Below are 55,091 nucleotides of genomic sequence, written 5' to 3'. Positions count from 1 at the left end.
GCCACATTCACCCTCCCCCAGACTTCGTCCGGGGGGACCCCCAGGCAACGGGAAAGGAATTTAGGCCACATTCACCCTCCCCCAGACTTCGTCCGGGGGGACCCCCAGGCAACGGGAAAGGAATTTAGGCCACATTCACCCTCCCCCAGACTTCGTCCGGGGGGACCCCCAGGCAACGGGAAAGGAATTTAGGCCACATTCACCCGTTGGCCGGGAGGCGCCGCCTCCAGCCACGCCAGGAAGCCGGTCAGCGCGTCGTCGCTCATCGCCAGCTCCAGGCGGGTCCCCCGGTGGACACAGCCGAGCACGACGGCGTCGGAGAGCAGCGCCAGCTCCTCCTCGCCCTCCGGGGCGCGGCGGGCGACGACCTCGATGGAGGACCGCTCCAGCAGCCGGCGCGGGCGCGGGGAGTACGAGAACACCCGGAACCACTCGATCCGGTCACCGCTGTAGCGCGCGACCCCGTACACCCAGCCCTTGCCGGAGATGTCGGGCTCCTCGGACACACCCCAGCGCATGCTGCAGTCGAAGGTGCCGCCGGACCGCTGGATGAGCCTGCGGCGCAGCCCGAAGACAAACAGCCCGATCACCACCAGGGTTACGACCAGGCCGCTCACAAGCAGAGCGAGGAGCATCTTCACCGACCTCCTCGCTCATCGAATACACATGAGAAACCGGGGGCCCCTCCCAGACGGAGTCTGGGGGAGGACCCGCATCGCCTCAGCCGCGACCCGGTCTGGAAAATTCCAGCACGGACCGCGGCTGAGGTCTGCTGAGTCCCGGCGGTCGCCCCCCGGGACTCAAACGATCAAACTCCGACGGGCGTTCAGCCCGTTACGGCGCGCAGCCGGACATCAGCGCGACGCTCGGCGGCCGCATCGGCCTCCGCCTTCGCGCGCTCCAGTGCCCGCTCCGCACGCTGGACGTCAATCTCGTCCGCGAGCTCGGCGATCTCGGCCAGCAGGGACAACTTGTTGTCCGCGAACGAGATGAAACCGCCGTGCACCGCGGCGACGACGGTGTTGCCGTCGCTGGTACGGATGGTCACCGGGCCCGATTCCAGCACACCGAGAAGCGGCTGGTGACCGGGCATGACGCCGATGTCGCCGGACGTGGTGCGGGCGACAACAAGGGTGGCCTCGCCGGACCAGACATTGCGGTCCGCCGCGACCAGCTCGACGTGCAGCTCAGCAGCCAAGGTGGCTCCTCGGGTCACCACCCGGCGGGTCGGCCGGGTGTTGGGTCAAATTCTAATGGGCGTGGGGAGAGGGACGGGACACACCCGCCCCTCTCCTAGAAACCTGCGAACCGGATGCGCTCCGTGAGGAGCGCGCCGGATCAGGAGACGCCCAGCTCCTTGGCGTTGGCCTTCAGGTCCTCGATGCCACCGCACAGGAAGAACGCCTGCTCGGGGAAGTGGTCGTAGTCTCCGTCGCAGATCGCGTTGAAGGCCACGATCGACTCGTCGAGCGGAACGTCCGAACCGTCGACGCCGGTGAACTGCTTGGCGACGTGCGTGTTCTGCGACAGGAAGCGCTCGACACGACGGGCACGGTGGACAACGAGCTTGTCCTCCTCGCCCAGCTCGTCGATACCGAGGATCGCGATGATGTCCTGGAGGTCCTTGTACTTCTGCAGGATCCCCTTGACGCGCATCGCCGTGGCGTAGTGGTCCGCCGCGATGTACCGCGGGTCGAGGATGCGGGACGTCGAGTCCAGCGGGTCCACGGCCGGGTAGATGCCCTTCTCGGAGATCGGACGGGAAAGAACCGTCGTCGCGTCGAGGTGGGCGAAGGTGGTCGCCGGCGCCGGGTCGGTCAGGTCGTCCGCGGGGACGTAGATCGCCTGCATCGAGGTGATCGAGTGACCACGGGTCGAGGTGATGCGCTCCTGGAGGAGACCCATCTCGTCGGCCAGGTTCGGCTGGTAACCCACCGCGGAGGGCATACGGCCGAGCAGGGTCGACACCTCGGAACCCGCCTGGGTGTACCGGAAGATGTTGTCGATGAAGAAGAGCACGTCCTGCTTCTGCACATCGCGGAAGTACTCCGCCATGGTCAGACCGGCCAGGGCGACGCGCAGACGGGTGCCCGGGGGCTCGTCCATCTGGCCGAAGACGAGCGCCGTCTTGTCGATGACGCCGGAGTCGGCCATCTCCTCGATGAGGTCGTTGCCCTCACGGGTACGCTCACCGACGCCCGCGAACACCGACACACCGTCGTGGTTGTTGGCGACGCGGTAGATCATTTCCTGGATCAGAACGGTCTTACCGACACCGGCACCACCGAACAGACCGATCTTTCCACCCTTGACGTACGGGGTGAGAAGGTCGATGACCTTGACGCCGGTCTCGAACATCTCGGTCTTCGACTCGAGCTCGTCGAAGCGAGGCGCCTTGCGGTGGATCGGCCAACGCTCGGTGACGTTGGCGTTCTCCTCCGGGTAGTTCAGCACCTCACCGAGGGTGTTGAACACCTTGCCCTTGGTGAAGTCACCGACGGGGACGGTGATGCCCTCGCCCGTGTCGGTCACCGCGGCCTGGCGGACCAGACCGTCGGTCGGCTGCATCGAGATGGTACGGACGAGGCCGTCACCCAGGTGCTGCGCGACCTCGAGGGTCAGGGTCTTGAGCGCGCCGTCCTCGGCCGGGTCGGCGACCTGGACCTTCAGCGCGTTGTAGATCTCGGGCATGGCGTCGACGGGGAACTCCACGTCGACGACCGGGCCGATGACCCGGGCGACGCGGCCCGTGGCGGCGGCCGTCTCAACAGTGGTCGTCATTACTTGTCACTCCCCGCGGTCGCGTCAGCCATGGCGCTCGCGCCACCGACGATCTCGCTGATTTCCTGGGTGATTTCGGCCTGGCGGGCCGCGTTGGCAAGCCGGGAGAGGCTCTTGATGAGGTCTCCGGCGTTGTCGGTCGCCGCCTTCATCGCGCGGCGGCGGGCGGCGTGCTCAGAAGCGGCCGACTGCAGCAGTGCGTTGTAGATACGGCTCTCGACGTAGCGCGGCAGCAGGGCGTCGAGGACGTCCTCCGCCGACGGCTCGAAGTCGAACAGCGGAAGGATCTCGCCCTTCGTACCGGTCTCCTCCGGAGCCTGATCGAGGCTGAGCGGCAGCATCCGGCCGTCGACCGGGTTCTGCGTCATCATCGACACGAATTCCGTGTAGACGATGTGCAGCTCGTCGACGCCACCCTCGGCCGTTTCCAGCTGGATGGCCTCGATCAGCGGCCCCGCGACGCGCTTGGCGTCGGCGTAGGCCGGGCTGTCGGTGAAGCCGGTCCACGAATCCGCGACCTTGCGCTCGCGGAAGCCGTAGTAGGCCAGACCCTTACGGCCGACGATGTACGTGTCGACCTCCTTGCCCTCGCCGCGCAGCCGCTCGGTGAGCCGCTCCGCCTGCTTGATGGCATTCGAGGAGTAGCCGCCGGCCAGACCGCGGTCGCTCGTGATGAGCACGATCGCGGCACGGGTCGGCGCCTCGACCTCGGTGGTCAGGGCGTGCTTGGTGTTCGAGCCGGTCGCCACCGCGGTCACCGCACGGGTGAGCTCGGTCGCGTACGGCATCGATGCCGCCACCTTGCGCTGCGCCTTGACGATGCGCGAGGCGGCGATCATCTCCATCGCCTTGGTGATCTTCTTGGTCGCCGTGATGGCACGGATGCGACGCTTGTAGACCCGGAGCTGCGCTCCCATGAGTCAGGTCCCTTCCGTCGTCACTTGGAGACGTTGACGGCCGGTGCGTCCTCGCCCAGGAGCTTGCCGTCCGAGGTCTCGAACTGGCGCTTGAAGGAAGCGATGGCGTCCGCGATGGAGGACAGGGTGTCGTCCGACATCTTGCCGCCGTCGGCGATGGAGGTGAGGAGGTCCTTGCGCTCGCGGCGCAGGTGCTCCAGCAGCTCCGACTCGAAGCGACGGACGTCGGCGACCGGAACGTCGTCCATCTTGCCGGTGGTGCCGGCCCAGACGGAGACGACCTGCTCCTCGACGGGCATCGGCTGGTACTGGCCCTGCTTCAGCAGCTCGACCAGGCGCTTGCCGCGCTCCAGCGAAGCCTTCGAAGCGGCGTCCAGGTCGGAACCGAAGGCGGCGAACGCCTCCAGCTCGCGGTACTGGGCCAGGTCCAGACGCAGACGGCCGGAAACCTGCTTCATGGCCTTGTGCTGGGCGGAGCCACCGACGCGGGAGACCGAGATACCGACGTTCAGCGCCGGGCGCTGGCCCGCGTTGAACAGGTCGGACTCCAGGAAGCACTGGCCGTCGGTGATGGAGATGACGTTGGTCGGGATGAACGCCGACACGTCGTTCGCCTTGGTCTCGACGATCGGCAGACCGGTCATCGAACCGGCACCCATGTCGTCGGACAGCTTCGCGCAGCGCTCCAGCAGACGGGAGTGCAGGTAGAAGACGTCACCCGGGTAGGCCTCGCGGCCCGGCGGGCGGCGCAGCAGCAGCGACACGGCGCGGTAGGCGTCGGCCTGCTTCGACAGGTCGTCGAAGATGATCAGGACGTGCTTGCCGGCGTACATCCAGTGCTGGCCGATGGCGGAACCGGTGTACGGCGCCAGGTACTTGAAGCCGGCCGGGTCGGACGCCGGGGCGGCGACGATCGTCGTGTACTCGAGCGCGCCGGCGTCTTCCAGGGCGCCGCGAACGGACGCGATGGTCGAGCCCTTCTGGCCGATGGCGACGTAGATGCAGCGAACCTGCTTGTTCACGTCGCCCGAGCGCCAGTTGTCGCGCTGGTTGATGATCGTGTCGACGGCCAGAGCGGTCTTACCCGTCTGACGGTCACCGATGATCAGCTGACGCTGACCGCGGCCGACCGGCACCATGGCGTCGATGGCCTTGTAGCCGGTCTGCATCGGCTCGTGGACGGACTTACGGACCATGACGCCAGGAGCCTGGAGCTCCAGGGCGCGACGGCCTTCGGTCGCGATCTCGCCGAGACCGTCGATCGGGTTGCCGAGCGGGTCGACGACGCGGCCGAGGTAGCCCTCGCCGACGCCGACCGAGAGCACCTCACCGGTGCGCTGCACCGGCTGGCCCTCCTCGATACCGCTGAACTCGCCGAGGACGACCGCACCGATCTCGCGCTCCTCGAGGTTGAGGGCGAGACCGAGGGTGCCGTCCTCGAACTTCAGCAGCTCGTTCGCCATGGCGGAGGGCAGACCCTCCACCTTCGCGATGCCGTCGCCGGCAACGCTGACCGTTCCGACCTCCTCGCGCGAGGCCGCGTCCGGCTGGTACGACTGGACAAAGTTCTCCAGTGCGTCCCGGATCTCCTCCGGCCGGATCGTGAGCTCCGCCATCTGGGTTCCCTGCTCTCCTTGTTGGGCCTGAAGCTTCTTAGGGGTCTGGGGGCGACCCCCAGGAATCTTCTGCAAGTTCTGCACGGCCCAACCGGGCCGCTAGGAATGCTTCTGTTCTATTGGTGGCTGGTCAGCCGGCCATGCGGCGCGACGCCTCGGCGAGGCGGTCCGCGATGGTGCCGTCGATGACCTCGTCGCCGACTCGCACCGAGATCCCGCCGAGGACCTCGGGGTCCACGTCGAGGTTCAGGTGCATCTGTCGGCCGTACAGCTTGGCCAGCACAGCGCCGAGACGCGCCCGCTGCACGTCGCTGAGCGGAACCGCGCTGGTCACCGTGGCGACCATGCGATTGCGGCGCTCGGCGGCGAGCGTGGAAAGGGACTCGAGTCCCGCTTCCAGGCTACGTCCACGCGGCTGCGTGACAAGACGGATCACCAGGCGCTCGGTGACGGCGTTCGCCTTGCCGCCGAGCAGGCTGCGCAGCAGCTCGCTCTTGGCGGCGGCGGTGGCGCCGCGGTCGGTCAGCGCGGCGCGCAGCTCGGTGTTCGAGGAGACGATCCGGCCGAAGCGGAAGATCTCGTCCTCGACGTTGTCGAGCGCGCCACCCCGCTGGGCGGCCGTGAGGTCGGCGGTGGCCGCCAGCTCCTCCAGCGCGTCCACGAGGTCGCGGGACTGCGACCAGCGGGACCGGACCATGCCGGACACCAGGTCGAGGGTTTCCCCGCCGACCTGTCCGCCGAGCAGGCGACCGGCCAGCTCGGCCTTGGCCTCGCCGGACTGCGCCGGGTCCGTGATGACCCGACGCAGCGAGACCTCACGGTCGAGCAGCGCGGTGACGGCGGCCAGCTCACCGGCGAGCTTCGCCGCGTCGACGGACGTGTTGTCCGTCAGCGCGTCGAGACGCTCACGCGCGGAGGCCAGCGCCTCGCGGCTCGCTCCGTTCATCGGGCCGCCTCGGCCTTCTCCTCAAGCTCGCTGAGGAAGCGGTCGATGGTGCGGCTCTGCCGGGCGTGGTCCTCGAGGGACTCGCCGACGAGCTTTCCGGCCAGGTCGGTGGCGAGCTTGCCAACGTCCTGACGCAGCGCCTGAGAGGCGGCCTTACGGTCCGCCGCGATCTGGGCGTGGCCGGCAGCGATGATCTCCTCACGCTGCCGCTGGCCCTCTGCGCGCAGTTCTTCCTTGAGCGCAGTGCCCTGCTCCAGCGCTTCCTGGCGCAGGCGCGCGGCCTCGTGCCGGGCTTCGGCGAGCTGGGCCTTGTACTGCTCCAGCACGCTCTGGGCCTCGGTCTGAGCGGCCTCAGCCTTCTCGATACCGCCCTCGATGGCCTCGCGACGCTCGTCCAGAACCTTGTTGATGTTCGGGAGGAGCTTCTTCGCGAGGAAACCGAAGACGATGACGAAGGCGATCAGACCGATGACGAGCTCGGGGATCGGCGGGATGAGGGGGTTTTCCGCCTCTTCGGCCGCGAGCTGAACCAGAGGGTTCACATCAGTGCCTTCCGACTAAAGGGTCTGTTCGCTACCGGGATCAGGAGGTCGGGTAGACGAACGGCATGACCAGACCGATGAGGGCGAGCGCCTCACAGAAGGCGAAGCCGAGGATCTGGTTGGCGCGGATCAGGCCGGCGGCCTCGGGCTGGCGGGCCAGGGCCTGGGTGCCGTTACCGAAGATGATGCCGACGCCGACGCCGGGGCCGATGGCCGCGAGGCCGTAACCGATGGAGCCGAGGTTGCCCTTGATTTCGACGCCAGCAGCGAGGGTCTGGAGAGCGGACATGCCGGTTCTTCCTTCTCTTTCATGGACCGGTGGGGGTTGGCCACCGGACGACTGGTGGTTTGGGGGTGGGGCGGTCAGTGGTGCTCGGCGACGGCGCCCTGGAGGAAGCTGCAGGCCAGCAGTACGAAGACGTAGGCCTGGACAGCCTGGATGAAGAGCTCGAACGCGGTCATCACGATGACCATCACGAAGGACACGCCCGCGTAGGCGATGCCGATGTCGTTCAGCAGGTACCAGCTGGCGATCGTGAAGAGCAGCAGCAGCGTGTGACCGGCGAACATGTTCGCGAAGAGACGGACCGCGTGGGTGAACGGGCGGATGATCACGTTCGAGAAGAACTCGATCAGCATGACCAGCGGCAGGATGCCACCCAGCGACTTGTCGTAGCCCGTGACGTTCTTCAGGCCGCCGACGAAACCGTGGCGCTTGAAGGTGACCGACATCCACATCACGTAGATGACCAGGGCCAGACCGGCCGGGTACGCGATGACCGAGGTCACCGGGAACTGGGCGAGCGGAATGATCGACCAGAGGTTCAGGATCCAGACGAAGAAGAACGTCGTGACCATGAAGGGGACGTACTTCTCGCCCTCCTTCTTGCCCATCGTTTCGTAGACGATCCCGCGGCGGACGAAGTCGTAGCCGGCTTCGGCAACCATCTGGAGCTTCCCCGGAACCAGCTTCGGCTTGGCGAAGGCGGCCCAGAAGAATCCGACGATGATGACGGTTCCGAGCAGGGCCAGGAGCATCGTCTTGTTGAAGTAGACGGCTCCGTCCATGTCGCCGAAGATCGGCTCGAACAGGAACGAGTGCAGGCCAGGAGCCGGGAAACCACAGCCGTCGAAGATGTGGCAATCGGTCTCGAAGGCGAGCACCTGCGTCGGGTCAGCACTCACCGCGGGCTCCTTCAGCGTGGCGCATAGGTACGGCAACCTCGTTGTGTCGGCGCGGCGCACAGCCGCGGTTCGGCACGGGACTGGTCTTACGGATGTGGGGGCGGCTTGCAGGCAGTGAGCCTCGCGATTGAGCAGGCGTCAGCTCAGCTGCCTGCGCCCGCGATGCCGCATATGGCACCGGACGATAGCAGCATCTCGAACGCGCACTTATTCCACCCCTACCGTTCACGACGAGGGCCCCGTGTTTTCAGGCTTCTCACCCTTGCCACGCTTGGTGGACTCGGGCTCGACGTAAAGGATCTTGGCCTTCATGTGCGCGCGCGTCTGCGCGGCGATCCAAGCAAGGGTCGCCGCGACGATGGTGATCGCGAATGCCCTGGGATTGAACAGCGTCGTGTCCTTGAACACGGCGACGAAGACGAAGAGCAGCAGGATCTGGGTCGTGTAGAGCGCCAGACCCATCATCTGGAACAGGTGCGGCAGTGACCGCGCCGTCCGCTGCAGGATGACGAATCCGATACCCATGAACAGAATCACGACGACCGTGGCCGCGATCGCCCCGATCGCCCCCTTACCGCCCGCGACCACGCCGCTGATGATGGCGGCAACAGCGCCGACGGCAGCGGTGGGCACGGCGGTGTGCAACAGGGTTCGGGCGTCATCGGACAGCATGGCGCATGGCTCCGCGTGATGGTGGGGTAACGGGACTCGTACGGGACGAGCGTAAGCCCGGTCCGAGAGAGGACCTCGGGCCAAGGGACCGTCGCACTACGGTCCTTCGGCTCTGTCGCCGGGTTTAGTGAACGGTATCACAAACTATTTGATGAGAGCTTTACCTGCTGGGTGTGCCGACTGTCACACATGAGAGTGACCCTGCGCGTGTGTGCGCGACAGGGAGGTGGCTTGTCCGGTAAAGGCCATCCATGTCCGACATGCGAATCGACCGTCAGCGGGTGGATTCAGCCTTACGCCGGTCGGGAAAGCGCGAACGGGGGCCCACGGCGGTCGCTCCGTTGACGCCGGAGACGCCCGCGGCGATCGGCCTCGCGGGCTCCGGCTCCGCGCCCGAGGCATTCTGCGCGGCCGCCTCCGCGGCGGCCTCGGCCGCGCGTGCGGCGTGGCGGTAACGCGGCGGAACCAGACCCTCCGCCCAGCGCGGGGCGCGCGGGGTGAAGCGCGGCAGAAGCAGCAGGATCAGGCCGACCGCACTCAGCGCGACGATCGCCAGCACGATCCACATGGTGGCGGAATGCACCGAATAGGCCACCGTGCCGAAGGCGATCAGCCCCGACCAGAAGTACATGATCATGACCGCGCGGCTGTGCGAATGCCCGAGTTCCAGCAGCCGGTGGTGGAGGTGCCCGCGGTCGGCGGCGAAGGGCGACTGGCCCTTCCACGTACGCCGGACGATGGCCAGGACCAGGTCCGCCATCGGGATCGCGATGACCGTCAGCGGCAGGATCAGCGGGATGTAGGCGGGAAGCATCGCGTGCGTCGCGTTGCGCTCACCACCGGCGAAGAGGGCCAGCGCGTCCGGGTCCACCTGCCCGGTGAGGGAGATCGCGGAGGCGGCCAGCACCAGGCCGATGAGCATCGAGCCGGAGTCGCCCATGAAGATCCGCGCGGGGTGCATGTTGTGCGGCAGGAAGCCCAGGCACATACCCATGAGGATCGCGGCGAAGAGCGTCGCCGGCGCGGCCGACTCGATGCCGTAGCCGAACCAGATCCGGTACGCGTAGAGGAAGAGCGCGGCCGCCGCGATGCAGACCATGCCGGCGGCCAGGCCGTCCAGGCCGTCGACGAAGTTCACGGCGTTGATGGTGATCACGACGAGGGCGACGGTGAGCAGGTTGCCCTGCCACTGGGTGAGCGGGACCGTACCGATGCCCGGGACGGGGATCCACAGGATGGTCAGACCCTGCATGACCATCACACCGGCGGAGATCATCTGCGCGCCGAGCTTGATCAGGGCGTCGAGCTCGAACTTGTCGTCGAGGACGCCGACCAGCCAGATCAGGGCCGCGCCGGAAAGCAGCGCGCGCGGTTCGTTCGACAGCTCGAAGACGCCGTTGAGGTTCCGCAGGTGGTCCGCGACCAGCAGGCCCGCGCACAGACCGCCGAACATGGCGATGCCGCCCAGTCGCGGTGTGGGCTCGCGGTGCACGTCGCGGGCACGGATCTCCGGCATGGCCCCGGCCGCGATCGCGAACTTCCGCACGGGCCCGGTCAGCAGGTAGGTCACCGCGACCGTGACGCAAAGCGTCAGCAGATATTCACGCACGGGCTGCCCCAGATGTATCGCCGGCCATCTCAGCCCCACACATTAGCTGCGATGTCACCTTCATCGAGGACGCGAGGGGGCGGTATCCCGGTTCCAGTACGCCCTGCTTGTCCTGCTTACTCCCCGTAAGGGGGAAATCCTGTCGTGAGCTCGCCGACCTCCGTACGTGTTTTCACGCCGTCTCCGTCGACCGCCGCGGCGAACAACGCCGCGATCCGGACCATCTCCGTCTCCCCCATCCCCTGGGTGGTCACGGCTGCCGTTCCCAGCCGCACCCCGCGCTGGTCCCCGTACGGGAGGGCGCAGGTGTCCAGCACGATGCCGGCGGCGGCCAGCCGGCCGCGGGCGGTCGGGCCGTCCACACCCAGCGGCGCCGGATCGGCGGTGATCAGATGGGTGTCGGTGCCGCCGGTGGTGACCGTGAACCCGAGCTCCTGGAGCGCGTCCGCCAGGACCCGGGCGTTGGCGACGACCCGGTGCGCGTAGGTGGTGAAGGCCGGCCGGGCCGCCTCGCCGAAGGCCACGGCCTTCGCGGCGATGGTGTGCATCTGGGCCCCGCCCTGTGTGAAAGGGAACACGGCCCGGTCGACGCGCTCCGCGTACTCGGTGCCGCACAGCACCATGCCGCCGCGCGGACCGCGCAGCACCTTGTGCGTGGTCGCGCAGACGATGTCGGCGTACGGCACGGGGCTGGGCGCGGCCCCGCCGGCCACGAGGCCGATCGGGTGGGCGGCGTCCACGATGAGGTAGGCGCCGACCTCGTCGGCGATCTCCCGGAAGGCCGAGTACTCGGGGTGGCGGGGGTAGGAGATGGAGCCGCACACGATCGCCTTGGGCCGGTGCGTGTGGGCGAGGCGCTGGACCTGGCGGTAGTCGATGAGTCCCGTCGCCGTGTCGACGCCGTACCCGACGAAGTCGAACCACCGCCCGGAGAAGTTGGCCGGCGACCCGTGGGTGAGGTGTCCGCCGTACGGGAGCCCCATCGCCAGCACGGTGTCCCCGGGCCGCAGCAGGGCGGCGTACGCGGCGAGGACGGCGGAGGAGCCGGAGTGCGGCTGCACGTTCGCGTGCTCGGCCCCGAAGAGCGCCTTGGCCCGCTCCACGGCGATCCGCTCGGCCAGATCGGCGTACTCGCACCCGCCGTGGTGCCGGGCGCCGGGGTAGCCCTCGGCGTACTTGTTGGCGAGCGCGGACCCGAGCGTGGCGAGCACGGCGCTGGAGGTGAAGTTCTCCGCGGCGCTCAGCTGCAAGGTCCCGGCCTGCCGCTGCCGCTCCCCGGCCAGTACGTCGGCCATCTGCGGGTCCTGCGCGCGCAGCAGGTCCGTGGGCTGGGTGATGACGCTCATGGCGGCGCTCCAGGGGGTACCGGGTTACCAGCCACTGTAGGCCCGTGGACCCCGCGATGCCCTGTCAGCGCGCGGCGGTGTCCCCTCCTCGACGCGGCGCTCCCGCCGCTCGGCCCCGGGGGCCTCCCGGGCTTCGTACCGCTGCGCCGGCCTCCGGCCGACGAACGCTCAGCGTGCCGCGGTCACGCCCGTCAGGGCCGTCACCACGGGATCCAGCGCCTGATTGATCTCGTCGCCGATCGAGCGGAAGAAGGTGATCGGGGCCCCGTACGGGTCGTACACCTCGTCCGCGTCCGGCGACGGCGCCAGCAGCCAGCCGCGCAGCGCCGCGGCGGCCCGGACCAGCGCCCGGGCCCGCTCGGCCATGCCGTCGTCCAGCGGCGGCAGGGTGGCCGGATCTATCGCCCGGACCAACCGGGTGAACTCCTTCAGCGTGAAGGTGCGCAGTCCCGCCGAGTGGCCCATCGAGATGACCTGGGCCCGGTGGTCGCGGGTGGCGGTCAGCACCAGGTCGGCGCGTATGACGTGCTCGTCCAGCAGCTCCCGCCCGGTGAATCCGGACGCGTCGGCCCCGAAGTCCGCCAACACGGCCGCCGCGTTCGCCTCCATCGGGGCGCCCTCGTGGCCCCAGGTGCCGGCGCTCTCCACGATGAGGTCGCCGGTGACGAGCCCGCCGAGGCGGTGCGAGAGGGCATGCCGCGTCAGCCGCTCGGTGATGGGCGAGCGGCACACGTTCCCGGTGCTGACGTGGAGTATGCGGAAAGTGTTTCCTCCGGCTACCGCCGGGCGGTACCCCCCTGCTATGCCACGCCCCTCAGGGCTCACGGGGCGACCTCGAGGTCGGGTACGACCTCCCGCAGCTGGTCTGCGGTGAGTGCCCCCTCGCGCAGCAGGACGGGAACCTTCCCGGTGACGTCGACGATCGACGACGGCTGGATGCCGGGCGTCGGGCCGCCGTCCAGGTACACGGACACGGAGTCGCCGAGCATCTCGCGCGCGGCGTCGCAGTCCTCGGGCGCCGGGTGGCCCGACAGGTTGGCCGAGGACACCGCCATCGGGCCGACCTCGGTCAACAGCTCGATCGCGACGGGGTGCAGGGGCATGCGTACGGCCACGGTGCCCTGGGTGTCCCCCAGGTCCCACGCCAGCGAGGGCTGGTGCTTGGCGACCAGCGTCAGCGCGCCCGGCCAGAAGGCGTCGACGAGCTCCCAGGCCTGCTCGGAGAAGTCCGTGACGAGGCCGTGGAGCGTGTTCGGGGAGCCGATGAGCACCGGGGTGGGCATGCCGCGACCCCGTCCCTTGGCGGCGAGCAGGTCGTGGACGGCCTCCGGGCTGAAGGCGTCCGCGCCGATCCCGTACAGGGTGTCGGTGGGCAGCACGACGAGCTCGCCGCGGCGCACGGCGGATGCGGCTTCACGCAGACCCGTCTTACGGTCCGTCGCGTCGTTGCAGTCGTATCGCCGGGCCATCAGCGGGCCTCCTCGTGCAGCAGGGGGGTGGCGGGAATCGTCGCGCCGGTCACGGCAGGGCCTTGCGGGCCGTCGCGAAGCGCGGGCGGTTGTTGAGGTCCGGGTGGTCGGCCGCGTCGGCCCAGCCCTGCTCCTCGGCGAAGATCCACGGAACCTGGCCGCCCTGGGTGTCGGCGTGCTCGATGACGACGATGCCGCCGGGCCGCAGCAGCCGGTGGGCGGTGCGTTCGATACCGCGGATGGTGTCAAGGCCGTCCTCGCCGGAGAAGAGCGCCATCTCCGGGTCGTGGTCGCGGGCCTCGGGGGCGACGTACTCCCACTCGGTGAGCGGGATGTACGGCGGGTTGGAGATGACCAGGTCGACCTGGCCGTCGAGCTCGGGCAGCGCGCTCAGGGCGTCGCCCTGGTGCACGGTGACCCGGGAGCCCTCGGCGTTCTTACGGGTCCACCGCAGGGCGTCCTCGGACAGCTCCACCGCGTGCACGCGCGAGCGCGGCACCTCCTGGGCCATGGCCAGCGCGATGGCGCCGGAGCCGGTGCACAGGTCCACGATCAGCGGCTCGACGACGTCCATCGCGCGCACGGCGTGTATGGCCCAGTCCACGACCGACTCGGTCTCGGGCCGGGGCACGAAGACCCCGGGACCGACCTGGAGCTCCAGGTACCGGAAGAAGGCGCGGCCGGTGATGTGCTGGAGCGGCTCGCGCGCCTCGCGGCGGGCGACGGCCTCCCAGTAGCGGGCGTCGAAGTCCGCGTCCTTGACGTGGTGCAGTTCCCCCCGTTTGACGCCGTGCACGAAGGCGGCGAGCTCCTCCGCGTCGAAGCGCGGTGAGGGCACGCCGGCGGCGGCCAGCCGCTGGGTGGCCTGGGCCACCTCGGCAAGCAGCAAGTTCACGCTGGTCCTCCGGGCTGCTGTCGTACGGGGGGTGGTGCGGGGTCGGATCAGTGCGCGGCCGCGAGCTTGGCCGCGGAGTCCGTGTCGACACAGGCCTGGATGACCGCGTCGAGGTCACCGTCGAGCACCTGGTCCAAGTTGTACGCCTTGAAACCGGTCCGGTGGTCCGAGATCCGGTTTTCCGGGTAGTTGTACGTACGGATCTTCTCGGAACGGTCCACCGAGCGCACCTGGCTGCGGCGGACGTCCGAAGCCTCCTGCTCGGCGGCCTCCTGGGCCGCGGCCAGGAGCCGCGAGCGCAGGATGCGCATGGCCTGCTCCTTGTTCTGGAGCTGGCTCTTCTCGTTCTGGCAGGAGGCGACCACACCGGTCGGGAGGTGCGTGATGCGCACGGCCGAGTCGGTGGTGTTGACGGACTGGCCGCCGGGGCCGGACGAGCGGTACACGTCGATGCGGAGGTCGTTCATGTTGATCTCGACCTCGACCTCCTCGGCCTCCGGGGTGACGAGCACGCCGGCGGCGGAGGTGTGGATACGGCCCTGGGACTCGGTGGCCGGAACCCGCTGGACGCGGTGCACGCCGCCCTCGTACTTCAGGCGGGCCCACACGCCCTGGCCGGGCTCGGTGGCGCCGTTGCCGCCCTTGGTGCGGACGGAGACCTGGACGTCCTTGTAGCCGCCGAGCTCGGACTCGGTGGCGTCGATGATCTCGGTCTTCCAGCCCACGCGCTCGGCGTAGCGCAGGTACATGCGCAGCAGGTCGCCGGCGAACAGCGCCGATTCGTCGCCGCCCGCGCCCGCCTTGACCTCCAGGAGGACGTCCTTGTCGTCGCTGGGGTCGCGCGGAACGAGCAGCAGGCGGAGCTTCTCGGTGAGCTCCTCGCGCTGTGCGGTCAGTTCCTTGGCCTCGGCGGCGAAGTCGGGGTCGTCGGCCGCGAACTCCTTGGCCGTCTCGATGTCCTCGGCGGACTGCTTCCAGGCGCGGAAGGTCGCGACGATCGGGGTCAGCTCCGCGTAGCGCTTGTTCAGCTTGCGCGCGTTGGCCTGATCCGAGTGGACCGAAGGGTCGGCGAGCTTCTTCTCAAGATCGGCGTGTTCGCCGACCAATTCCTCGACCGCTTCGAACATCGGGGGACTCCTGGGGTGAAAAGTGCGAAGGACTGCAGGGGGGACGTGCCGGAACGACGACAAAGGCGCCGGTCCGGCCGCCCCCGAGTGGACAGGGGGCGGCCGGAGACCGGCGCCTGGGTCGCGCTACTTCTTGGCCGCACCCTTGCCGAAGCGCGCCTCGAAGCGGGCCACACGGCCACCGGTGTCGAGGATCTTCTGCTTGCCCGTGTAGAACGGGTGGCACTCGGAGCAGACCTCGGCTCGGATGGAGCCTGCGGTCAGGGTGCTACGGGTGGTGAACGACGCGCCACAGGTGCAGCTGACCTGGGTCTCGACGTACTCGGGGTGAACATCGCGCTTCAAGGTGTCTCCTAGATTCGGGAGGGCGCCGGGTCGCAGGAGCCGAATTGCGCACTGCGTGAACCGGGGCCGACAGACCAGTCTGCCAGGACCGGGCTGCCTGTCAAAATTCTGAGGACGCCTCCCTCAACGGCAAGGGGTCCCCATCTATTCCGGACGGGCCCGCGACCCCTCCCGGGAGGGGTTCTACTGGACGATCGACCCGGCGGTGCTCTTGTCCCCGGAGGAGTTCACGGTGGCCTCGGCGGGAATCGGCCGGTCCGCCAGCAGGGCGTCCCAGACCATCTTGGTCTCCTTGGTGAGCGGGGCCACGCGATTCGGGTCGCGGGGGTCCGTGGTCACCGGCAGCGTGATCATCTGCATGTCCTGGGCGTCGATGCCCTGGAGCCCCTGGGCGAAGCCCATGAGGGACTTCACATCACCGAGCGGCTTGTCGGTGGTGATCGCCTTGGTCGCGGAGTCCGCGATGTCGAGCAGCTTCTTGGGGTTGTCGAAGAGCCCGATGCCCTTCACCTGCTTGATGAGCGCCTTGATGAAGGCCTGCTGGAGCTGTATTCGGCCCAGGTCGCTGCCGTCGCCGACGCTCTTGCGGGTGCGTACGAGGCCCAGGGCCTGTTCGCCGTTCAGTTTGTTGGTGCCGGCCGCCAGGTCGAGGTGGCTGGAGCCGTCCTTGATCGGCTTGGTGGTGGTCACCTCGACGCCGCCGAGATTGTCGATGATCTTCTTGAAGCCGGTGAAGTCGACCTCTATGTAGTGATCCATCCGGATCCCCGACATCTTCTCGACGGTCTTGACCGCGCAGGCGGCCCCGCCGACGGTGAAGGCCTCGTTGAACTGGGTGCGCTGCCCCCCGGGGTCGGTCTTCCCGCCCGAGGTCGCGCAGGAGGGCCGGGAGATCATCGTGTCGCGCGGTATCGACACGACACTTGCCTTCTCGTGGCCCTCGTAGAGGTGGATGATCATCGCGGTGTCGGAGCGGGCGGAGCCGCCGTCGTCCTGGCCGTACTCGCCGTTGGCGCCGCCGCGGGAGTCGGAGCCGAGGACGAGGATGTCCATCGAGCCGTTGTCGACGTTCTGCGGGCGGTCGGTGCCGAGCGCCTGGTCGATGTCGACGGTCTTCAGGTTCCCGTTCAGCTTGAAGTAGAAGTAGCCGAGGCCCGCTCCCCCGAGCAGGACCACCCCCGCCGCGCTCCAGGCGGCCACGGCGAGGGCCTTGCGGCGCTTCGCCGGCTTGCGTCGGCGCCGGGCCGCGGCACGCCCGCCGTGGTCCTTGCTCTCCTCGGTCATGCTCTCCTCAGTCCTGGGTCCGATCCCCTGGTCGCTTCGGCCCGCCGTCCACCCCGCGGGTCCTCTGACACAGACGGGTGTACGGCGCGCAGGGTTCCATTCCGGGCCGAACCGCCCGGCAAGGGCGCGTACACCCCGTGAAGGGCGCGTACACCCCGTGAAGGGCGCGTATGCCCCGTCAGGGCGCCCGTACGCGCGAGCCGGACGTCAGTCGTCGTTCTTGCCCGACGGGGTCGTCTTCGCGATCTGCATCAGGAACTCGGCGTTCGACTTCGTCTGCTTCATCTTGTCGAGCAGCAGCTCGATCGCCTGCTGCGAGTCGAGCGCGTGCAGCACCCGGCGCAGCTTCCAGACGATGGCGAGCTCCTCCGCGTTGAGGAGGATCTCCTCCTTGCGGGTGCCCGACGGGTCGACGTCGACAGCCGGGAAGATGCGCTTGTCGGCGAGCTTCCGGTCGAGCTTGAGCTCCATGTTGCCGGTGCCCTTGAACTCCTCGAAGATCACCTCGTCCATGCGCGAGCCGGTGTCGACGAGCGCGGTGGCCAGGATGGTCAGCGAGCCGCCGTCCTCGATGTTGCGCGCGGCACCGAAGAAGCGCTTCGGCGGGTACAGCGCGGTCGAGTCGACACCACCGGACAGGATGCGGCCGGAGGCGGGCGCCGCGAGGTTGTACGCGCGGCCCAGACGGGTGATGGAGTCCAGCAGGACGACCACGTCGTGACCCAGCTCGACGAGACGCTTGGCGCGCTCGATGGCCAGCTCGGCGACGGTGGTGTGGTCCTCGGCCGGGCGGTCGAAGGTCGAGGAGATGACCTCGCCCTTGACCGACCGCTGCATGTCGGTGACCTCTTCCGGACGCTCGTCGACCAGGACGACCATCAGGTGGCACTCGGGGTTGTTGGTGGTGATCGCGTTGGCGATCGCCTGCATGATCATGGTCTTACCGGTCTTCGGCGGGGCCACGATCAGGCCTCGCTGACCCTTACCGATCGGCGACACGAGGTCGATGATGCGGGTGGTCAGCACGCCCGGGTCGGTCTCCAGGCGGAGCCGGTCCTGCGGGTACAGCGGGGTCAGCTTCTGGAACTCCGGGCGGCCACGGCCGGATTCGGGCGCCATGCCGTTCACCGAGTCCAGACGCACGAGGGCGTTGAACTTCTCGCGGCGTTCGCCGTCCTTGGGCTGGCGCACGGCACCGGTGGTGTGGTCACCCTTGCGCAGGCCGGCCTTGCGGACCTGGGCGAGGGAGACGTACACGTCGTTGGGGCCGGGCAGGTAGCCCGAGGTCCGGATGAACGCGTAGTTGTCGAGGATGTCGAGGATGCCCGCGACGGGGATCAGGACGTCGTCGTCGGCGACCGTCGGCTCGCTCGGACCCGCGAACTCGTCGCGGCCACGGCGGCCACGGCGGTCGCGGTAGCGGCCGCGACGGCCACGACGGCCGTCCTCACCGTCGAAGTCGTCCTGGGGACCGTTGTCCTGGCGGTCCTGACGGCCCTGCTGCTGACCCTGACCCTGACCCTGACCACGGCCGCCCTGCTGCTGGCGGTCGGCGCGGTCCTGACGGCCGCCGCCCTGGCCACCCTGGCCCTGGCCGCCCTGGCCCTGACCCTGGCCGCCCTGGCCCTGACCCTGGCCGCCCTGGCCCTGGTCGTCGGCCTTGGCGCCGCGGTCACGGCGGTCGCGCTGACGGTCGGTACGGTCGGTGCGGTCGGCACGGTCACCGCGGTCACGGCGGTCGCGACGGCCGCGGCCCTCGCCCTCCTGACCCTGCGCCTGGCCGGCGGAGACCGCGGTGGCGGCCTCGGCCTTGGCCTCGGACGGGGCGGTGGCGGCGGGTGCGGTCTCGGTCTTCTGCTCGACCTGGACGGCGACGGGGGCCGAGGTCTCCGGGCTGCCGGAGGGGGCCGTGGCCCGACGGCGGCGGCGCTCGCCGACCGGGGCGTCCTCTCCCCCACTCTCGGCTGCGCTCGAGCGGGAGGGGCCCCCTGCCGGCTGGCCCGGGATCTCGATCTGCGCCTTCGCGGCGGGCTTCTCGGCGGGCGCCTCGGCGGCGGCCTCACCCGTACGGGCCTTGCTGGTGGCGCGGCGCTTCGGCTTGGCCTCGGCGGTGTCTGCGGCGGTGGAGGCGGCGGCCTTGGGGGCACCGCTGCCCGCCTGCGCCTCCTTGATGACCTCGATCAGCTGGCTCTTGCGCATCCGCGCGGTGCCCCTGATCCCGAGGCCCGACGCGACCTGCTGCAGCTCGGCCAGGACCATGCCGTCAAGGCCGGTGCCGGTGCGTCGACGCTTGGGTGCGGCGCCCGCGGCGGGGGCACTGGTGTCGACAGAGGTGTCGGCAGCGCCCATCAGATCGGTGGTGTCGCTCACGAAGGGTCCTTCCCTGGAGCGGACGTCGGCCTGTCTGGCTCGGCGACCGGTTGTGCTGTCCGACAACGGTCCTAGGTGTGGACCGTGCCGGGGCGGTGGTCCGCCGGTAGAAATACGGCGGAAGAAACGTGCATGGCTGGTTCCGGCGAGAAGCCCCCGAGCTGAAAGCGTGGGAATGTCACGCCGATTCCGGAGCGTGCTCGAAACTGCTGGAGGCGATCAAAGCAGTCGGGGAGGCTCCCGGAAGAAATGTGGTCCCGAATGGGGACACTGAGCACCGAGCCATGACGGCTTCCGATGCGCACTTGAGACTAACACTACCGGATCCAATAGATATTCCCCCTCTCAATCACCGGCAATCGCGCCCTTCCGTGCGGGCGGCCTGCCCTGGCCGCCCGCCCCTGACCGGCTGTGCAATCCGGGAAAGCGGGTCTAGCCGCCCTGGGTGCCCAGCGGAAGTACGCTCGCGCCCGCGGCGTCGAGTGCGAGCCGGTTGGCCGCCCACCCCTCGCCCGCGAGCTGCGCGACCTTGTCGGCCGCGCCGTTGTCGACCAGCGCGAGGACCGTGGGGCCCGCACCGGAGATGACCGCGGGGATCCCGTCCGCCCGCAGCCTGTTGACGAGTGCCACGCTCTCGGGCATCGCCGGGGACCGGTACTCCTGGTGGAGCCGGTCTTCGGTGGCCGGCAGGAGGAGCTCGGGGCGCCTGGTCAGGGCTTCCACGAGCAGGCCCGCGCGGCCCGCGTTGACGGCCGCGTCCACGTGCGGGACGGTGCGCGGCAGCAGGCCGCGCGCCGTCTCGGTGAGGACCGGCTTGGAGGGTACGAACACCACCGGAACGATGGATTCGGCGGGCTCCATCCGGATCGCCTTGGCGCTGCCGCCGTCCATCCAGGCGAGGGTGAATCCGCCGAGCAGACAGGCGGCGACGTTGTCGGGGTGACCCTCGATCTCGGTGGCGAGTTCGAGCAGCGCCGCGTCGTCGAGCTTGGTCTCGCCGCCTATGGTCACGGCGCGGGCGGCGACGATGCCGGCGCAGATGGCGGCGGAGGAGGAGCCGAGGCCGCGGCCGTGCGGGATGCGGTTGGCGCAGACGACCTCGAGGCCGCGCGGCTGGCCGCCCAGCAGGTCGAAGGCGGTGCGCATGGAGCGTACGAGCAGGTGGCTCTCGTCCCGCGGGAGGGTGTCGGCGCCCTCACCCGCGATATCGATGTTCAGGCCGGAGTCGGCCACCCGGACGACTACGTCGTCGTAGAGCCCCAGGGCCAGGCCCAGGGCGTCGAAGCCCGGGCCGAGGTTGGCACTGCTGGCGGGGACGCGCACCCGTACGGCGGCGGCGCGGAACGCTGGACCGGCCATCGTCCGATGACACTCCTTGTGACTGTGCGAGATCTTCGCTCTTCGCTGGCTCGCTGCGAATGTACTGGAGAACGTACGACACCCGAAGGCCCTCGGGGCAGCACCGCAGTCATATGCGCGGTGGCGGATGTAGGTACAGCGTATCGAAGGAAGGTTCTCTCGCGACATAGGGCGCACAGGAGGCGCACGATGCGTGTCGCGGACTTCGACCGACTTCGACCGACTTCGGCCGCATTTTTGTTGTCGTACGGGGTGAGTTGCCGGGTTCCGGAGGAATCCCAGGAAGGCCTCGAACGGCCTTCGGGAGCCCTCCGGAACCCGGCTTCACACGGTGGTGCGGTACTGCCGTACGGCTGTGCCGCGGTGCTGCCGTACCGCCGTCAGACGAGACCGAGGCGCACGGCGGCGGCTTCGGCGTCCACCGGAACGGTGACCGGCTGCGGAGCGCCGGCGATCGCCCAGTCGGGGTCCTTCAGGCCGTTGCCGGTGACGGTGCACACGATCTTCTGACCGGGGTCGACCAGGCCCAGCTCGGCGGCCTTGAGCAGACCGGCCACCGAGGCGGCCGAGGCGGGCTCGACGAAGACGCCCTCCTGGGCGGCCAACAGCCGGTACGCGGCGAGGATCTGGCGGTCCGTCACCTCGTCGATGAAGCCGCCCGACTCGTCCCGCGCGGCCAGCGCGTAGTCCCAGGAGGCCGGGTTGCCGATCCGGATCGCGGTGGCGATGGTGTGCGGCTCCTTGACGACCTCGCCACGCACGATGGGCGCGGAGCCGGAGGCCTGGAAACCCCACACGCGGGGCGTACGGGTGGACAGGCCGTCGGCCTTGTACTCCTTGAAGCCCTTCCAGTACGCGGTGATGTTGCCGGCGTTGCCGACGGGCAGCACGTGGATGTCGGGCGCGTCACCGAGCGCGTCGACGATCTCGAACGCGGCCGTCTTCTGGCCCTCGATACGCACCGGGTTGACCGAATTGACCAGCGCGACCGGGTAGTTGTCGGAGAGCGCGCGGGCCAGGTTCAGGCAGTCGTCGAAGTTGCCGTCCACCTGCAGGATCTTGGCGCCGTGCACCAGCGCCTGGCCCATCTTGCCGAGCGCGATCTTGCCGCGGGGCACGAGCACCGCGCAGACCATCCCGGCGCGCACCGCGTACGCGGCGGCGGAGGCGGAAGTGTTGCCGGTGGAGGCGCAGATGACCGCCTTCGCACCCTCTTCCTTGGCCCTGGTGATCGCCATGGTCATGCCGCGGTCCTTGAAGGACCCGGTGGGGTTCGCCCCCTCGACCTTCAGGTGCACCTCGCAACCGGTGCGCTCGGAGAGCACCTGGGCGGGGACGAGGGGAGTGCCGCCCTCGCGGAGCGTCACCACGGGAGTCGTGTCCGTCACCGGCAGGCGGTCCCGGTACTCCTCGATGATGCCGCGCCACTGGTGGGTGCGATTGCTGCTCATGGGTCCTTACTCCCCTTCAACACGCATGATGCTGGCGACACCGCGGACGGTGTCCAGATTCCGCAGCGCCTCGACGGTCCCGGAGAGGGCGGCGTCGGGTGCGCGGTGAGTGACGACGACGAGGGAGGCCTCTTTGCCGACCCCGTCCGGACGTCCTTGCTGTCGAACCGTGTCGATCGACACGCCGTGCTCCGCGAAGGTGGTCGCCACCTGGGCGAGGACGCCCGGCTTGTCCGCCACATCGAGGCTGATGTGGTAGCGGGTGACGACGTCCCCCATCGGGCTGACCGGCAGCTGGGTGTAAGCCGACTCGCCGGGCCCCGTTGCCTCGGCGAGCTTGTTGCGGGCGACGGCGACGAGGTCGCCGAGGACCGCGGACGCGGTGGGCGCACCGCCCGCGCCGGGTCCGTAGAACATGAGCCGCCCGGCGGCCTCCGCCTCGACGAAGACGGCGTTGTACGCCTCGCGGACGGAGGCGAGCGGGTGGCTGAGCGGGATCATCGCCGGGTGGACGCGCGCGGTGACCGACCGACCGTCGGCGGCGCGCTCCAGGATGGCGAGGAGCTTGATGGTGCAGCCCATCCGCTTGGCGGAGGCGAAGTCGGCCGCGCTGACCTCGGTCATGCCCTCGCGGTACACGTCGTCCAGTCGGACGCGGGTGTGGAAGGCGATGCCCGCCAGGATCGCGGCCTTGGCGGCGGCGTCGTAGCCCTCGACGTCGGCGGTCGGGTCGGCCTCGGCGTACCCGAGGGCGGTGGCCTCGTCGAGCGCCTCCTGGTACCCGGCGCCGGTGGAGTCCATCTTGTCGAGGATGAAGTTCGTCGTGCCGTTGACGATGCCCATCACGCGGTTGATCTTGTCGCCCGCGAGGGACTCGCGCATCGGGCGGACCAGCGGGATGGCGCCGGCGACGGCGGCCTCGTAGTAGAGGTCCAGACCGTGCTGCTCCGCCGCGGCGTGCAGCGCGGCGCCGTCCTGGGCGAGCAGCGCCTTGTTCGCGGAGACCACGGAGATGCCGTGCTCGAAGGCGGTGGTGATGAGGGTGCGGGCCGGCTCGATGCCGCCGATGACCTCGATGGCGATGTCGATGTCACCGCGTTTGAGGAGGGCGGTCGCATCGGTGGTGACCAGCGCGGGATCGATGCCCTCGCGGACCTTGGAGGGACGGCGCACGGCCACGCCGGCGAGCTCGACGGGCGCGCCGATCCTCTGCGTGAGGTCGTCGGCGTGCGTCGTCATGATGCGAGCCACTTCTGAGCCGACCACTCCACAGCCCAGCAGCGCCACCTTCAGCGGACGCGTACGCATCATTCGACCTACGCCTTTCGATCTTCCATCAGTACCCCGCGGGCGGTTTGCCCGCCGGGTGGAACCAGTCTCACTCAATGGACAGCAGTTTCCATCCTCGGTCCATTGAGTGAGACACCTATTTCATCATCCGAGGTCGAGGCGCAGGAGATCTTCCTCCGTCTCGCGGCGGACGATCACTCGGGCCTGTCCGTCGCGCACGGCGACGACGGGCGGGCGCAGCGCGTGGTTGTAGTTGCTGGCCATGGAACGGCAGTACGCACCGGTCGCCGGCACGGCCAGCAGGTCACCGGGAGCGAGGTCGGCGGGCAGGAACGCGTCCTTGACGACGATGTCGCCGCTCTCGCAGTGCTTGCCGACGACGCGTACGAGCATGGGCTCGGCGGTGGAGGTACGGGAGACGAGCGAGATGGAGTACTCGGCGTCGTACAGGGCGGTGCGGATGTTGTCGGACATCCCGCCGTCGACGCTCACGTAGGTCCGCAGACCCTCCAGCGGCTTGATCGTCCCCACCTCGTACAGCGTGAACGCGGTCGGGCCGACGATGGCGCGGCCGGGCTCCACGGAGATCCGGGGGGCGCGCAGCCCGGCGCTCTCGCACTCCCGGGCCACGATCTCGTGCAGGGCCTTGGCGATCTCGTGGGGCTCGCGCGGGTCGTCGTTCGAGGTGTACGCGATACCGAGGCCACCGCCGAGGTCGATCTCGGGCAGCTCCACACCGTGCTCGTCCCGTACGTCGGCCAGCAGGCGCACGACACGCTTGGCGGAGACCTCGAAACCGGCCATGTCGAAGATCTGCGAACCGATGTGGGAGTGGACGCCGAGCAGCTCCAGCGAGTCGTGCCCGAGCGCCCGGCGCACGGCCTCGGCGGCGGACCCGTCGGCCACCGCGATGCCGAACTTCTGGTCCTCGTGCGCGGTGGCGATGAACTCGTGGGTGTGCGCCTCGACGCCGACCGTCACACGGATCTGGACGGGCTGGCGTACGCCCAGCTCACGGGCGATGTGCGCGACGCGGGCGATCTCCTGGAAGGAGTCGAGCACGATGCGCCCGACCCCGGCCTCGACGGCCCGGCGGATCTCGCTCTCGGACTTGTTGTTGCCGTGGAAGGCGATCCGCGCGGCGGGCATCCCGGCGGCGAGGGCGGTGCTCAGCTCCCCACCGGAGCACACGTCGACATTCAGCCCTTCCTCCTTCAGCCACTTCACGACGGCCTTGGAAAGGAACGCCTTGCCGGCATAGAAGACATCGGCGTCGGGACCGAAGGCGTGCGCCCAGGCCCGGCACCGGGCCCGGAAGTCCTCCTCGTCGAGGAAGTAGGCGGGGGTGCCGAACTCCTCGGCGAGCTGGGTGACTTCGATGCCGCCGACGGCGACGACCCCGTCGGCCCCACGCTCGACGGTCCGGGCCCAGACCTTCTCGTCCAACGCGTTCAGGTCGGCGGGCGGCGGGGAGTAGTGCCCCTCGGGCAGGACGTCGGCGTGGCGGGGCCCGGCGGGGTGCGCGGAACGGCTCATCGGTATCTCTCTTCGCGAATCACAGGCGTGTCGGTGCGTCTATGCCGAGCAGGGCCAGGCCGCCGGCCAGCACCGTCCCGGCGGCTTCGGCAAGAGCCAGCCGGGCACGGTGGGCGGCCGAGGGTTTCTCGTCGCCCTGGGGCAGGACGCGGTACTGGAGGTCGAGCAGCGCGTCGGCCAGCTCGACGAGGTGCCGGGCGAGCCGCTCGGGCGCGCGGTGGTGCGCGGCGGCTTCGAGGACGAGGGGGTGATCGGCGAGGACGCGCAGCAGGGCGGGCGCGTCGACGTCATCACTGATTTCGGGGCGGAACCCGAGCTGCTCGGCGTTGCGTACGAGCGCGTGGGCGCGGGCGTGGGCGTACCGCACCCGGAAGAGCTCGTTGCCCTCCCCTTGTACGAGCAGCGCGTCGGAGAACTCGGGGGTCTCGCGCGCGGGGGTGGTGAGCACGGCCCAGGCGACGGCGTCGGCCCCGTACCGCGCGAGCACGTCCCCGTCGCGGCGGGCGACGGGCGCGACGCCGAACTCCGGACCGGGTCCGACCCCCTGCGCGGCCTCGATCCGCGCGACGGCGGCCCGTACGAGCCGCTCGCGCGGCTCACGGGACGGCCGCACGTCCGGGACCTCGATCGCCACGGCTCGGCGCACGTCACGCACCAGCTGGGCGGCGGAAACGGAACTCAGCGAAAAATTCAGGAACCCGGCCCCGGTGACCTCGACCCGCTCGATCCCGGCCACCCCGCCCAACCGGCGGGCCAGCACCTCGGCGACCTCGGCCGGCCGCCGGCCGGCACCCTTCGCGATCTGGAAGGCGACGGGGGTGGCGTACTCCCCGACCCCGCCGGGCCTGGTCCGCTCGACCACCACCCGCGCGGGCACGACCCCGCCCAGCTCACCGTCCTCGACGGCGCGGCGCACGGCGCTCACGACGCAACGGGAGAGGTCGGCGGGGGTCACGGGACCCAGCCTAGGGGAGACGCACCGTCATCAGTCGAAGGGTTTCGCCATGTGAACAGAGCGCCGGACAACCGGAACCGACGGGACCGATGGGACTACTGGAGTGGGCTCCCCCTCCCCCGCCCGGCGGGGGTGCCTTTCCTCCCGTCGCGCAGGTCCTTGCGCTCGATCAGCCGGCGCACGACCCGTACCAGCTCGGTGGGCTCGAACGGCTTCGCGAGGAAGGCGTCCACCCCGGCCACGATCCCGGCCTCGACCTCCTGCTGCGTACAGGCGCTGACGATGGCGACGGGCACGTCCCTGGTCCGCGGATCGGCACGCAACTGCGCGGCCGCCCCGAACCCGTCCAGCCGCGGCATGACCACATCAAGGGTGATCGCGTCGGGACACACCCGATGCACGACGTCCAGACACTCGGCACCATCGTTCGCGGTCACGACCTCGAAGCCCTCCAGCTCGAGATTGACCTTGATCAGCTGCCGGATGACCTTGTTGTCGTCGACAACAAGCACCCGACCCGAGACGCCTGGCACAACTCGAGAGTAGGTCCGCCGGGGCCCCCGCGTCCGGGTTTTCGCCACTTCCACCCCCTCGGGCGAACCACTCCCTCCTCCCCCGCAAACCCGTTCCTGATCACCCCACGGAAGCTGGTAGTGTTCAACCCGTCGCCGCAACACCGACGACGCGCCCCCGTAGCTCAGGGGATAGAGCAACGGCCTCCGGAGCCGTGTGCGCAGGTTCGAATCCTGCCGGGGGCACTTCGCAGGAAGTGCCCAAAGACCCCGCCATCAGCGCCTTCGCTGAGACGGGGTCTTCGCGTATGCGCAGCCAACTGCCGCCCTGTGCACCCGTATGTCAGACCCTGTGGACTATTCGTGGACAGGATCTTGGTCCATCCATGCAGGTCAGCCCGGGAAACGCCGAAGGCCCCCGGACAGGTCCAGGGGCCTCGCAGCGTATCGCCACTCACTCGCGATCACTCGTACTCACGCAGCAGATCTTCGATCCGACGGTTGGCCACCTCCTGGCGCCCGTCGAGGCACTTCGCGTACCGACTGAGCAGCACCTCCACACTGTTGCCGGCCCGCTCGGCGACCTCGGTGGGGTCCACGCCCGCGTTGAGCCACGTGGAGAGCGCCGAGTGCCTCAGGTCGTACGGCCGCTGGGCGAGCGGCGAGGCGGCCACGGCCGGCGCCAGAGCGAGCACCCGAGCGTCCTGCCAGGCCCGGTAGTACGTGGACGAGGACACCACTCCCCCGCTCTCGCTGAAGAACAGCCGACCGTCCTCGGCAGTCCCGAAGGTGTCGAGGTGCTCGCGGAGGATGGCAACGAGCTGGGGAGGGATCGGCACCCGCCGGACGTCCTCGGTAGGCCGGTTCTTCAGACCGCGGTCGTCGTGGCTCTCGCCGGAGTCGGTCCACTGCTTGCCCACGCTCGGCCGGGTCCGGTGGAGCAGGGCGGTCCCCCACCCGGAGCCCGGGAGCACGAGGTCTGCCTCGGACAGCCCCACCACCTCGGCGGGCCGGAAGCCCCCGAAGTACATTCCGGCGTAGAGGCCCACCAGACGTCGGCCGCGGGCCCGGCGGTAGCCACCGACATACGAGACCGCGTGAAGCAGCGAGCGGGCCTGCTCGGGGTTGGCAACGACTCGCGGGTCAACCTCGTTCGACACCTTGGGCTTCCGCCAGCGCACCGCCGAGAGCGGGTTCTCTCGGAATTCCCCGAGGTCAACGGCGTAGTGCAGTGCATTGACCAACGTGCGCCGCTTCCTCCGTACGGTCTCCGCAGCGGCTGCGGTCCCATCCAATTTGATCTTCAGCGAATCGAGAACCGCCCGTCCGAGTGCCGGATCAGTGAGGTCCGACAGCGGCCGAGACGCCTTGGCAACCCAGTCCAGGGCGTTCCCCACCTCCACAGGAAGCTCCCTGCTGTCCGGGCCCGGAAGAACGAAGGCCCAGTTCCTCAGTGTCTTTCTCAGCACAGCGTCCGCGGGTCGGCCAGGTCGATCATTCAGTAACGCCATCGTCACCGAGGCCAATGACTCATTGATCCCGTCGCGAGTGCTCGGCGCCGCGTGGGGCCACTTCATGGCGAGATACTTCAACGCGAAGACGTACCAGGTCAGCGTTGCCTTCTTCTCCGCCATGGAGCCAGGAAGACCCGACTCGGTGTCGAACTCCTCGCCGTCCCGGGCAGCCCGCATCAACTTGGAGCGGAAGTTGTCCGCGAGGCCTTTCGTACGGAAGGACTCGGAAAAGACCTGCCCAGCAACAGACCAGCGAGCGTCGTAGGAAGGCCGCTTCGTATCACGCTTTCGGACACTCCAGATCTTGACGTCGAGCGACTTCACGCGGCAGCACCTTCCCGACTACGCAGCCAGGCGTGAAAGTCGCTTCGCCACACCCGCAGCTCCCCGTTCGGCAGGGTGAATGCCTTCGGCGCCTTGCCGAGTTCACGCCACCGGTAGAAGGTCCGCCGCGAGATCCCTTTCAGCTCGGAAAGGACCTCGGCCGTGGTCATCAGCTCGTCCTTCACGTTACGTCTCCTTCCAAATCAAGCAGGGCTTCGCGGGCGGTTTCGCGGTTGAGCTGGATGTCGCGGCGGATGTTGGCGGCGAGCCAGGATTCGCCGGGGGTGGAGCCGTGGCCGGCGTAGGACCAATGCGCGACGACGAGGAGGGTGGCCTCAGGGTGGTCGTCCGGGTCAGGCAGGCCGAGAGAGGCGCGTTGCTGGGCGGCGCGGTAGTCGGCGCGGACCTGGCGTAAGGCGCCGAGGGTGGTCGAGTAGCGGCGGGACTTGGTGGAGTGGCCGCGGAAGCCGAGCATGTGTGCCCAGGCCCGCAACCGCCGGTCGGGGTAGGCCCGATCGAGGTCCATGCACGCTTCCATGAGCCGCCGGGGGTGGTCGGGCACGCCAAGTAGGAGGAGCGCCTCCTTGTTGCCCACCGGGTGGTCCACGGTGCCGGTCGTCTCGGCGGCCTTGGTGGCGTACTTGGCGACGTAGGAGGCGACCGCCTGTTCTGTCAGGTCTTCCCCGTTGCCGAAAGCTCCGATGGGCTGCACGTCGATCTGCTCCCCCCACTGGAGCACCCAGTCGTGGTCGAAGCCGTGCTCCGGGCTCGCGGGCACGACGACGCCGACGCGGGCGGCTGCGGCTTGGATGGCGTCGGTGAGTAGGTCGAGGGTGGCCCACGCAGGCGGTGGGCTGTCGGGCCCGTCCGGTCCGTCGAAGCGGATCACAGCGTGGAAGTGGACGGCCCCGCGCTTCTGGTACTCGGCGACCTTGCCGAAGGAGACGCGGGACTGTTCTCGGGCGGCTTTCTGGGTGAGGCCGGCGCGGGCGGCGATCTCTCGGCGGAGGTAGATCGTGAAGTAGCGCCACAGCTCGGAGGCGTGGTTGTTCCACAGCACGGCGCCCGCGTAGTCGTACGTGGACGGGTCGAGCGGGGTGCCCAGTTCCTCAGCATCCTCGGGGTGCCGGATGCCGCAGCGGCAGGGGCGGGTGCCGGGCCGGTTGTGGACGGGGCCGAAGGACGGGGCGGTCAGGGTGGCGAAGACGCGGGGGTGATCGCGGATCGTCTCGGGGGTTCCCTTGGCGGGATCGCCGACGAGGCCGGCGCGGATCAGGTGGTAGGTGTCTCCGGCGTAGGTCCAGGCGCAGGCGGGGCAGCGGGAGGCGCGGCGGTTGCCGCATGCGACGCGCAGGACGCCGCCGGGTTCGGTGTCGGTGTTGTAGGCGTGGATCACGGTGCGGGTGGCCGGGTCGAGGAGCTTGGTGCCGCCGGCGAGGCGGATCGGGGCGGCGCATCCTCCGGTGCGGCGGATCTGTTCGTGGAGGCGGTCGAAGCCGGGGGCCCCGGCCACCCGGAGCAGGTCGCTCAGGGTGGCCGGGTCCAGGCCTGCCGCGGTGGCGGTGTCGGTCACGCCAGTACCTCCTGCCGTGCGGTCAGGAAGGCGGTGCCGATCCACTGGGTGTAGGCGGGTGGGATGGCCTCGGTCAGCTCTGTGCGGTCGTCGGTCCAGGTGATCCCCATGGCGGTCTGCATCTCGGGGACGGTGGCTTTGCCGCCGCCCTTTCCGTAGGCGGCTACGTAGGGGCCTTCTCGGCGGATGCCGTGGCGGTGGCCGCGGACGTATCCGCGGTGTCGCGGGTGGGTCGGCTTGGCGGTGTTCCAGCGGCCGAGTTCGAAGTTGCGGTGTCGCAGGACGCCGAGGTCGAACATCTCGCCGCACAGGGTGAGGTCTTTGCGGATCACAGCCTGACCGTTCGGCTGCTCGATCACGTACGGCAGGCCGGACGCGTCGAGGAGTTCGCGGGTCGGGGCAACGAGGTCGGTGTGCGTCCCGCCCCAGCCTTGGGACTGGTTGGTACCGACGGTCAGGCCGCAACCTGCCTGGCACGGCGGGGAGGCATGAGCCAGGACGTACTGCTCGATCGCGCCCGTGGTGATCAGGTGGGCGAGGTATTCGAGAGCATCACCCCGGTGGTAGGCGAAGGGGTAGCGGGGGCGGTCGGCGATGTCGCAGCCGTCGACCGCGAAGCCGGCCCGGTGATAGCCCATGGCGGCTCCGCCGGCGCAGGAGAAGAGGTCGAGGATTCGGGGCCGGCTGGTCATTCGGCGCCGCCTCGGGCGTGTGCGGAGCCGTGGTTGGCGTTCCAACCGGCGACCAGGGCACCGACCTGTGCGTCTCCCTTGGCGGAGGCGGAGGCGCCGCAGTGGCAGACCGCGGATGCGGTGGCGGGTTCGGACGCCGAGGGCTTGCTGATGTGGAGCCCAGGCGTGTTGTTCGTCGGGGTCAGCTTCGCCATGGCGTTCACCGGCCGAGCCGGACGAGGGCCGAGGGGATGGTGCGGCCGAGGCCCCGGCAGGTGGGGCAGTTGACGCGGATGGTCGTCCGGATGCCGTCGGCGGTGCGGGCGCCGGTGGTGATCGTGGCGGTGGCGAAGCCGTCGCAGTCGCGGCAGACGGGCGGGGTCGAGGCGTGCTGGGGCATGATGAGTTGTCCCTTTCGGGTCCGTTGGATCTGGGAGGGGTTCAGGCGCCCGGGGCGGCGGAAGTTTGGCGACCGAGGCCGCTCCGGGGGCCGCTCAGCGTGTGTTGCGCCTGCCGTGGCCCTTGGCCGCGTACATCGAGGAGTCCGCGGCGGACAGCGCATCGGTGAGGGCCGGTACCGGCAGGTGGTCGCGGTGGCAGTGGCCGACCGAGGCCGAGACCGGCAGGGTGCAGCCGGTGTACGTGACGGGCTGGTCCAAGGCGGCCCGGAGGTCGCGGAGGCCCGTGGTGCGGCTGAGGTCGGTGACGATGGCGGCGAACTCGTCTCCGCCGAGGCGGGCGGAAATGCCGTGGCGTCCGCACCAGGTGGCCAGGCGGCGGGCGGTCGCTGCGAGCACCGCGTCTCCAGCAGCATGGCCGTGGGTGTCGTTGATGGCCTTGAAGTCGTTTTCCCGGACTAACTCAGGTGGCGTGTGGGGCGTCATGATGGAGACCTCCATGCGAGTGGAGGCGGGGCGCGGTGGCTTTGGTAGGTGGCCGCGCCCCGCGTGCTGGACAGGGGGTTATGAGAGCTGTGGAGGCAGGAAGCGCGCGTGGACATCACTGAGCACGAGCTGGCCGATCCGTGGGAAGGACTTCTCGTCGCTCCTGCTCATGGCAGTGACGTCGGGGTGCTGGTCCTGGCAGGGTCCAGTGGGCGCATTGAACGCGAGCGAGCGCGCATCCTGGCTCAGCAAGGAGTCACGGCACTGGCGATCCGCTGGTTCGGTGGCCCCGGGCAGAGCCCGGGCATTTGCGAAGTCCCGTTGGAGACCTTCACCACCGCCGTCGACGTCCTTCAACGTGAGGGATCGCGACGCATCGGAATTCTTGGCGTTTCCAAGGGAGCTGAAGCAGCCTTGCTCACCGCGGTGCACGACCCGCGCGTGGACATAGTCGTCGCGTTGTCGCCCACCTCACGGGTCTGGTGCAACGTCGGTCCAAGCCGTGACGGAGCGCATCACCCGTATCGCTCGTCCTGGACGTGGCAGGGGCGTCCACTACCTTTCGTTCCGATGGACGACTCGTGGACTTCCCCGGAGCCGGACAGCGGGCCCGTCGCCATCCGTGGGTGGTACGAACTCAGCGAACGGACCTTCGCTCACCTCCTTCCGCCGGCAGAGATTCCTGTGGAGGCCGCCAGAGCCGACCTGCTGCTGATAGCGGGCGGCGACGACGCGATGTGGCCGTCGCTGCCCTTCGCCGAACAACTCGCGCAACGCCGGCGCTCGGCCGGTGCCACTGTGCGCCTGATCGCGCGCGACGATGCCGGACACCGACCCCGTCTTCCTGGCGAGAGCCCCGCATCCGCGTCCCCGCACTTCCAGTACGGAGGCACGCCTGAAGCTGACGCACTCCTTGGCAAGGCTGCCTGGCCCCAAATCCTCGACGCAATCACCGACGGGAGCCCACCAGCGCTTACCAGTTGAGGATGAGAGGCCGATGCGTGTCTCCCAACGCACCGGCGTGTCCTGCCGTAGTCCGGTCAACATGGTCCAGGTCGACCAGGATCACGAGCGCGTTCGGGTTCTTGGCGATGAGACGTTCGGCGCGGGCGGTCCAACCTGCCCGGGTGTGAAGGCCGGTCAGAGGGTCTCGGCGGGCGCTGGACAGGCAGCGCAGGAGCATTCCGCCGTGAAGGGCCCAGCCCAGGGCTGGTAAGCCCGCAGCGATGACGTGCGTGTCCATCTGCGTCACCGCCCCTTCTGGAGGTCCTTGACCAGCAGGCGCAGGACCACCGCGATCACGGCGACGGAGACGCCGGTGATGGCGACCGCGAGGAGCATCGAGACAAGGACGGCGCCGACGACGAGGACGACGGCGCCACCGCCGGCGGCGAGGGCGACCACGCTGCCGGGGGTGAGCTGGACCGTGGTGCGTGCCGGGGCGGTCGGCGTCGGGTGGTGCTCGGGTGCCATCGGCGAGGTTCCGCGGGTGGGCTCGATGCCGGAGAGGGCGACGGGCTGTGCGGGCGGGGTGATGATGCCGGTCGGGAGCGGGTTGACCGGGATGCGCGGTCGGAGCATGGCGGGGTCTCCCTACTTGGTGAGCGGGTCGATGAGCGGGGCGAGAGCGCTGCTGGCGAGGAGGTAGCCGCCGATGAGGAGCACGGCCACGAGCCACAGCGGCGGGCGGATGAGCTTGTAGCCGAGGGTGCCGACGGCGATCAGGGCGAGCCAGAGCGGTACGTCCATGACGCGGTTCTCCTTCGTGATCAGCGCGGGTTGCAGCGGTGGGTGCGGGCGGCGAGTTCGGCCGCGGCGCGACTGCGGTAGTCGGCGGAGAAGTCGCAGCCGGGGGCGCTGCACACGGCGGTGTGCAGGGTGCGGCCCCGGCCGTCGCTGTAGCTGCCGACCGTCACGGGGCCGAAGCGGATGACCTGGTAGAAGCGGTTCGGGCGCACGGGTTGGTCTCCCTTCCTGTCAGGTGAGTTGGATGGCGATGGCGTCCGCGAGCGCGGGCGGGATGCCGAGGCGGCTCCGCAGAGTCGCCGTGTCGATCGGGGCACCGGTCTGTGCGTGGTGGGCGTCCGCGATCTTCTGGGCGTGGTCGAGCAGGGCTGGTGGGACCGGCACAGCGGGCGGGATCGGGGCAGGCTCCGGGGGCGGGGACTGCGGATCGGGTTCGGCCGGCGGCAGCTCGGGCGCCGGTTCCGGAGCGCGTTCCACGGTCACGTCCGGGGAGGGCTCGACCTGGATTTGGTCCGTGTGCTCGGGCTCTTGGAGTGGGGCGGGTGAGTGGGCGAGGAGCGTGCCGCCGAGGAAGGCGAGGGCGGGCCAGCCCGCGACGAGGATGCGCAGCCAGGGCGGGACGTTGTTCAGGTCGAGCAGTCCGGCGGTGGCGATGTTGGCGCCGAGCGACGCGATCAGGGCGATGGCGAACCACAGCCATGCGTCGCGGTTCTCCTCGTCGGTGCGCATCCGGCGCCATGCCGCGACCAGCAGCAGGTCGACGCTGACTGGGTAGGCCCACGCTTTCCAGCCGTCCTGTCCGGCTGCCGCTGCCAGGTCGTGCAGGTGGGCGAAGGACAGGGCACCGGCGATGACGGCCTGGACGAGCACGGCGTCGAGGCGGAGAGTGCGGGACACGAGTCGCCTCCTTTCGGGGAGGCCGGTGCCGGGTGCGGTTCTCAGGCACCGGCGGGTTGGGGAACGGGTCAGGCCGTGCCGGTGCCGAGGCAGGACGGGCACAGTCCGGACTGGATGGCGCCGATCTCCCGGCGCTTGCGCCCGACCCGGACGGTCGTGGTGGTCTCCCCGGATCCGTCGCAGGTGCCGCAGGCTTCGGCGGCCGGTGCGGGCTTGGGGGATCGAGGCCGTCGGGCCGGTGCCTTCTTCTCGGTGGTCATGGCGATTCCTTTCGGTTTCGGGCATGGGTCGGGTAGGGACCTGGCGCGAGACGGTCGCGCCGACCGAGGGAGGGGACTGCTAGTCCGTGGCCGGAGTCGGCTTCACGAGCGGAACGGACCCGGCGGCCGGGGTCACGGTGGGGATCACCGGCCGGTACGGGGCGAGGGCGGGAAGGGCCGGGGTGCGGTGCGCGAACTGGGCGCAGATCTCGGAAGCTTCCTCGGCACTCAACTCGGGGGTGCGGATCCGGGACCAGCCGCCGGAGGTATCACCGGCCACCGCGACGCCGGGCTTGTCGGGCGGGATCGTCGTCACGGCCACGACCGCGTCCGGGGCGATGTCTCCCAGGCCCATGTCGGCGGTCTGCTTGTCGTTGACGCGGTGGACCACGCGGCCGGTGAGTTGGGCGCGGAGCGTGGTGGCGCCCTTGCCGAGTTCGGAGCCGAAGCGTTGGCCGCAGATCTCCAGGTAGATGCCGGCCGCGCGGGACATCTGCCCGAGTCGGATCAATTGCATGACCATGCGGTCCCGGCGGTCCTCGTCCTTCTTACTGGCCACGAGGAACAGTTCCGCGACCTCGTCCACGAGCAGTACTACCGGCACAGGCCGGACCTCTTCCGGCAGGGCCCACAGATCGGCGGCCCCGTAGTCGCTCAGCAGGTCGAAGCGGCTTTCCATCTCGCCGACGAGAGCGTCCAGGAGGCCGGATGCCTCCTCCGGTGTGACGGCGAGCGCCGACAGGCGCGGTGCGTACCGGCGCTGCTCGACCCCCCGCTTGCAGTCGATCCCGATCAGGGCGACCCGCAACGGGGCGAGGCCGGCGATCAGGTTGCGCAGGTACATGGACTTGCCCGACTGGTTGGCGCCGAGCGTCAGTGCGTGCGGCACCTTGAGGTAGTCCCGGACGAACGAGGTGCCGTCCTCCCGGAGCGCGACCGGGACCACCATCTGACCGGACGGGCGCCGACGCGGCATCTTCACCCGGCGCAGTACGTCGTAGCCGGTCATCCGCAGCTCCACGAACCCCGGCTTCGTCTCTACCACGTGGACGGAGTGGACGCCCCAGGCGTGGCGCAGCCGCTCGGAGGCCGCCATCACGTCGGCGGGCTCCAGCCCGGCCGGAAGACGCAGGGTGACCCGCATACCGGTCGAGGAACCCCGCACCCGGCGGATCTTCGGCGGAACGGGCTGTACATCACTGCGGCGGGCGACGTTGCGGACCAGGAAGGCCCGGAGACGGGACGGCTGCACCGTCAGCCCGCACACGTCCATCGTGGCCCGGTACGTCACCGCGAACCGCACACGCGCCACCGGCAGACCGGCCAGCGACCAGAACACGCGGGGCGCACGAAGCTTCGCGTATCCGAGACCACCGCCCACCCCGGCCAGGGGGAGGCCGACCTCCCATAAGGTCGTCAGGTCGGCCATCGTCAGGCCCCGACCGTGATGGCGACGGCACGGAAGGAGATGCCGTGCCGGGTCTGGCCGTTGAACGTGTTCTCCCAGTCCCGGGCCTTGAGGCCGATCACCGACACCGGCATACCCGGCATCAGGCCCTCGGGAAGGCCGGTCTCCGGGACGGTCACCTGGTAGAGGTTGCCCTCCCCCTCGTCCGAGATCAGCAGGCTCACCGTGGACAGGCCTGCGCCGGTCTCCCGGTCCATCGCCCGCTCACCGGTCTGCTTGCTCACGAGCTTCGGGGTCGGAGCCGTGGCCACGAACACCACGGCGGTCGACGTGTCCACCTTGAACGACGGCATCAGTACCTCCAGCGTTGTCGGGGCAGCCCGAAGAGGACTGCCAACTCTCGCTGTCCTAGGACTGCGAGCGCTTGAGTAGATAGTGCAGCGCAGTCCTAGGACTGTGTTTGACTTGGAGTCGACGAAAGGGATACGTGATGGCGCCAAAGTGGAGAGAGCTGGCAGACAAGCTGGCTGATCAGATCAGAAGGGGCGACTACGCCCCAGGTCAGCAATTGCCGCACATCAGGGAGCTGGTAGACGCTGGCGAAGGTTCGAAGGCGACCGTCCACGCGGCTTACAAAGCGCTGGAAGCGGAAGGCTTGGTCACGTCGTCGCGAGGCCACGGAACCGTTGTCCGACAGCAGGTTCCACTGAAGCGACTCGGTATCGCCCGCTACGACAAGGCCAAGTGGCGCGACGGTGACGAGGTGGCGTTCATCGCGGACCGCGTGGCCTCAGGGCGGACGTATCGGCGCAACGAGCAGACCCAGTCGGTCAGCCTCGTTGAAGCGCCACCCGAGGCGGCTGCCGCACACGGCCTACCAGCCGGCGCACAGGTCTACGCACGCGCACGGTTGGTGAAGGAAGGCGACCAGCCGACCCACACGCTGACCAGCTACTACCGACCCGAGCATGTCGAAGGAACCCGCCTGGTAGATCCGACACCCGGTCCGGCAGGCCGCGGTGGTGGATTTCGCGTCCTGTACGACGCCGGCTACGAGATCGACCACATGAAGGAGCGGATCTTCGCCCGCACGCCCACAGCTGAGGAAGTGAGGCTCTTGCAGCTTCCGCAGGGCGAACCGGTGGTCGAGCTGCACCGGACGACGTACACGGCCGACGGCACCGTGGTCGAATTCGCCCTCGGGGTGCACGCTGCTTCGCGCTTCGCCTGGGAATACGACTTCCAAGTACCTGACTCAGCGAACGACAGGGAAGGCCAGGAGTGATTTCGACCCAGGACTGGGAAGACACCCGACTCATCTGGGACTACCACCAGATGGGCCACGCTCCGCGGCCGTGCTCGGTAGCGATCGGCCTCGGCAGCCACGACCTGGGGGTAGCTGAGGCGGCAGTCGATCTGTACCGACGTGGCATGACCCCACTGCTCCTCTTCACCGGAGCCACCAGTCCAACGACGCGCGAGCGAATGCCCCGCGGAGAAGCGGTCCACTACCGCGAGCGCGCTTTGGAGCTCGGGGTGCCCAGCTCGGCCGTGCTCGTGGAGCCGCGCGCTCGGAACACGGGCGAGAACATCCGCTTCAGCCGAGAACTACTCGAAGAGACTGGTGTCGACGTCTCCTCGGTGCTGCTGATCAGTAAGCCGTACGAGGAGCGACGCGCGTACGCCACGGCGCGGAAGCTGTGGCCCGGAGTCGAGATCGTCAGCGCCTCCAGCCCGATGACGCTGGACGAGTACGTCGACTCCATCGGTGATGCCCGCTTGGTCATCGACATGCTGGTTGGCGCAGTGCAGCGGTTGTCGGTCTACCCAGAGCAGGGATTCATGATCAGCCAGCACATCCCGGACGACGTGACCGAGGCGTATGAGCGACTGTGCCAGCGAGGCTTCACGAGTCGGCTCTTGCGGGATGCGCCGGGTCAGGCCCGGAGCCAGACGCGCCGGTGACGAGCGACCGCGAACACCTGCTCCACCTGATCTGGGGTGAGCTTGCCTGTGAGCGGACCCAAAGACGCCACCTCTCGCTCGTGATAGATGCGAACGGAGTACTGCGTCGCCGCCCGATCCAGGGACGCAATGCCGACGAAGACCAGGGCAGGCTCGACAGGCACCTTGAAGGCGCAGTACCTCCCCAGCACGCCACGCACGAAGTCCGCCTCAGCCTGGCTTGCCGCCGCGTACGGCCGCGGCTTGCCGCCGTTGATTTTGGCCATCGAGTCGCCGACCCAGACCGAGGCGCCGCGGTGGTTCTTGGTGTTGATGCTGAATACGCCGCCAGGGCCGATCAGTAGGTGGTCGATGTCCCCGCCGTTGCCCTTCTCAATGCCGTGAAGCACCCGCCAGCCCTGAGGGGACAGGCGTTCCAGTTCACGCCCCACCCGCCGCTCGCCTTCCAGGCCCGCATACCAGCTGTCCCACTCCGAGGACTGCCGCAGTAACTTCGCCTTGAGCCGCTGCACCGTCGACGGGCCTCGCTCGGCGATCATCCCGACGACTCGGGAGCCAGGCCGATTCCTGGCCAGGTCCTCACTAGGACTGAGAGGTGGGAGAGCCGCCGGCCGTTCGGTTCGGTGTTGCCGGGTTGGAGGGGAAGACTGCCCAGGCTGCCGAGTGGGGGCCGCAGGGCGGGATTCACGAGCAGGTGAGGGCGGGGAGCCGATGGTGAGCCCCTGCCCAAGGTGACGACGGAGAAGTCCTAGTGCCTCGTCCTGGTACTTCCGATCCTTGATCGTCACGGCCTTGGTCGCCCGATCCGCCCAGGCGACGGCTGTGCCGTCTGGCAGATTCACGTAGAGCCGATCCTTGCCATGCCTCTTCCACGAATGCACCGTCAGATCGCTCATCAGCCGCCCCCCTGCGTGCCGTCGCCACATATATGCCAACAGCTGGTGGCCGGGTCGGCAAGACCGCCGGTGACAGAGCGAGCTGTTACAGGTTTCTCTACCTCATCAAGCACCCGGCTGCGCTCCGCTCCGCCGGGCGGCCTTTCCCGGCGCCGCTCCGCGCGACGCTCCTGCCTTCGGCCCGCTCCGCGCGCGCTTCGCCGCCGGCCGCCCCTGCAAGGCGGGATAGGCCAAAGGGCATGAGGCAGTCCCATACGGCTGGCGGTGCCATCACTCACCGACATGCCTCCGGCGGGGGCCTCCGACTCCGGGATGGCGGGGGCGCCGTTGGCGGGTGCCGGCCCGTGGAGGGTTGAGGCGGGGAACTCCCATCCCATCTGCCGTCGACCCAGGACAAGCCGAGCAGACACGGCACAGGGCATCCAGGTCGTTCGTCCAGTTGGGTGCTCCACCTGGGTGCCTGGCGCCACATGAGTCTGGGTCGACGGCGGACGGGATTGGGGGGTTGGGGTGGGGGTGGCGGACCGTGGCCAGGTCCAGGCCGCGGGTTGGGGAGTCTGTGTGGTGGCTGCCGGTCGGCACCGCTGTCCTGATCCCGAGGGCAGCACGGTCTGGGAGGGCGCACAAGGTCGTTCGTACAGTGGCGCGCTCCACCTTGTGCGCCCTCCCAGACCGTGCAGGGGCGGTGCCCATCAGGACAACGGCACCGACCTCGAAGGAGCACACCATGGCCTGCACCGACCCCCAGTGCGACAGCGGCATCATCCCCAACCGCTACTCCGACGACCCCGAAGACCTCACCCTCTGCCCCACCTGCAACCACGGCTACGACCCCCGCGACCACCACGACTACGCCAGTTGATCTGGCCCCCGGGCCCCGGCGCGAGTCGGGGCCCGAACTGCGGCTCAGGCGGGCGTTCAGGCACGGCAACCGTCACATGGCATGCGTGGCCGGGAGCGCTGCCGACTGCGGCCTGGACGGGGTGCCAAAAGACGGCCGGCGGCGAGGGAGGGGTGGCCTCTTGCGCACGGCCAGCCGACTGCCGAACCTGAGTTGGGCCGGGCGCCGTACCCCCGCCGTCACGGATGACGGGAGCGTGAGGCGAACGCACCACCGGGAATGGGCGGGCGGGGAGCTAGCTGCTGCCGCGATGTGGTGCCGGCCGGTGTGGTCGCTCCGCGTCGGTACCGGTCTCGTCGTGGCTGATGAGCGCGCCGTTTAGGCGTCTTCCGTTAGCTCGGCGTCCCCCTGACCATGCGCGATCCCATCCTGGGCACACACTGGCCAAAGCCGCCACGTCGACCTGTCACCTCCACTACCGTGGGCACACCATCAACATGACAGAGCGAGACGTGCTGGAGCGGTCTTGAGCGGTTGGGCAATCGCACTCGTAGTTTATTCTTCACTCGCACTAATTTCGTTCATCCCCGTGTTACGGGCGCTTACCAAATGGCTCGACCTGAAGCCCGGCGGCCCCTCCTTCACAGATTCACCCCACTTCTCCGAAGAAGGCAAGAATCGCCTTGCTCAAAATTTCGAAAGAATGCAAGGAACTCTGACATTCTGGAAAACCTATGCTGAAAGGTATCGCACCTTTCACATCTATTCACTGACCTGGATCAGCCTGTCGACGGTCGGCGTACCGCTCTTGGCCCAAGCCATCGACTCCGACCCGTGGTCTAAGTGGCTCCTCACGGTTGTCGCAGCACACTCGGCCATCCTGCTGGCAGTTTCGCGCGCCTTCAGGGTCGAGGCGCACTACAAAGCATTCCGAAATGGCGAATCGGAATTCTATGATCTTTACCGAAGGATGCTCGACCGTCCTGGCGTTTTCGGCGGTTCGGAGACCGTGCGAATCGACAAATATTTTGAGCAAGTCGAGACGGTTCGGAGGGTCGTGCGAGCCGCCGAGACTGACAACTTTCCATCCATGGAGGATGTCGCCCAGGAGTCTCGGGTCGGCCATCTCGGCGCCGGATCAGGCCCTGTTGGTACGCCGCAGCGAAACTGACGACTACCCGCAGCAGCCGTGCCAGACATGTGCCAGGTAAAGACGGTCAACGGCGGCTACCCGAGTGAGTCGCACGGCCCACCCGGGCACCCCATCTTCGCTGGTCAGAGGCAAGATAGCGCCTGCAAGATCGGCGATTCCCAAGCTCATAGCCATGAAAGTACGACCTGCCTGTCAGTGCTGGCCGCTACTGTCGCTGAAGATCGTCAGGCCAGTGCTGCTGTGGGGGTATACGTGGGTGGTCAGTTGCGTGTTGGTCAGGTGTATCGCTATGCAACCGGCAAGGATCCGGTGCCTGAGGAGTTGCAGGGATACCCCAACTTCCACCATGTAACTCACTCGCCGGACCTCGCCCGTGCCCTGCTGGAGGCCGGGATCAACGGCATGGCGAAGGTTCGGACGCCCGGCGGGGAGCGGCGGCCGGTGATTCTCATCCGGTCGAGTCCCTGGAAGGCCGGCACCGAGCAGACGCCCTGGCATGACGTGTTCGACATGGACAACGGGCACGTTCGGTACTTCGGCGACCACAAGGCCACCACCACCGTCGCGCCTGGGAAGACCAACGGCAATGCGGCCCTGCTTGATGCCTTCACGGGGCACCAGGGGCACACGCCCGAGGAGCGGGCCGCCGCCATTCCGTTGCTGCTGTTCCGGGCGGTCTCGCGCAGCGGCAAGGTCAAGGGGCACGTCGAGTTCTGCGGGCTGGGGATCATCGAGCGGGCCGAGCGACTGGTGCAGTGGGGCGGCAACGACCACACGACGTTCACGAACTACGTCTACGACGTCGCTCTCGTCGACCTCACGGACGAGGACGACAAGGTCTCATGGGAGTGGATCGACTCCCGCCGGGACAAAACCGTGCCCGACACGGAGACTCTCGAACTCGCGCCGCGGGCATGGCGTGAGTGGGTCAAGCACGGGAACTCCGCCCTCCCCAGGATCCGGCGACGGGTTGCCCGGGCCAAGGTGACCAAGGTGCCCGAGCAGCGCCCCAAGCCGGGAACCACCGAAGCCAAGGATCTGGAGCTGATCTACAAGTACTTCGACGGCCGTAAGCACGACTTCGAGGCCGTCGCGTCCGCGGTCGCGGCCCGTGTGTTGCGTGGGGCCGGGAACAGCTACGTCGAGGGGTGGCTGACGCGCAGGTCCGGCGACGGCGGAGCGGACTTCGTAGGCCGGCTCGACATCGGCAGTGGGCTCGCCGGTACCAGTCTCGTCGTCCTCGGCCAGGCCAAGTGCGTCAGGCTCGACAACCTGGTCACCGCCGAGCAGATCGCCCGCGTCGTGGCCCGGCTGCGACGCGGCTGGATCGGCGTCTACGTCACGACCGGGGCCTACTCCGTGCCCGCACAGACCGAGATGGTCGAAGACCAGTACCCGATCGTCCTGATCAACGGCTTGGAGCTGGCCCGAGAGCTCCGGAGCATGGCTCGGGACGACCACGGCGGAGACCTCGAAGCCTGCATCGAGCACATACTGACCGGCCGGGAAACTGCGGTCACCAACCGGCGCCCTGAAGAGATTTTGCTTGAGTAGCTGGCCTGCGAGCCGCGGCCTATTTGTGGACAGCAGCGCCTGAGCAAGCTGGTTCTGAGCCCCTGACCGGATGAAATGCGTGGGGCGCACGGGGCCTCCGGAGCCGTGTGCGCAGGTTCGAATCCTGCCGGGGGCACTTCGCAGGAAGTGCCACAGAGGCCCTCCAAACAGTGTCGCTACTGTTCGGGGGGTCTTTTTGTGTTCGCACCATGGCTACCCGCAGACCAGCAGCATTCGGGGGACAACACGTGGACGACAGGCTCCGGGATTTCGCGAAGGGGTCACCCAACTTCGGTGTCCTCGTCGAGTCCCGCACTGTCATTCAGCGCAGGGCCAAGGAGCACAGAACATGAACAGCGAACGCCATGGGACGCCGGATCTGACGGGCGCGATGTGGCGCAGCAGCACGTTCAGCGGTGGCAACAACGAGTGCGTCGAGGTCGCCGCCAACGTCCCCGGCATTGTCCCCGTCCGCGACAGCAAGCGGCCCGCCGGGCCTGTGATCGGGTTCGGGGCCGGCGCCTGGCAGGCGTTCGTCACGCAGGTGCGCTGACCGGGCGGCCCGGGGACAGGAGCCGGGCGGTCACGTCGCGGGCGCGGGGCTGGCTCCGCGCGGCCCCGGCCCGGCGTTCACGTCGGTCAGCGCCGCTTGCGCTTCCCGCCGGCGCGCTTGGCGGGCTTCTTCCTGCCCGGGGAGCGGGTCGTACCGCTGGTCTGGAAGGCTCGGCGGGCCTGTTCGGCGGTGGCGCGGTCGGGGTGGTGTGAGAGCTGCCGCGCCAGGAAGGCCGATGTGTACGGGTCCGCCGCCGTGAGGGCGGTGACCAGGGCCGGGCCGCCGCCGGGCCAGGCTGCGGCGGCCTTGTCGAAAGCGGCGTGGACTTCGGCGAACAGCTCGGGCTCCTCCTCGTTCGGAGCCGCCGCCATGCGGTGGTCGAGGGATGCGGCGCTCCGTACGGCTTCGAGCACATCGACCAGGTACACCGCGCGGGCCGACAGCGGAACGGCTGAGGGGTCGGGCGCCTGGCCGCGTGCGTGCAGGGTGTGCTCGGCCCAGCCGCCCAGGACCGGGTCGGCCAGCAGGGCGTGCAGGGTCTCGGCGGGCACGGCGGTCGCGTCCAGGGCGGCGAGCAGCGCTCGCCGCCTGGCGGGCTCCTCCGCAGGGCGGGCGGCGGAGATCGCCGCGAACAGAGGGGTCCATCCGTCGGTGCGCTGCGCGGCCGGCCAGTCGCCGACGGTCGGCCGGGCGGCCCGCTTCGGCCACCACTGGGCTGCCGCGACGAGCCGTTCCGCGTCCCAGGCGAGTATCTGCTCCCGCGTGGGGAAGACATCGGCGGCTTCGCCTCCGAGGCCCAGGAGGAGGGCGTCGCGGAGCAGGGCGGAGCCGAGTGGGGTGAGGCTGAGTGCGTCTCCGGCCCGTTCGGTCATGCCCAGAGCGGCCAGGCGGTCCATCAGGCGCACGAGGCGGGCAGCGGACGGGATCAGATCCGTACGGTCGGACGCGGTGAGTGCCGGGAGTCCCAGGAGCGCGGACAGGGCCTGGGGGTCGGGCAGTTCGTACTCTCCGGTGGCCGGGACGGACGCGTCGGGGTCGCTCTCATGGCCCGGCGGCACGAACCACATGTCGTTCAGGGCAGCCACGCGGGCCACGGACTGCGCCATCCCCGCTTGCTCGCACAGGAGGTAGAGGGTGATCAGGTGCTCACCGTCGTACTCCTCTGCCGTCTCCTCCTCGGCCAACTGCGCCAGTAGGGCACCGAGCAGGTTCAGGGCCAGTCCGGTCAGCTCGGCGGGGCCACCCTCACGCCAGGCCTCGGCCGATGGCCCCGCGCTCGGCGCGCCGCCCTGCTCCCGCACCAGGAACCCGCTCGCCAGAGCCAGTTCGCGCGTCCGTTCGTCCGCGTCCTCCGGGTCGGCGGCGGCTCGCGCCAGGAGCTGGGGCAACGGGGCAGAACGCAGCAGCGCGGCCTGTTCCTCCGGGGAGGCCGGCAACGGGGCCGGTGGCAGCGGCGCGAAGGCGTCGCCAAACATCTCCAGGTGCTGACCGGCCATGGCCTCGGCGAGGGCGAGGAGAGGGGTGGCAGCGCTGCCACCGCTCGGTGCCAGGTGCGCGAAGGGGCCGCGTAGCAGGGTGTCGAGCCCGGCTGCGGTCCAGCGATCGGCGAGCACGCCCGCCTGCTCGTCGTACCAGTCGCCCCTCTCGTCGTCCGGCTTGCCTACGGGGGCATCGGCGACCAGCAGGCCCTCTCCGGGGCGGGGCCGCACCTGCTGGGCCAGCGCCACGGCCTCCAGCCGTGCGGCGAGCAGCGGACGGGCCTGCCTGGAGCGTTCCGCGCACAGCGCCTCCACGTATGCCGCTTCGGCGAGCGGTCCGTTCGGAGAGGAGGAGGCGGAGGAGGCGAAGCCGAGCGCGGCGTGCCGCTCGGGGTGCGGGCGCGTCGCGGCGAACGCCTCCAGCCAGTCGCGCACAGCCCGGGGATCGGTGGCGTCCACGCCCGCGGCGCGCAGCAGGTTTCCGTACAGCCGCGGCCAGGTGAGGCGGCGGGGGCTCGTCATCGCCTGGGTGAAGCCCTCGGCCAGCTCGTGCACCCGGGTCACGAGGTTCGCCTGCCGCTTGGCGTTGAGGCGGCCGGCCTCGTGTGTGTGGTCGATCAGCGCCACCAGCGCGGCCACGAAGCCCGGCAGCTCTTCCTCGGTGGCGCTGACGTACAGCGGGAGCAGGATGTGCAGCAGTTCCTCGGCCAGCTCCTCGGTGGGCTCGGGCAAGCCGGTCCGGCGGCGTGCTTCGCCCAGCGCGAGCAGACCGAGGACGGCCTCGGCCGCCCGCGCGTCCAGCGGGGCGCCTCGCTCTTCGGCCCGGGCAAGGAACGAGTCCAGATCAAGGAGAAGTGGCGTGGCGGTGGTCATCCCGGCAGCCTAGCGACGCGGCCCAGCCGCCCGTTCCCATAGTTGAGATCCGGGACGGCGAACGGGAGCGCGACGTGCGAAAGCACATGTACGCCATCGATGGCATGCACACCGCCACCGCCACTCAGCTCGCCCGGCCCTGTCACCGTGCTCACCTCCACGCCGATAGCCCTGACGGCGCTGTGCGGCGGTCGGGCCACCGTCATCGAGGTCTGACCCACGCGTCCTAGCCGGCCGAGGTGAGTGCGGAGGCCAGCGCGCGGGCGCTCGCGGGGACGCCGCGGGCCGGTTCGCCGTGTACGGGGTGGGCCTGGTCCAGGGTGGGCAGGAGGCTCGGGGCGCGGTCCGCTGGGGCGCGGTCCAGGACGGTGGTGCCGGTCTCGGCTTCCTGGGTGGGGGCGTAGCCGGCCGTGCGGAGGGCTGACAGCGTCTCCTCCGGCGGGGCCGAGGAGATCAGGACCGTGGGGGCGATCCGGCGGAGGCGGAGTTTGGTCAGGCCGCGGGACTGGGCCACCTCGGCGATCAGGGCGGTGTCGTCGGAGCGGATGCAGCAGGCGGAGCGGACGACCTTGAGTTGTCCGTGGGTGCGGGCGGTGTCCTTGATCGTGTAGGCCAGTGGTTGGGGGAGGGGGGCGTCGCGCTCGCTTGCCGCCGTGAGGCGGTCGAGGAGTTCGTCCGCGCTCCAGCCGGCGTCCAGGGCCCGGCGGATGGAGGTTGCCGTGATGCGCCAGACCACCGCGTGCCCCTCGGACTCGATGTCGCCGACGGCGGAGAGCAGGTCGGCGAGGGCGGGCGCGGGCGCGCCGGTGACCGTGGCGGTCAGGTCGCTCTGGAACCGGGCCGTGACGCTGGGCTCGGGCAGCGCTGCGTACAGCTCCTCACGGAGGCTGGTCACCGCCTTCGCCAGGGTGGGGCGGAGGGCGAGGTCTTCGCCCAGGCCCTCCGAGCCGCGGGCGGACGCGTCGGCGCCCGCGCCGGGCACTGCCGGGTAGTGGTGGGCGGCTCCCGCCTCCAGCAGTCGGCACAGGGCCCGCCCGGCGGGGGTGAGCGCGCCGTGGGCCACCACGCCGAGCAGGGCCGCCTCCGTCAGGGTGGCCGCCATGCGGTCGAGGACTCCGTCCAGGCCGGTCAGTTCCCCCGTGGCGTCTGCGGCCAGGTGAGCGCGCAGGGCGGGCTGGAACCATGCGGCCAGGGCGAGCAGTTCGGTGTATCCGCGCGCGTTCGCGGTCAGCCCGTGTCCGTCGGGGAGGAGGGCGAGCGCTCGTAGGACCCCCGTGCGGAGGGTCACGGCGTCCTCGTCCTGCGGGCTGATGAGCGCGACCGGGGTCTCGTCGGGGTCCGGCCAGTGGCTGAGAACTGCGGGGACCACGGCCCAGGCTGCCAGGAGCGGCAGCAGTTTGGCCGCGGGCGGAGCGGCGGCCCAGGCGTCGTAGCGGTCGCTCGGCAACAGCTGGGCCGAGGGCTTGGGGGCCTTGGGGTTCCGGCGGCCGCGGGAAGTGGGGGCCGGTTCGTCGTCCCGGGGCGCGGCCAGTCCGGCGTTCACCGCGAGGTCCAGCCACAGCCGGGTGTCGGCCTCATCGGCTCCGGCCGCCTTGGCCAGCCGCCGGGTGTCCCGTACGGCGATCCCGCCCGCCTTGCGGATCGCGACGGGCTGGGCCGCCAGTGCACGCAGGACGAGTTCGGCCCGCCAGGCGGCCGCCGCGGCGGCCGTGCCACCCTCGCCCTCCCAGCCGGACGGCAGCGGCGCGGTGGCGGTGATCGGCTCCGGTTCCAGCCGGGGGCTGGGGGCCGCGCCCGCATCGCGGAGCGCACGGGCGACCTCGTAAGGAAGTTCCACCAGGTCGAGGCCGGAGGGAATCAGTAGTCCGCGCCCGGCCAGCCAGTCGGTGCCCTCGTCGCCGCTGCCGCCCTCCCGGAAGACGTACTTGGCGTCCGGGCCCGCGTACTGCTCCCCGTATCGGCCGACGAAGCAGTGGGTACGCAGCAGCGGCGGGCCGGGTACCAGGTGGTCCAGCAGCTCCAGCGCCCGGACCGGGGCGTCCGACACCAGTGCCCGCACCCGGGCGGGATCGGCGAGCAGAGCGGTGATCAGCTCCTGGGCCTGGTCGCGGGTGCGGGCCGCGCCCTCGCCGAAGAGGTTTGCGGCGATCCGCTTGACCTCGGGGGCGTTGTAGGCGCTGGTCAGCAGCCGGTCGGCCCTGCGCCCGTAACCGTCGAACCCGGCGGCGCGGATGTGCAGCAGTGGTGGGAGTGCCAGTCGACCCTTGGGCGCGGGGAGCAACAGCGCGCGCTCCCGGAGCCGGGCGAGAACGTGCTCCGCCCGCTGCCGCTTCTCCCCCGGCTCGAACCAGGACAGTACGTCCCGCTCGGGCACCCATCGGTCCGCGGGTTCCACCGGGGGAACGGGCTTCCGCTGTTGCCAGGGATAGCGGGGCCCGTCCTCGGCCTCGCCACCGGCTACGGGGCCGTGCCGCTCCAGGGCAAGGGCGGCGATGGAAGCGAGCAATTCCAGTTCTCCGGCGGTGCCCGCCATCAGGCCCTGGCCCACCGACTCGTCGGTCAGCAGGTGTTCGGCGAGCTCGCGAAGGGTGGTGATCCGTCGGTACCCGGCGGCGAGCGGCAGATCCCGCTCCTCCAGCAACGCGGTCAGCCGCTGAGGATCCAGGGTTCCCAGCCATTTCACAAGGGCGGTACGCGCATTCACCCGGCCAGGCTAGCGCCGTCCGCTCACCCCGCGGGGGTGAACCGGACCCGTCACCTCGCCGCCGTGCAGACGGGTTTCGACGTCCGGAAGGTTCTGAGCATGCGGTCGATGTCTCCCGCCACTGGGCGCCCGAGGCAGGTACATCACCATGACCGTGCTTGACGGTTTCCCCCGGCTACCGCCAGGCACGGACAAGGTCCTCCGGACCCCAGTGTGCCGCCAGAGGCAGACCGTCCTCGATGCCGCAACGGGACACCGCCACCAGCGCCGTGTCCGGCTCGGCGCCGGGCACGGCGAGCATGTCCCGCACCAGGGCGTCGTACTCGCGCCAGCCGAACGGCTGCGACTCCAGCCACTTCACCGAGCCGATGAAGTGAACCTGCCCTGCCACGGGTTCGCGGTCGGCTCCGATCAGGTCGATCTCCGGGTTGTTCTGCCGGTTCCACCAGCCGCCGACCGCCTCCGTCTGCGGCCACATCTCGTCGGGCAGCAGCCGCAGCAGCGACTCGCGGACGATCGGCTCGACGGCCCGGCCCCGCCATGTCGTCCACGACCGCTCGATGCGCTCCAGCGCCAGATCACCACGACCACGCTCGATGAGCGGGATCCCGCGTTGCAGGAAAGCCAGCCAGAACCGCAGGTACGGATCGGCGATGCGATAGCGCTTGTTCTTGCTGTCCGCCTTGACCGAGAGCGGCAGGTCAGCGGCCAGGACTCGCTTGGCCAGCAGCGTGTTCAACAGCGGAGACAACGTACCCGAGGGCAGCGCGCCCGCACCGCCGGCCTGTGCGGCAATGGTGGAGAAGGTCCGCTCGCCACTGCCGACCGCTTCCAGGATCGCGCGCGAGTGGGACGCCTCGGGAAACTCCCCCAGCAGCGACAGTTCGCCCGCCACCAACAGCGGCGCAAGCGGGTTGGACACGGCCTCGCGCAGAAAGTCTCGGCGGCCCATCCCCGGCCGCCAGGACTGAACGATCTCCGGGAATCCTCCGGTGATCAGCAGCGCGTCCACCGCTTCCGCCGCGTCAAGGCCGGTCATCGCCTGCACATCGGCCAGGTGCAGCGGCTGTACGGTCATCTTGGCCGCCCGGCCGAAAAAGGGTCGGCCATAGGACTGCAGCGCCTCCATGACCGACATGTCACTGCCGACCAGGATCAACAGGACGGGCTTGGCGGACAAGTGCCGGTCCCAGACCGTCTGCAGCGCCCCCTCGAACTCCCCGTCCTGTTCGACCAGCCACGGCACCTCGTCGACCACCGCGATGCTCGGGGCGTCGTCCGGAACCGCGACCGCCAGGGAACGCAGTGCCTGGTTCCAGTCGGCGGCCTGCAGCCCGGCCACCAGCTCAGCGCCGGGAAGAGGGGAATGCGCCAGCGTCGCGGCGAAGTCCGCCCGCTCGGCCACCGCGTTGCGTCCCCGGGTCGCCTGGAAGACCACGTACGGAAGGCCGGAACGGTCGCAGAACTCCTGGACCAGACGAGACTTGCCCACCCGGCGCCGCCCCGTCACGATCACAGCCTGACCACGCGTGGCGCCCGTACCGCCGACCACCAGCCCCAGCTGTCGAGCCAGCTGATCCAGATCAGCAGACCTGCCCTTGAACTCCATCAGCGCTCCACCCCCAGCATCCATAAAACATAGATTCGATATTACGTAGATTGAATCTTACTTAGATACTAGCTCGCTTCTGGCGGCCCCGTCGGCAGCCTCGCCGGGGCGGCGGGGAAGGAATCCGCGTGTCGGCGCCTCAGCCACGGGGGCCCACACCATCCACATTCTGCGATATTCAGTACATTTCCGAGTCGTGGGACATGTGTGGGACGACAGGCCTGACAACTCATCAGCTACGCATCTGACCTGGGCAAACACGTGGGTGCGATCCGGCCTCCGGAGCCGTGTGCGCAGGTTCGAATCCTGCCGGGGGCACTTCGCAGGAAGTGCCCAAAGACCCCGCCATCAGCGGTAGCGCTGAAGCCGGGGTCTTCGCGTATGCGCAGCCAACTGCCGCCCTGTGCACCCGTATGCCAGACCCTGCGGCCTATTCGTGGACAGGTTCCTGGGGTATTCCCGCAGGTGACGACGCTCCTCATGGGCGAGCAACGCCGGCCTTCATCCTCGCGTCCTGGTCTTGGAGGATGTATCGGACGATCTGGGGGATCCGTGGATGTGAACACGCTGGCCGTCGCACTCATCAGCGCCGGAGGAGTGCTGGGCGGCACTCTGGGCGGGGCAATGCTCAGCCAGCGCGCCGGCCGAACCCAAGCTGCGGAACAGAACCGGCGTGCCGACCGTGAACGAGAGGAAGGGCGCGTTGAGCAGGCGCTGCTGGCCAAGCGCGACCTGTATGCCCATCTGAACACTGCAGCGCGCGCCTATCGGGTTGCCGCCAGGGATGCTGTCGAAGCCGCGGCACGCGGTGAGAATACCGACCCTTTGCTCCTCGACGCTGCCAAGGAAGCGTGGGCGGAACAGTACTCCCAAGCTCAGATGGCACTGTCGAATGATGTCTTGCAGATAGCCTCAGCTCTCAACAGATCGCTCGGGGTCGGATACTCGGCCGTCAAACAGCTGCCGAGCAGTCCCAGGCCCGACGAGGCATACCAGCGAGCCAAGGCATGGTTCAGCGGCCCCCTGTCCGACGGCGTGTATCTCCTGCGCGTCGTGCTGCGACATGACCTCGGCGTCGAGGTCGATCCTCACTTCGAGCAGACCCGGGTACAGATGCTCGCTGCGCTCAACAGCGCACGTGACGGCCTCGCTGTGGCACTCGCCAGGGAGCGATCCCAGACCACCTGAGGAGCTACCCGTGCTATTGGACGGGCAAAGAGGACCCGCCACAGCCCGGAGGCGATGTGGTTGCGGCCGGTGTGATCGCGCCGCTCGGTACCGGTCTCGTTGTGGCCGATGAGCGTGTCGTCCAAAGATCCGCCCGAGGTGCCGCCGGCGTGCTCACCCCTGATCATGCTCGACCCCAGCCCAGGCAGGACACCGGCCGAAGCCGACCAGCCGATCGCATGGACGTGTTCAGGCGTGATGGTCTGGCATCCGCCTGTGCTTGATTCATAGTGGGGATCTTGGGCGCGCCCATCCAAGCTCTTGTGGCACGGGATCAGGGCGCTGCGGGGAGGCCTCTTCACGGTGCTCGTGCCCTCTCGCCGTACTCAGTGGCTCAGTCAGCGCAGGGAGCGCCGAGCGGCCAGGCGTCGGCTACGTGAAGCGGTGGCCCAGTACGCGCACGATGCGACATCAGTAGACGAGGAGAGTCTCCGGCTCGCCCGCATGCGTAAGGAATCTGAGCAGCGATCGGCCACGCAGTTGAGGCGACACGAACAGGCGCGCCGCCTGCGCGTCGGACGGAGACTGAGGGTTGGCCGGCTGACATCAATCACTGACACCAACAGTCGCGAAGGACGGCGGTCTGACACGAACCTGCGCCGACCGAGCGTGTTCCAGTTTGGTGGGTCCGGACCATACGTACTTCGCAAGGCACGACTTGGTACAGGCGCCGGCACCGATCCGTTCGGCTGCGGGGGGCCACAGGGGGTGTGGGGATCTGCGGTTGCCGCGCTCGGTGTCAGTGCCTGTTCGTATGATCGCGCCATGGATGCGGTGGAGGTCGCAACAGCGATCGCACGTGGCAATGCTTGGTCATTCTTGGTCGTCGGCGAGGAACGGCAGTTCCAGGGAAACGCCGGCTACGAGGACGTCATGGAGGAGTCCTACAGCTACGACTCGACCGTGGGGAACCATCGCCGGGTGGCAGTGGGTGATCTTGTCGTCATCCGTACCGGCCGCGAGGCTCTGGGCATCGGGTACGTGGAAGAGCTGGAGGTGATACCGGACCAGGAGAAGCCTCGCAGTCGATGCCCGCAGTGTGGGAGCACCGGGTTCAAGGAACGGACGTCCCAGCAACCCCGCTACCGCTGCAGTCCGTGCGCCACCGCCTTCGACCACCCGAGGGTCGAGACGATTCAGGTGACCAACTACAGGGCGCACTACGGGGGGACTTGGCAGCCCCTCGAGGGGAGCTTGGGCAAGGCCCAGCTGGCCGATCTCAGCCTCAGCAAGTCCGATCAGCAGTCGATCAAGGCCATGGACAGGGCGAAGACGCTTGCCGCGGTGGCCTCACGAGGAATCCGTCTCCCTCATCAGAGCCGAGCGGCCGCTGTACAAGGGCATCGTCCCTTCGAGTTGCCAGGGGGGCGCAGGCGGACGACGGCAGCAGCTCGACGCGGCCAGGATGCATTCCGTAGGGCCCTGGTCCGCCAGTACGGGCTGGTCTGTGCGGTAACCGGCGCAGCGCCGGCGGAGGTGCTCGAAGCCGCTCACCTTCGGCCGTTCGCGACCACGGAACGGCATCTCATCGGGGAGGGGTTGCTCCTGCGCTCGGACATCCACCGCCTGTTCGACAGCGGCCTACTGGCCATCAGCCATGACCTGACCGTGCGTATCGCACCGAGCATTGCAGGCCATGCTGCGTACAGCCCCTTGGACGGTTCGTCCCTGCACATTCCGGAGGCAGCCCCGTTGGATCGCGCGGTGATTGCGGAGCACCATGCCGCTACCACCGCCACGTGGTGACGTAACCGGTCACGGCCTACATGTGGGCAGATGCCGTGGCGCCTGCTGAACCGCGGCAACCGTCGCATGGTATGCGTGGCCACGAGCGAACGCCGACTGCGGCAGGAATGGTCCTGAGCCGCCCCGGTAGGCACGCGCCGGAGGAAGGGCCTCGTGGAGTCGCTCGGTTATGCGTTCAGCACCCTGGTCTGGGGTGCGCCTGTTGTCGCTCTGCTCGTCGGGGCGACGGCAATGGGCGTGGGGGTGCGCCGGCGACGCAATGCGATTGCCTCACTGGAGCGCGAGGCGGGGTAGGACGACGGACAGCAGCGGCGTACCGCACCCGCGCCGCGAAGCCGTGAAGCAGCCGGCATGAGTCGCCGCTGTTCGAGGGTGGCGCGTTCCCGTGGTTGTCGGGTGCGCCGACGAAGCCGGTGTCGATCGAAGGTCGCATGTCCGGGACGGACGGTGGCTGTCAGAGCTCGGTGGGAAGGTGCTGCCATGGACGACACACTTTTCGACCTGCCGGAGGTGCCTTCGGAGCACGCGGTGATGGCTCGCTTCCGGCTGGGTGGTGACGACTTCGGTGAATCCGACCAGTGGTCACGGGTGTTCGACGCCGAGCGGTCCTTGGCGGCGGCTGTCGTCGCCGCTGGTGTCGGCGAGGTCGATGGCAACGAGTTCGGCGGGGGCGAGGTGGTGATCTTCGCCTACGGGCCGGACGCGGACGCCCTGTACCGGGTGATGGAGCCGGGCCTGCGTGCGCTTCCGTTTCGGCCGGCGCATGTCGTGTTGCGGTACGGGGAGCCAGCTGAAGACGTGATGAGCGAGCGGATCGAGCTCTGAGCCGCCACCGCCATTGGCGTCGGGGGCCGCGCTCAGGTCGGCGGCTTCTCGAGGGGGGCGTCGCTGCCGGCCCAGATGTAGACGCGGGTGGTGCCGGGCTGGAACTCGTGTGCGTGGATGTCCGCGCACAGTCCGAGGGCATCGCTTTCGGGTGTCTTCGCCTCGTGAGGGCAGACACTGGTGATGCGCATGCCCTCGGTGAAGGTCTCGGGTTCGGGCAGACCAAGGTGGCTGAAGCCGTCGCTCCGGGTGTAGCCCGGCTCCTCCGGGTGCCGGTTGCGGGCCATCTGGGCGCCCTCTCGCAGGAGCGGCTGCAGGAACCGATCCGCCTCCGCGGTCGAAACGGTGAAGGTGAGCAGCGCGACGTCATACTGCACGTTGCTGTGTAGCCCGGCCCGCAGATCGGTGGCCGTCTCCGGAACCCGCAGACCGAGCATGCCCGCCGTCCACTCGGGCGTGGCGTTCTCCTCCCAGCAACATGCCCGCCCCTCGGCATCGGCCGGCTGTCCCCACTCGTACGTGAGTGTCAGGAGCAGCGCGAGGACCCCGAGAATGCACAGGCTCACGAAGATCCCGGCCCCGATGGCGAGGCGCCGTTGCCAGGGCCTGCGCCGCCCGGTACCGGCCGCAGTCGCAGGACGGTTCATCGGTCGATGTCCCCTCCGCCGTCCCGGGCATGGAGGCCCGGATCGCTGCGTTCGCCGGCGCGCCCGGGGTCGTCGGGGGCAGGTGCTGCCGCCCCACTGCCCAGCTCGTAGTGCTTCACCGAAATGCTTCCCGCCATGTTGAACTCCTGGGCCAGGCCGACCTTGTGCTGCTGGCTCGACTCGCCGTCGGGGATCTCGAACTTCCCGATGGTCACGCCCTTGCCCTCATCCCAGTTGTACCGGTCCCAGACGTTGACCTGGTAGTCGAGGCCGACCACCGGTTTGCCGTCCGCACCCGGCGTGACGGTCATCACCCCCGTCACGTTCGACTGGGCGCCGCCGACCGCGTAGTACCAGTTACGGTCTGTTGCGTCGCCGAAGTAGTAGCCCTCGTTGCGTGTCTCGACCGGTATCACGACCGGGCGGCCGCCGTTCCTCTCGTACTCCGTCAACGCCTGCTCCCGCCACTCCTTCTCGTTCTCCTGGAGGAACAGCTGGTCGACGTGGGCCTGAAAGCCCTTGTTGTCGGTGAGCATCTTGTCGACCGGAAGCTCCATCGGGGTACCGGTGTTGTCCAGGTAGTGCTTCATGTGGCGTGAGGCGTCGTTCAGGTCACCGCCGTCGGCCAGGACCACGAGTGCCTGCATCTTCGTCCTGGTGACCCAGTCGTTCCATTCGATGTCCGCCGCCCCGTGCTGGCCGGACCCGCGGTCGGATGCCACCTGCTGGACCGAGGGGTTGAGGAGTCCGGCGGCCGGCAGGTCGTTCTTGTGGGCGGTCCACAGCTGCATGCGGGCGTCAGGGCTGAGCGACTGCCAGAGCCTGCGCAGCTCCGCCTGCTGGGCCGGCTCGGCGTCCCCGCCCAGTGCGGCCAGCGTCATGGCCCGCGGCAGCTGGTCCTGGTCGAGCGAGGTGTATTCGGCGTGGCCGGCGTCGTACGGGTCGGCTCCGTGGGAGGCGCGCAAGGCGCGGGTGACCGCGGCATCCACCTCGGCCGCGTGGGTGACCAGGCCGGCGAGCGTGTCCGCGTACCAGCGGATCATGTCCTGGGTGCGCTGGTTGGGGCCCTTCGCATCGCAGATGGACGATTCCACTCGGACCTTGCCACCGCCGCCGTCGGACACGAGCAACCCCGGATCCGGCTCCGGGCGGTGGGTCGGGTCACCCTGCCGCGCCTCGTCGGCCAGGGCCTTCGCCTGCTTCTGGATCCGGGTCAGCTCCTCATGGGCGTCGGTGAGGACCGCGTGGATGCTCTTGGCCTCACGCTGGAGATCGTCCACCTCCTTCGCCGCGCTGCGGACGAATTCCCTGGTGACGGTCGCGTTGACCCCCTCCCACCTGGCCGCCTCGGACTTCTTGACGAGGCCGTCGCGTACGGTGCCGTGCAGCTTGGCGAGTTCCTCCGCGGCCGTCTTCCACTCCGTTGCGGCTTCGTTCACCTTGGCGAGGGAGCAGGCGGCTCCGCTGTCTGCGTCGCCTCCGCGCAGGACTCTGCCCCAACATTCGGCCACAGCCGAATCTCTGGAGGGCCGCAGG

The 55,091-nt window shown here is 69.3% G+C and carries 55 protein-coding genes, 2 tRNA genes and 1 pseudogene; 13 read left to right on the top strand and 45 right to left on the bottom strand.

Going from position 1 to position 55,091, the window contains the following annotated elements; translation table 11 throughout:
* Positions 1 to 188 precede the first annotated feature (188 nt).
* The 25 genes from AB8A24_RS30185 to AB8A24_RS30065 all read right to left on the bottom strand — a co-directional run bounded on the left by AB8A24_RS30185 (position 189) and on the right by AB8A24_RS30065 (position 26,276).
* Positions 189 to 635, bottom strand: coding sequence for a DUF2550 domain-containing protein (locus AB8A24_RS30185; RefSeq protein ID WP_266379854.1), 447 nt, complete (start codon positions 633 to 635; stop codon positions 189 to 191).
* A gap of 191 nt (positions 636 to 826) precedes the next feature.
* Positions 827 to 1,198 (bottom strand): F0F1 ATP synthase subunit epsilon, encoded by a 372-nt coding sequence (locus AB8A24_RS30180; protein WP_030008701.1) that lies wholly within the window; start codon positions 1,196 to 1,198, stop codon positions 827 to 829.
* 140 nt (positions 1,199 to 1,338) lie between these two features.
* The gene (gene atpD / locus AB8A24_RS30175; protein ID WP_266379857.1) at positions 1,339 to 2,781 is read right to left on the bottom strand and encodes a F0F1 ATP synthase subunit beta; all 1,443 of its coding nucleotides are present in this window, start codon (positions 2,779 to 2,781) and stop codon (positions 1,339 to 1,341) included.
* Entirely contained in the window at positions 2,781 to 3,698 is a 918-nt protein-coding gene (locus AB8A24_RS30170; protein WP_030720900.1) for a F0F1 ATP synthase subunit gamma, read from the bottom strand. Before AB8A24_RS30170 ends, atpD begins: the two co-directional genes overlap by 1 nt.
* 20 nt (positions 3,699 to 3,718) lie before the next feature.
* A complete protein-coding gene (atpA, locus tag AB8A24_RS30165) occupies positions 3,719 to 5,314 on the bottom strand; it encodes a F0F1 ATP synthase subunit alpha (protein ID WP_328961635.1) in 1,596 nt (531 codons plus the stop codon).
* Between the two features lie 130 nt (positions 5,315 to 5,444).
* Positions 5,445 to 6,260 (bottom strand): F0F1 ATP synthase subunit delta, encoded by an 816-nt coding sequence (locus AB8A24_RS30160; protein WP_328961636.1) that lies wholly within the window; start codon positions 6,258 to 6,260, stop codon positions 5,445 to 5,447.
* Positions 6,257 to 6,802, bottom strand: coding sequence for a F0F1 ATP synthase subunit B (locus AB8A24_RS30155; RefSeq protein WP_030008696.1), 546 nt, complete (start codon positions 6,800 to 6,802; stop codon positions 6,257 to 6,259). Before AB8A24_RS30155 ends, AB8A24_RS30160 begins: the two co-directional genes overlap by 4 nt.
* 40 nt (positions 6,803 to 6,842) lie before the next feature.
* On the bottom strand, positions 6,843 to 7,091 hold the full coding sequence (locus AB8A24_RS30150; RefSeq protein ID WP_030008695.1) for an ATP synthase subunit C: 249 nt from the start codon (positions 7,089 to 7,091) through the stop codon (positions 6,843 to 6,845).
* 74 nt (positions 7,092 to 7,165) lie between these two features.
* A complete protein-coding gene (gene atpB, locus AB8A24_RS30145) occupies positions 7,166 to 8,002 on the bottom strand; it encodes a F0F1 ATP synthase subunit A (protein ID WP_328793267.1) in 837 nt (278 codons plus the stop codon).
* Positions 8,003 to 8,212: 210 nt separating this feature from the next.
* Positions 8,213 to 8,659, bottom strand: coding sequence for a hypothetical protein (locus AB8A24_RS30140; RefSeq protein WP_369478080.1), 447 nt, complete (start codon positions 8,657 to 8,659; stop codon positions 8,213 to 8,215).
* Between the two features lie 274 nt (positions 8,660 to 8,933).
* Positions 8,934 to 10,268 carry an MraY family glycosyltransferase gene (locus AB8A24_RS30135; RefSeq protein WP_030720916.1) on the bottom strand — a complete coding sequence of 445 codons (1,335 nt, stop codon included), beginning with the start codon at positions 10,266 to 10,268 and terminating at the stop codon, positions 8,934 to 8,936.
* Between the two features lie 116 nt (positions 10,269 to 10,384).
* On the bottom strand, positions 10,385 to 11,614 hold the full coding sequence (glyA, locus tag AB8A24_RS30130; RefSeq protein ID WP_328961638.1) for a serine hydroxymethyltransferase: 1,230 nt from the start codon (positions 11,612 to 11,614) through the stop codon (positions 10,385 to 10,387).
* A 168-nt stretch (positions 11,615 to 11,782) separates the two neighbouring features.
* Entirely contained in the window at positions 11,783 to 12,439 is a 657-nt protein-coding gene (locus tag AB8A24_RS30125) for a low molecular weight phosphatase family protein (RefSeq protein WP_030720923.1), read from the bottom strand.
* The gene (locus tag AB8A24_RS30120) at positions 12,436 to 13,083 is read right to left on the bottom strand and encodes an L-threonylcarbamoyladenylate synthase (RefSeq protein WP_030720925.1); all 648 of its coding nucleotides are present in this window, start codon (positions 13,081 to 13,083) and stop codon (positions 12,436 to 12,438) included. The genes AB8A24_RS30125 and AB8A24_RS30120 overlap by 4 nt, the downstream gene beginning before the upstream one ends.
* Before the next feature lie 49 nt (positions 13,084 to 13,132).
* The gene (prmC, locus tag AB8A24_RS30115) at positions 13,133 to 13,978 is read right to left on the bottom strand and encodes a peptide chain release factor N(5)-glutamine methyltransferase (protein ID WP_266604981.1); all 846 of its coding nucleotides are present in this window, start codon (positions 13,976 to 13,978) and stop codon (positions 13,133 to 13,135) included.
* A gap of 47 nt (positions 13,979 to 14,025) precedes the next feature.
* On the bottom strand, positions 14,026 to 15,105 hold the full coding sequence (gene prfA, locus AB8A24_RS30110) for a peptide chain release factor 1 (RefSeq protein ID WP_109783582.1): 1,080 nt from the start codon (positions 15,103 to 15,105) through the stop codon (positions 14,026 to 14,028).
* Positions 15,106 to 15,231: 126 nt separating this feature from the next.
* Positions 15,232 to 15,450, bottom strand: coding sequence for a 50S ribosomal protein L31 (gene rpmE / locus AB8A24_RS30105; protein WP_266379880.1), 219 nt, complete (start codon positions 15,448 to 15,450; stop codon positions 15,232 to 15,234).
* Between the two features lie 183 nt (positions 15,451 to 15,633).
* Positions 15,634 to 16,734 (bottom strand): LCP family protein, encoded by a 1,101-nt coding sequence (locus AB8A24_RS30100; protein ID WP_369478079.1) that lies wholly within the window; start codon positions 16,732 to 16,734, stop codon positions 15,634 to 15,636.
* Positions 16,735 to 16,941: 207 nt separating this feature from the next.
* Positions 16,942 to 19,104: a transcription termination factor Rho gene (rho, locus tag AB8A24_RS30095; RefSeq protein ID WP_369478078.1), complete on the bottom strand. Its 2,163-nt coding sequence runs from the start codon at positions 19,102 to 19,104 to the stop codon at positions 16,942 to 16,944.
* Between the two features lie 432 nt (positions 19,105 to 19,536).
* Positions 19,537 to 20,463 carry a homoserine kinase gene (gene thrB, locus AB8A24_RS30090; RefSeq protein WP_030720932.1) on the bottom strand — a complete coding sequence of 309 codons (927 nt, stop codon included), beginning with the start codon at positions 20,461 to 20,463 and terminating at the stop codon, positions 19,537 to 19,539.
* Positions 20,464 to 20,843: 380 nt separating this feature from the next.
* On the bottom strand, positions 20,844 to 21,914 hold the full coding sequence (gene thrC, locus AB8A24_RS30085; RefSeq protein ID WP_266379893.1) for a threonine synthase: 1,071 nt from the start codon (positions 21,912 to 21,914) through the stop codon (positions 20,844 to 20,846).
* Between the two features lie 6 nt (positions 21,915 to 21,920).
* Positions 21,921 to 23,225 carry a homoserine dehydrogenase gene (locus AB8A24_RS30080; RefSeq protein WP_328961641.1) on the bottom strand — a complete coding sequence of 435 codons (1,305 nt, stop codon included), beginning with the start codon at positions 23,223 to 23,225 and terminating at the stop codon, positions 21,921 to 21,923.
* A gap of 123 nt (positions 23,226 to 23,348) precedes the next feature.
* Entirely contained in the window at positions 23,349 to 24,740 is a 1,392-nt protein-coding gene (gene lysA / locus AB8A24_RS30075) for a diaminopimelate decarboxylase (RefSeq protein WP_369478077.1), read from the bottom strand.
* 19 nt (positions 24,741 to 24,759) lie between these two features.
* Positions 24,760 to 25,695, bottom strand: coding sequence for an ArgS-related anticodon-binding protein NrtL (nrtL, locus tag AB8A24_RS30070; protein ID WP_369478076.1), 936 nt, complete (start codon positions 25,693 to 25,695; stop codon positions 24,760 to 24,762).
* Positions 25,696 to 25,790: 95 nt separating this feature from the next.
* On the bottom strand, positions 25,791 to 26,276 hold the full coding sequence (locus AB8A24_RS30065; RefSeq protein ID WP_328961644.1) for a response regulator: 486 nt from the start codon (positions 26,274 to 26,276) through the stop codon (positions 25,791 to 25,793).
* Between the two features lie 105 nt (positions 26,277 to 26,381).
* Here AB8A24_RS30065 and AB8A24_RS30060 point away from each other — a divergent pair.
* Positions 26,382 to 26,453: transfer RNA gene (locus tag AB8A24_RS30060), tRNA-Arg, on the top strand.
* Between the two features lie 218 nt (positions 26,454 to 26,671).
* On the opposite strand, the gene AB8A24_RS30055 is transcribed toward AB8A24_RS30060, so the two are convergent.
* The 7 genes from AB8A24_RS30055 to AB8A24_RS30025 form a co-directional block, all read right to left on the bottom strand.
* Complete coding sequence (locus AB8A24_RS30055) at positions 26,672 to 28,045, bottom strand: site-specific integrase (protein WP_328961645.1); 1,374 nt, start codon at positions 28,043 to 28,045, stop codon at positions 26,672 to 26,674.
* Positions 28,042 to 28,215: an AlpA family transcriptional regulator gene (locus AB8A24_RS30050; RefSeq protein ID WP_229345042.1), complete on the bottom strand. Its 174-nt coding sequence runs from the start codon at positions 28,213 to 28,215 to the stop codon at positions 28,042 to 28,044. Before AB8A24_RS30050 ends, AB8A24_RS30055 begins: the two co-directional genes overlap by 4 nt.
* Positions 28,216 to 28,226: 11 nt before the next feature.
* Positions 28,227 to 29,618 (bottom strand): replication initiator protein RepSA, encoded by a 1,392-nt coding sequence (repSA, locus tag AB8A24_RS30045; RefSeq protein WP_369478075.1) that lies wholly within the window; start codon positions 29,616 to 29,618, stop codon positions 28,227 to 28,229.
* Positions 29,615 to 30,310: a DNA methylase gene (locus AB8A24_RS30040; RefSeq protein WP_328961647.1), complete on the bottom strand. Its 696-nt coding sequence runs from the start codon at positions 30,308 to 30,310 to the stop codon at positions 29,615 to 29,617. Before AB8A24_RS30040 ends, repSA begins: the two co-directional genes overlap by 4 nt.
* Complete coding sequence (locus AB8A24_RS30035; protein ID WP_328961648.1) at positions 30,307 to 30,504, bottom strand: hypothetical protein; 198 nt, start codon at positions 30,502 to 30,504, stop codon at positions 30,307 to 30,309. The genes AB8A24_RS30040 and AB8A24_RS30035 overlap by 4 nt, the downstream gene beginning before the upstream one ends.
* A 5-nt stretch (positions 30,505 to 30,509) precedes the next feature.
* On the bottom strand, positions 30,510 to 30,689 hold the full coding sequence (locus AB8A24_RS30030) for a hypothetical protein (RefSeq protein WP_328961649.1): 180 nt from the start codon (positions 30,687 to 30,689) through the stop codon (positions 30,510 to 30,512).
* A gap of 94 nt (positions 30,690 to 30,783) precedes the next feature.
* Positions 30,784 to 31,173 carry a GGDEF domain-containing protein gene (locus tag AB8A24_RS30025; protein WP_328961650.1) on the bottom strand — a complete coding sequence of 130 codons (390 nt, stop codon included), beginning with the start codon at positions 31,171 to 31,173 and terminating at the stop codon, positions 30,784 to 30,786.
* A 108-nt stretch (positions 31,174 to 31,281) separates the two neighbouring features.
* On the opposite strand from AB8A24_RS30025, the gene AB8A24_RS30020 reads away from it, so the two are divergent.
* Positions 31,282 to 32,157 carry an acyl-CoA thioester hydrolase/BAAT C-terminal domain-containing protein gene (locus AB8A24_RS30020; protein ID WP_328961651.1) on the top strand — a complete coding sequence of 292 codons (876 nt, stop codon included), beginning with the start codon at positions 31,282 to 31,284 and terminating at the stop codon, positions 32,155 to 32,157.
* Positions 32,158 to 32,421: 264 nt separating this feature from the next.
* Here AB8A24_RS30020 and AB8A24_RS30015 read toward each other — a convergent pair whose 3' ends face one another.
* The 7 genes from AB8A24_RS30015 to AB8A24_RS29985 all read right to left on the bottom strand — a co-directional run bounded on the left by AB8A24_RS30015 (position 32,422) and on the right by AB8A24_RS29985 (position 35,837).
* A complete protein-coding gene (locus AB8A24_RS30015) occupies positions 32,422 to 32,754 on the bottom strand; it encodes a SpdD-like protein (RefSeq protein WP_328961652.1) in 333 nt (110 codons plus the stop codon).
* Positions 32,755 to 32,766: 12 nt separating this feature from the next.
* On the bottom strand, positions 32,767 to 32,922 hold the full coding sequence (locus AB8A24_RS30010; RefSeq protein WP_328961653.1) for a hypothetical protein: 156 nt from the start codon (positions 32,920 to 32,922) through the stop codon (positions 32,767 to 32,769).
* A gap of 20 nt (positions 32,923 to 32,942) precedes the next feature.
* A complete protein-coding gene (locus AB8A24_RS30005; protein WP_328961654.1) occupies positions 32,943 to 33,131 on the bottom strand; it encodes a mobile element transfer protein in 189 nt (62 codons plus the stop codon).
* 19 nt (positions 33,132 to 33,150) lie between these two features.
* A complete protein-coding gene (locus AB8A24_RS30000) occupies positions 33,151 to 33,816 on the bottom strand; it encodes a DUF2637 domain-containing protein (protein ID WP_328961655.1) in 666 nt (221 codons plus the stop codon).
* 68 nt (positions 33,817 to 33,884) lie between these two features.
* Positions 33,885 to 34,076: a hypothetical protein gene (locus tag AB8A24_RS29995; RefSeq protein WP_328961656.1), complete on the bottom strand. Its 192-nt coding sequence runs from the start codon at positions 34,074 to 34,076 to the stop codon at positions 33,885 to 33,887.
* Between the two features lie 79 nt (positions 34,077 to 34,155).
* Positions 34,156 to 35,505: an FtsK/SpoIIIE domain-containing protein gene (locus AB8A24_RS29990; protein ID WP_369478074.1), complete on the bottom strand. Its 1,350-nt coding sequence runs from the start codon at positions 35,503 to 35,505 to the stop codon at positions 34,156 to 34,158.
* A gap of 2 nt (positions 35,506 to 35,507) precedes the next feature.
* Positions 35,508 to 35,837: a hypothetical protein gene (locus tag AB8A24_RS29985; RefSeq protein ID WP_328961658.1), complete on the bottom strand. Its 330-nt coding sequence runs from the start codon at positions 35,835 to 35,837 to the stop codon at positions 35,508 to 35,510.
* 137 nt (positions 35,838 to 35,974) lie between these two features.
* Between AB8A24_RS29985 and AB8A24_RS29980 the strand changes: the two genes are divergently transcribed.
* Positions 35,975 to 36,769 carry a GntR family transcriptional regulator gene (locus tag AB8A24_RS29980; RefSeq protein WP_328961659.1) on the top strand — a complete coding sequence of 265 codons (795 nt, stop codon included), beginning with the start codon at positions 35,975 to 35,977 and terminating at the stop codon, positions 36,767 to 36,769.
* On the top strand, positions 36,766 to 37,449 hold the full coding sequence (locus tag AB8A24_RS29975; protein ID WP_328961660.1) for a YdcF family protein: 684 nt from the start codon (positions 36,766 to 36,768) through the stop codon (positions 37,447 to 37,449). The genes AB8A24_RS29980 and AB8A24_RS29975 overlap by 4 nt, the downstream gene beginning before the upstream one ends.
* Here the strand turns inward: AB8A24_RS29975 and AB8A24_RS29970 are convergent.
* Positions 37,422 to 37,988, bottom strand: a complete 567-nt coding sequence (locus AB8A24_RS29970) for a nuclease-related domain-containing protein (RefSeq protein WP_328961661.1) — start codon at positions 37,986 to 37,988, stop codon at positions 37,422 to 37,424. The two genes, AB8A24_RS29975 and AB8A24_RS29970, sit on opposite strands and share 28 nt — an antisense overlap.
* A 1,084-nt stretch (positions 37,989 to 39,072) precedes the next feature.
* Here AB8A24_RS29970 and AB8A24_RS29965 point away from each other — a divergent pair.
* From AB8A24_RS29965 to AB8A24_RS29945, 5 genes are all read left to right on the top strand, one after another.
* Positions 39,073 to 39,207, top strand: a complete 135-nt coding sequence (locus tag AB8A24_RS29965; protein WP_328961662.1) for a hypothetical protein — start codon at positions 39,073 to 39,075, stop codon at positions 39,205 to 39,207.
* A 505-nt stretch (positions 39,208 to 39,712) separates the two neighbouring features.
* Positions 39,713 to 40,357 (top strand): hypothetical protein, encoded by a 645-nt coding sequence (locus AB8A24_RS29960; RefSeq protein WP_328961663.1) that lies wholly within the window; start codon positions 39,713 to 39,715, stop codon positions 40,355 to 40,357.
* A 291-nt stretch (positions 40,358 to 40,648) separates the two neighbouring features.
* Positions 40,649 to 41,893, top strand: a complete 1,245-nt coding sequence (locus tag AB8A24_RS29955; RefSeq protein WP_328961664.1) for a restriction endonuclease — start codon at positions 40,649 to 40,651, stop codon at positions 41,891 to 41,893.
* A 58-nt stretch (positions 41,894 to 41,951) separates the two neighbouring features.
* Positions 41,952 to 42,029 (top strand) — tRNA-Arg (locus tag AB8A24_RS29950).
* Positions 42,030 to 42,242: 213 nt separating this feature from the next.
* Positions 42,243 to 42,446: a DUF397 domain-containing protein gene (locus AB8A24_RS29945; RefSeq protein ID WP_328961665.1), complete on the top strand. Its 204-nt coding sequence runs from the start codon at positions 42,243 to 42,245 to the stop codon at positions 42,444 to 42,446.
* 86 nt (positions 42,447 to 42,532) lie between these two features.
* Here the strand turns inward: AB8A24_RS29945 and AB8A24_RS29940 are convergent, their stop codons facing one another.
* Positions 42,533 to 44,797: a hypothetical protein gene (locus AB8A24_RS29940; protein WP_369478073.1), complete on the bottom strand. Its 2,265-nt coding sequence runs from the start codon at positions 44,795 to 44,797 to the stop codon at positions 42,533 to 42,535.
* Positions 44,798 to 44,880: 83 nt separating this feature from the next.
* Between AB8A24_RS29940 and AB8A24_RS29935 the strand changes: the two are divergent.
* Positions 44,881 to 45,013 (top strand): annotated as a pseudogene (locus AB8A24_RS29935) (DNA-binding protein); the annotation flags it as partial.
* 10 nt (positions 45,014 to 45,023) lie between these two features.
* Here AB8A24_RS29935 and AB8A24_RS29930 read toward each other — a convergent pair.
* Together AB8A24_RS29930 and AB8A24_RS29925 are read right to left on the bottom strand one after the other, a co-directional pair.
* Positions 45,024 to 47,501 carry a helicase-associated domain-containing protein gene (locus AB8A24_RS29930; protein WP_369478072.1) on the bottom strand — a complete coding sequence of 826 codons (2,478 nt, stop codon included), beginning with the start codon at positions 47,499 to 47,501 and terminating at the stop codon, positions 45,024 to 45,026.
* A gap of 175 nt (positions 47,502 to 47,676) precedes the next feature.
* Entirely contained in the window at positions 47,677 to 49,110 is a 1,434-nt protein-coding gene (locus AB8A24_RS29925) for an ATP-binding protein (protein ID WP_369478071.1), read from the bottom strand.
* 558 nt (positions 49,111 to 49,668) lie between these two features.
* On the opposite strand from AB8A24_RS29925, the gene AB8A24_RS29920 reads away from it, so the two are divergent.
* The 3 genes from AB8A24_RS29920 (at position 49,669) to AB8A24_RS29910 (ending at position 52,908) form a co-directional block, all read left to right on the top strand.
* Positions 49,669 to 50,298 carry a hypothetical protein gene (locus tag AB8A24_RS29920; protein WP_328961669.1) on the top strand — a complete coding sequence of 210 codons (630 nt, stop codon included), beginning with the start codon at positions 49,669 to 49,671 and terminating at the stop codon, positions 50,296 to 50,298.
* Positions 50,299 to 51,102: 804 nt separating this feature from the next.
* Positions 51,103 to 52,083, top strand: a complete 981-nt coding sequence (locus AB8A24_RS29915) for an HNH endonuclease signature motif containing protein (protein ID WP_328961670.1) — start codon at positions 51,103 to 51,105, stop codon at positions 52,081 to 52,083.
* Between the two features lie 480 nt (positions 52,084 to 52,563).
* Positions 52,564 to 52,908 carry a hypothetical protein gene (locus AB8A24_RS29910; protein ID WP_369478070.1) on the top strand — a complete coding sequence of 115 codons (345 nt, stop codon included), beginning with the start codon at positions 52,564 to 52,566 and terminating at the stop codon, positions 52,906 to 52,908.
* Between the two features lie 32 nt (positions 52,909 to 52,940).
* Here AB8A24_RS29910 and AB8A24_RS29905 read toward each other — a convergent pair whose 3' ends face one another.
* On the bottom strand, positions 52,941 to 53,555 hold the full coding sequence (locus AB8A24_RS29905) for a hypothetical protein (RefSeq protein WP_328961672.1): 615 nt from the start codon (positions 53,553 to 53,555) through the stop codon (positions 52,941 to 52,943).
* Positions 53,552 to 54,994, bottom strand: coding sequence for a hypothetical protein (locus AB8A24_RS29900; RefSeq protein ID WP_369478069.1), 1,443 nt, complete (start codon positions 54,992 to 54,994; stop codon positions 53,552 to 53,554). Before AB8A24_RS29900 ends, AB8A24_RS29905 begins: the two co-directional genes overlap by 4 nt.
* Positions 54,995 to 55,091 lie beyond the last annotated feature (97 nt).

The organism is Streptomyces sp. BF23-19 (assembly GCF_041106355.1).
Lineage (GTDB): Bacteria > Actinomycetota > Actinomycetes > Streptomycetales > Streptomycetaceae > Streptomyces > Streptomyces virginiae_A.
This window is presented reverse-complemented; position numbering and strand designations above follow the sequence as displayed.

Excerpts from the sequence above, each read along its gene's own strand:
- AB8A24_RS30185 (WP_266379854.1), bottom strand. The coding sequence starts at position 635 with ATGCTCCTCGCTCTGCTTGTGAGCGGCCTGGTCGTAACCCTGGTGGTG.
- atpD (WP_266379857.1), bottom strand. The coding sequence starts at position 2,781 with ATGACGACCACTGTTGAGACGGCCGCCGCCACGGGCCGCGTCGCCCGG.
- AB8A24_RS30170 (WP_030720900.1), bottom strand. The coding sequence starts at position 3,698 with ATGGGAGCGCAGCTCCGGGTCTACAAGCGTCGCATCCGTGCCATCACG.
- atpA (WP_328961635.1), bottom strand. The coding sequence starts at position 5,314 with ATGGCGGAGCTCACGATCCGGCCGGAGGAGATCCGGGACGCACTGGAG.
- AB8A24_RS30160 (WP_328961636.1), bottom strand. The coding sequence starts at position 6,260 with ATGAACGGAGCGAGCCGCGAGGCGCTGGCCTCCGCGCGTGAGCGTCTC.
- AB8A24_RS30150 (WP_030008695.1), bottom strand. The coding sequence starts at position 7,091 with ATGTCCGCTCTCCAGACCCTCGCTGCTGGCGTCGAAATCAAGGGCAAC.
- AB8A24_RS30140 (WP_369478080.1), bottom strand. The coding sequence starts at position 8,659 with ATGCTGTCCGATGACGCCCGAACCCTGTTGCACACCGCCGTGCCCACC.
- glyA (WP_328961638.1), bottom strand. The coding sequence starts at position 11,614 with ATGAGCGTCATCACCCAGCCCACGGACCTGCTGCGCGCGCAGGACCCG.
- AB8A24_RS30120 (WP_030720925.1), bottom strand. The coding sequence starts at position 13,083 with ATGGCCCGGCGATACGACTGCAACGACGCGACGGACCGTAAGACGGGT.
- prfA (WP_109783582.1), bottom strand. The coding sequence starts at position 15,105 with ATGTTCGAAGCGGTCGAGGAATTGGTCGGCGAACACGCCGATCTTGAG.
- AB8A24_RS30100 (WP_369478079.1), bottom strand. The coding sequence starts at position 16,734 with ATGACCGAGGAGAGCAAGGACCACGGCGGGCGTGCCGCGGCCCGGCGC.
- thrB (WP_030720932.1), bottom strand. The coding sequence starts at position 20,463 with ATGGCCGGTCCAGCGTTCCGCGCCGCCGCCGTACGGGTGCGCGTCCCC.
- thrC (WP_266379893.1), bottom strand. The coding sequence starts at position 21,914 with ATGAGCAGCAATCGCACCCACCAGTGGCGCGGCATCATCGAGGAGTAC.
- AB8A24_RS30080 (WP_328961641.1), bottom strand. The coding sequence starts at position 23,225 with ATGATGCGTACGCGTCCGCTGAAGGTGGCGCTGCTGGGCTGTGGAGTG.
- lysA (WP_369478077.1), bottom strand. The coding sequence starts at position 24,740 with ATGAGCCGTTCCGCGCACCCCGCCGGGCCCCGCCACGCCGACGTCCTG.
- AB8A24_RS30050 (WP_229345042.1), bottom strand. The coding sequence starts at position 28,215 with ATGACCACGGCCGAGGTCCTTTCCGAGCTGAAAGGGATCTCGCGGCGG.
- AB8A24_RS30040 (WP_328961647.1), bottom strand. The coding sequence starts at position 30,310 with ATGACCAGCCGGCCCCGAATCCTCGACCTCTTCTCCTGCGCCGGCGGA.
- AB8A24_RS30035 (WP_328961648.1), bottom strand. The coding sequence starts at position 30,504 with ATGGCGAAGCTGACCCCGACGAACAACACGCCTGGGCTCCACATCAGC.
- AB8A24_RS30030 (WP_328961649.1), bottom strand. The coding sequence starts at position 30,689 with ATGCCCCAGCACGCCTCGACCCCGCCCGTCTGCCGCGACTGCGACGGC.
- AB8A24_RS30025 (WP_328961650.1), bottom strand. The coding sequence starts at position 31,173 with ATGACGCCCCACACGCCACCTGAGTTAGTCCGGGAAAACGACTTCAAG.
- AB8A24_RS30015 (WP_328961652.1), bottom strand. The coding sequence starts at position 32,754 with ATGCTCCGACCGCGCATCCCGGTCAACCCGCTCCCGACCGGCATCATC.
- AB8A24_RS30010 (WP_328961653.1), bottom strand. The coding sequence starts at position 32,922 with ATGGACGTACCGCTCTGGCTCGCCCTGATCGCCGTCGGCACCCTCGGC.
- AB8A24_RS29995 (WP_328961656.1), bottom strand. The coding sequence starts at position 34,076 with ATGACCACCGAGAAGAAGGCACCGGCCCGACGGCCTCGATCCCCCAAG.
- AB8A24_RS29990 (WP_369478074.1), bottom strand. The coding sequence starts at position 35,505 with ATGGCCGACCTGACGACCTTATGGGAGGTCGGCCTCCCCCTGGCCGGG.
- AB8A24_RS29985 (WP_328961658.1), bottom strand. The coding sequence starts at position 35,837 with ATGCCGTCGTTCAAGGTGGACACGTCGACCGCCGTGGTGTTCGTGGCC.
- AB8A24_RS29980 (WP_328961659.1), top strand. The coding sequence starts at position 35,975 with ATGGCGCCAAAGTGGAGAGAGCTGGCAGACAAGCTGGCTGATCAGATC.
- AB8A24_RS29970 (WP_328961661.1), bottom strand. The coding sequence starts at position 37,988 with ATGATCGCCGAGCGAGGCCCGTCGACGGTGCAGCGGCTCAAGGCGAAG.
- AB8A24_RS29965 (WP_328961662.1), top strand. The coding sequence starts at position 39,073 with ATGGCCTGCACCGACCCCCAGTGCGACAGCGGCATCATCCCCAACCGC.
- AB8A24_RS29945 (WP_328961665.1), top strand. The coding sequence starts at position 42,243 with ATGAACAGCGAACGCCATGGGACGCCGGATCTGACGGGCGCGATGTGG.
- AB8A24_RS29940 (WP_369478073.1), bottom strand. The coding sequence starts at position 44,797 with ATGACCACCGCCACGCCACTTCTCCTTGATCTGGACTCGTTCCTTGCC.
- AB8A24_RS29925 (WP_369478071.1), bottom strand. The coding sequence starts at position 49,110 with ATGGAGTTCAAGGGCAGGTCTGCTGATCTGGATCAGCTGGCTCGACAG.
- AB8A24_RS29915 (WP_328961670.1), top strand. The coding sequence starts at position 51,103 with ATGGATGCGGTGGAGGTCGCAACAGCGATCGCACGTGGCAATGCTTGG.
- AB8A24_RS29910 (WP_369478070.1), top strand. The coding sequence starts at position 52,564 with ATGGACGACACACTTTTCGACCTGCCGGAGGTGCCTTCGGAGCACGCG.
- AB8A24_RS29905 (WP_328961672.1), bottom strand. The coding sequence starts at position 53,555 with ATGAACCGTCCTGCGACTGCGGCCGGTACCGGGCGGCGCAGGCCCTGG.